Origin of the sequence: Methyloversatilis sp. XJ19-49 (assembly GCF_024580145.1) — a bacterium.
Classification (GTDB): Bacteria; Pseudomonadota; Gammaproteobacteria; order Burkholderiales; family Rhodocyclaceae; genus Methyloversatilis.
In genome coordinates this window covers 3,275-58,641 of record NZ_JANINI010000010.1, presented here as the reverse complement: position 1 = coordinate 58,641, position 55,367 = coordinate 3,275, and the positions used below count along the sequence as shown (strand labels likewise).

54 protein-coding genes (1 of these 54 cut by a window edge) are annotated in these 55,367 nt (G+C 66.4%); 26 read left to right on the top strand and 28 right to left on the bottom strand.

The genetic code is table 11. The features are described from left to right. The 5 genes from NMQ16_RS12880 to NMQ16_RS12860 form a co-directional block, all read left to right on the top strand. Positions 1-741, top strand: partial view of a folate-binding protein YgfZ gene (locus NMQ16_RS12880; protein ID WP_257081145.1) — the 3' portion only. Its footprint begins 282 nt before the window's first position; 741 of the gene's 1,023 nt are visible here — the last part of the coding sequence; its start codon lies off the left edge, out of view; its stop codon occupies positions 739-741. Beyond that, a complete protein-coding gene (locus tag NMQ16_RS12875; RefSeq protein WP_257081144.1) occupies positions 741-1,034 on the top strand; it encodes a DUF4936 family protein in 294 nt (97 codons plus the stop codon). The genes NMQ16_RS12880 and NMQ16_RS12875 overlap by 1 nt, the downstream gene beginning before the upstream one ends. 19 nt (positions 1,035-1,053) lie before the next feature. Further along, complete coding sequence (locus NMQ16_RS12870) at positions 1,054-1,845, top strand: NRDE family protein (RefSeq protein ID WP_257081143.1); 792 nt, start codon at positions 1,054-1,056, stop codon at positions 1,843-1,845. A gap of 104 nt (positions 1,846-1,949) precedes the next feature. Further along, complete coding sequence (locus tag NMQ16_RS12865) at positions 1,950-3,674, top strand: ATP-binding protein (protein WP_257081142.1); 1,725 nt, start codon at positions 1,950-1,952, stop codon at positions 3,672-3,674. Further along, entirely contained in the window at positions 3,671-4,075 is a 405-nt protein-coding gene (locus NMQ16_RS12860; protein ID WP_257081140.1) for a two-component system response regulator, read from the top strand. The genes NMQ16_RS12865 and NMQ16_RS12860 overlap by 4 nt, the downstream gene beginning before the upstream one ends. On the opposite strand, the gene NMQ16_RS12855 is transcribed toward NMQ16_RS12860, so the two are convergent. The 8 genes from NMQ16_RS12855 to NMQ16_RS12820 form a co-directional block, all read right to left on the bottom strand. Next, on the bottom strand, positions 4,045-4,473 hold the full coding sequence (locus NMQ16_RS12855) for a GNAT family N-acetyltransferase (protein ID WP_257081139.1): 429 nt from the start codon (positions 4,471-4,473) through the stop codon (positions 4,045-4,047). The two genes, NMQ16_RS12860 and NMQ16_RS12855, sit on opposite strands and share 31 nt — an antisense overlap. Further along, positions 4,470-4,949, bottom strand: coding sequence for a L,D-transpeptidase (locus NMQ16_RS12850; RefSeq protein ID WP_257081138.1), 480 nt, complete (start codon positions 4,947-4,949; stop codon positions 4,470-4,472). The genes NMQ16_RS12855 and NMQ16_RS12850 overlap by 4 nt, the downstream gene beginning before the upstream one ends. Further along, positions 4,949-5,425, bottom strand: coding sequence for a tRNA adenosine(34) deaminase TadA (gene tadA / locus NMQ16_RS12845; RefSeq protein ID WP_257081137.1), 477 nt, complete (start codon positions 5,423-5,425; stop codon positions 4,949-4,951). The genes NMQ16_RS12850 and tadA overlap by 1 nt, the downstream gene beginning before the upstream one ends. Positions 5,426-5,444: 19 nt before the next feature. Next, positions 5,445-6,314, bottom strand: a complete 870-nt coding sequence (gene xrtB / locus NMQ16_RS12840; RefSeq protein WP_257081298.1) for an exosortase B — start codon at positions 6,312-6,314, stop codon at positions 5,445-5,447. 61 nt (positions 6,315-6,375) lie between these two features. Next, positions 6,376-7,242, bottom strand: a complete 867-nt coding sequence (epsG, locus tag NMQ16_RS12835) for a chain length determinant protein tyrosine kinase EpsG (RefSeq protein WP_257081136.1) — start codon at positions 7,240-7,242, stop codon at positions 6,376-6,378. Between the two features lie 13 nt (positions 7,243-7,255). After that, a complete protein-coding gene (epsF, locus tag NMQ16_RS12830) occupies positions 7,256-8,644 on the bottom strand; it encodes a chain length determinant protein EpsF (protein ID WP_257081135.1) in 1,389 nt (462 codons plus the stop codon). Between the two features lie 12 nt (positions 8,645-8,656). Next, entirely contained in the window at positions 8,657-9,460 is an 804-nt protein-coding gene (epsE, locus tag NMQ16_RS12825) for a polysaccharide export protein EpsE (protein WP_257081134.1), read from the bottom strand. Positions 9,461-9,534: 74 nt separating this feature from the next. Beyond that, complete coding sequence (locus NMQ16_RS12820) at positions 9,535-10,485, bottom strand: EpsD family peptidyl-prolyl cis-trans isomerase (protein WP_257081133.1); 951 nt, start codon at positions 10,483-10,485, stop codon at positions 9,535-9,537. Positions 10,486-10,763: 278 nt separating this feature from the next. Between NMQ16_RS12820 and NMQ16_RS12815 the strand changes: the two genes are divergently transcribed. The 5 genes from NMQ16_RS12815 to NMQ16_RS12795 are packed head-to-tail and all read left to right on the top strand — an operon-like array spanning position 10,764 to position 14,856. Continuing rightward, positions 10,764-11,093 (top strand): hypothetical protein, encoded by a 330-nt coding sequence (locus tag NMQ16_RS12815; protein WP_257081132.1) that lies wholly within the window; start codon positions 10,764-10,766, stop codon positions 11,091-11,093. A 6-nt stretch (positions 11,094-11,099) separates the two neighbouring features. Then, positions 11,100-11,411 (top strand): DUF3301 domain-containing protein, encoded by a 312-nt coding sequence (locus NMQ16_RS12810; RefSeq protein WP_069037634.1) that lies wholly within the window; start codon positions 11,100-11,102, stop codon positions 11,409-11,411. A gap of 40 nt (positions 11,412-11,451) precedes the next feature. Next, on the top strand, positions 11,452-13,254 hold the full coding sequence (gene pabB / locus NMQ16_RS12805) for an aminodeoxychorismate synthase component I (RefSeq protein WP_257081131.1): 1,803 nt from the start codon (positions 11,452-11,454) through the stop codon (positions 13,252-13,254). Positions 13,255-13,261: 7 nt separating this feature from the next. Next, positions 13,262-14,323: an aminopeptidase gene (locus NMQ16_RS12800; RefSeq protein WP_257081130.1), complete on the top strand. Its 1,062-nt coding sequence runs from the start codon at positions 13,262-13,264 to the stop codon at positions 14,321-14,323. Beyond that, positions 14,320-14,856 (top strand): adenine phosphoribosyltransferase, encoded by a 537-nt coding sequence (locus NMQ16_RS12795; RefSeq protein ID WP_257081129.1) that lies wholly within the window; start codon positions 14,320-14,322, stop codon positions 14,854-14,856. Before NMQ16_RS12800 ends, NMQ16_RS12795 begins: the two co-directional genes overlap by 4 nt. Positions 14,857-14,863: 7 nt before the next feature. On the opposite strand, the gene epsL is transcribed toward NMQ16_RS12795, so the two are convergent. Beyond that, positions 14,864-16,087 (bottom strand): XrtB/PEP-CTERM-associated polysaccharide biosynthesis outer membrane protein EpsL, encoded by a 1,224-nt coding sequence (epsL, locus tag NMQ16_RS12790; RefSeq protein ID WP_257081128.1) that lies wholly within the window; start codon positions 16,085-16,087, stop codon positions 14,864-14,866. Positions 16,088-16,292: 205 nt separating this feature from the next. Here epsL and NMQ16_RS12785 point away from each other — a divergent pair, with 205 nt between their 5' ends. Genes NMQ16_RS12785 through NMQ16_RS12770 form a run of 4 tightly spaced genes read left to right on the top strand, consistent with a single transcriptional unit; the run spans position 16,293 to position 19,906 of the window. Next, on the top strand, positions 16,293-17,627 hold the full coding sequence (locus tag NMQ16_RS12785; protein ID WP_257081126.1) for an undecaprenyl-phosphate glucose phosphotransferase: 1,335 nt from the start codon (positions 16,293-16,295) through the stop codon (positions 17,625-17,627). Beyond that, the gene (locus NMQ16_RS12780; RefSeq protein WP_257081125.1) at positions 17,617-17,991 is read left to right on the top strand and encodes a VanZ family protein; all 375 of its coding nucleotides are present in this window, start codon (positions 17,617-17,619) and stop codon (positions 17,989-17,991) included. Before NMQ16_RS12785 ends, NMQ16_RS12780 begins: the two co-directional genes overlap by 11 nt. Beyond that, entirely contained in the window at positions 17,988-18,635 is a 648-nt protein-coding gene (locus NMQ16_RS12775) for a lytic transglycosylase domain-containing protein (protein WP_257081124.1), read from the top strand. Before NMQ16_RS12780 ends, NMQ16_RS12775 begins: the two co-directional genes overlap by 4 nt. After that, positions 18,635-19,906, top strand: coding sequence for a TIGR03862 family flavoprotein (locus tag NMQ16_RS12770; RefSeq protein WP_257081121.1), 1,272 nt, complete (start codon positions 18,635-18,637; stop codon positions 19,904-19,906). Before NMQ16_RS12775 ends, NMQ16_RS12770 begins: the two co-directional genes overlap by 1 nt. On the opposite strand, the gene NMQ16_RS12765 is transcribed toward NMQ16_RS12770, so the two are convergent. Continuing rightward, the gene (locus NMQ16_RS12765; RefSeq protein WP_069037641.1) at positions 19,894-20,907 is read right to left on the bottom strand and encodes a class 1 fructose-bisphosphatase; all 1,014 of its coding nucleotides are present in this window, start codon (positions 20,905-20,907) and stop codon (positions 19,894-19,896) included. The two genes, NMQ16_RS12770 and NMQ16_RS12765, sit on opposite strands and share 13 nt — an antisense overlap. 178 nt (positions 20,908-21,085) lie before the next feature. Here NMQ16_RS12765 and NMQ16_RS12760 point away from each other — a divergent pair, with 178 nt between their 5' ends. The 3 genes from NMQ16_RS12760 to NMQ16_RS12750 all read left to right on the top strand — a co-directional run bounded on the left by NMQ16_RS12760 (position 21,086) and on the right by NMQ16_RS12750 (position 24,125). Continuing rightward, positions 21,086-22,345 carry a D-amino acid dehydrogenase gene (locus NMQ16_RS12760; RefSeq protein ID WP_257081120.1) on the top strand — a complete coding sequence of 420 codons (1,260 nt, stop codon included), beginning with the start codon at positions 21,086-21,088 and terminating at the stop codon, positions 22,343-22,345. A 28-nt stretch (positions 22,346-22,373) separates the two neighbouring features. Further along, a complete protein-coding gene (locus NMQ16_RS12755; protein ID WP_257081119.1) occupies positions 22,374-23,360 on the top strand; it encodes an NADPH:quinone reductase in 987 nt (328 codons plus the stop codon). 153 nt (positions 23,361-23,513) lie between these two features. Continuing rightward, positions 23,514-24,125 (top strand): hypothetical protein, encoded by a 612-nt coding sequence (locus NMQ16_RS12750; protein WP_257081118.1) that lies wholly within the window; start codon positions 23,514-23,516, stop codon positions 24,123-24,125. Positions 24,126-24,203: 78 nt separating this feature from the next. On the opposite strand, the gene NMQ16_RS12745 is transcribed toward NMQ16_RS12750, so the two are convergent. From NMQ16_RS12745 to NMQ16_RS12715, 7 genes are all read right to left on the bottom strand, one after another. After that, a complete protein-coding gene (locus tag NMQ16_RS12745) occupies positions 24,204-24,518 on the bottom strand; it encodes a BON domain-containing protein (RefSeq protein ID WP_257081117.1) in 315 nt (104 codons plus the stop codon). Positions 24,519-24,716: 198 nt separating this feature from the next. Further along, the gene (locus tag NMQ16_RS12740; protein ID WP_257081116.1) at positions 24,717-25,127 is read right to left on the bottom strand and encodes a hypothetical protein; all 411 of its coding nucleotides are present in this window, start codon (positions 25,125-25,127) and stop codon (positions 24,717-24,719) included. 208 nt (positions 25,128-25,335) lie between these two features. After that, positions 25,336-25,566: a CsbD family protein gene (locus NMQ16_RS12735; RefSeq protein ID WP_257081115.1), complete on the bottom strand. Its 231-nt coding sequence runs from the start codon at positions 25,564-25,566 to the stop codon at positions 25,336-25,338. 79 nt (positions 25,567-25,645) lie between these two features. Then, the gene (locus NMQ16_RS12730) at positions 25,646-25,978 is read right to left on the bottom strand and encodes a YqjD family protein (protein WP_257081114.1); all 333 of its coding nucleotides are present in this window, start codon (positions 25,976-25,978) and stop codon (positions 25,646-25,648) included. 188 nt (positions 25,979-26,166) lie between these two features. Next, complete coding sequence (locus NMQ16_RS12725; RefSeq protein ID WP_257081113.1) at positions 26,167-26,394, bottom strand: hypothetical protein; 228 nt, start codon at positions 26,392-26,394, stop codon at positions 26,167-26,169. A gap of 106 nt (positions 26,395-26,500) precedes the next feature. Further along, positions 26,501-26,716: a glycine zipper 2TM domain-containing protein gene (locus NMQ16_RS12720; RefSeq protein ID WP_257081112.1), complete on the bottom strand. Its 216-nt coding sequence runs from the start codon at positions 26,714-26,716 to the stop codon at positions 26,501-26,503. A gap of 63 nt (positions 26,717-26,779) precedes the next feature. Continuing rightward, positions 26,780-27,391, bottom strand: a complete 612-nt coding sequence (locus NMQ16_RS12715) for a hypothetical protein (protein ID WP_257081110.1) — start codon at positions 27,389-27,391, stop codon at positions 26,780-26,782. 272 nt (positions 27,392-27,663) lie between these two features. Between NMQ16_RS12715 and NMQ16_RS12710 the strand changes: the two genes are divergently transcribed. Further along, positions 27,664-28,929, top strand: coding sequence for a ferredoxin reductase family protein (locus NMQ16_RS12710; RefSeq protein WP_257081108.1), 1,266 nt, complete (start codon positions 27,664-27,666; stop codon positions 28,927-28,929). Here NMQ16_RS12710 and NMQ16_RS12705 read toward each other — a convergent pair. Then, positions 28,905-30,218, bottom strand: a complete 1,314-nt coding sequence (locus tag NMQ16_RS12705) for a PHB depolymerase family esterase (protein ID WP_257081106.1) — start codon at positions 30,216-30,218, stop codon at positions 28,905-28,907. The genes NMQ16_RS12710 and NMQ16_RS12705 overlap by 25 nt on opposite strands. Before the next feature lie 273 nt (positions 30,219-30,491). Here NMQ16_RS12705 and NMQ16_RS12700 point away from each other — a divergent pair, with 273 nt between their 5' ends. From NMQ16_RS12700 to NMQ16_RS12680, 5 genes are all read left to right on the top strand, one after another. Then, on the top strand, positions 30,492-30,911 hold the full coding sequence (locus NMQ16_RS12700) for a DUF4398 domain-containing protein (RefSeq protein WP_257081104.1): 420 nt from the start codon (positions 30,492-30,494) through the stop codon (positions 30,909-30,911). 30 nt (positions 30,912-30,941) lie between these two features. Beyond that, entirely contained in the window at positions 30,942-31,862 is a 921-nt protein-coding gene (locus NMQ16_RS12695; protein ID WP_257081102.1) for an OmpA family protein, read from the top strand. 298 nt (positions 31,863-32,160) lie between these two features. After that, on the top strand, positions 32,161-32,442 hold the full coding sequence (locus NMQ16_RS12690) for a hypothetical protein (RefSeq protein WP_257081100.1): 282 nt from the start codon (positions 32,161-32,163) through the stop codon (positions 32,440-32,442). Beyond that, the gene (locus tag NMQ16_RS12685; protein ID WP_257081099.1) at positions 32,439-33,932 is read left to right on the top strand and encodes an ATPase domain-containing protein; all 1,494 of its coding nucleotides are present in this window, start codon (positions 32,439-32,441) and stop codon (positions 33,930-33,932) included. The genes NMQ16_RS12690 and NMQ16_RS12685 overlap by 4 nt, the downstream gene beginning before the upstream one ends. A 25-nt stretch (positions 33,933-33,957) precedes the next feature. Then, complete coding sequence (locus NMQ16_RS12680) at positions 33,958-35,586, top strand: diguanylate cyclase domain-containing protein (protein ID WP_257081098.1); 1,629 nt, start codon at positions 33,958-33,960, stop codon at positions 35,584-35,586. Positions 35,587-35,592: 6 nt separating this feature from the next. Here NMQ16_RS12680 and NMQ16_RS12675 read toward each other — a convergent pair whose 3' ends face one another. The 5 genes from NMQ16_RS12675 to NMQ16_RS12655 form a co-directional block, all read right to left on the bottom strand. Continuing rightward, complete coding sequence (locus NMQ16_RS12675; protein ID WP_257081096.1) at positions 35,593-36,486, bottom strand: YihY/virulence factor BrkB family protein; 894 nt, start codon at positions 36,484-36,486, stop codon at positions 35,593-35,595. Then, positions 36,483-44,846, bottom strand: coding sequence for a GH36-type glycosyl hydrolase domain-containing protein (locus NMQ16_RS12670; RefSeq protein ID WP_257081094.1), 8,364 nt, complete (start codon positions 44,844-44,846; stop codon positions 36,483-36,485). The genes NMQ16_RS12675 and NMQ16_RS12670 overlap by 4 nt, the downstream gene beginning before the upstream one ends. Positions 44,847-44,878: 32 nt before the next feature. Beyond that, the gene (locus NMQ16_RS12665; protein WP_257081093.1) at positions 44,879-45,076 is read right to left on the bottom strand and encodes a hypothetical protein; all 198 of its coding nucleotides are present in this window, start codon (positions 45,074-45,076) and stop codon (positions 44,879-44,881) included. 94 nt (positions 45,077-45,170) lie between these two features. Continuing rightward, positions 45,171-45,575 carry a hypothetical protein gene (locus NMQ16_RS12660; protein WP_257081090.1) on the bottom strand — a complete coding sequence of 135 codons (405 nt, stop codon included), beginning with the start codon at positions 45,573-45,575 and terminating at the stop codon, positions 45,171-45,173. Between the two features lie 49 nt (positions 45,576-45,624). Beyond that, complete coding sequence (locus NMQ16_RS12655; RefSeq protein WP_069037660.1) at positions 45,625-45,789, bottom strand: DUF1328 domain-containing protein; 165 nt, start codon at positions 45,787-45,789, stop codon at positions 45,625-45,627. 331 nt (positions 45,790-46,120) lie between these two features. Between NMQ16_RS12655 and NMQ16_RS12650 the strand changes: the two genes are divergently transcribed. Then, entirely contained in the window at positions 46,121-46,660 is a 540-nt protein-coding gene (locus tag NMQ16_RS12650) for a bacterioferritin (RefSeq protein WP_257081088.1), read from the top strand. A 96-nt stretch (positions 46,661-46,756) separates the two neighbouring features. Here the strand turns inward: NMQ16_RS12650 and NMQ16_RS12645 are convergent, their stop codons facing one another. Further along, positions 46,757-47,404: a PRC-barrel domain-containing protein gene (locus tag NMQ16_RS12645; protein WP_257081087.1), complete on the bottom strand. Its 648-nt coding sequence runs from the start codon at positions 47,402-47,404 to the stop codon at positions 46,757-46,759. Between the two features lie 302 nt (positions 47,405-47,706). Between NMQ16_RS12645 and NMQ16_RS12640 the strand changes: the two genes are divergently transcribed. Next, a complete protein-coding gene (locus tag NMQ16_RS12640) occupies positions 47,707-48,435 on the top strand; it encodes a Crp/Fnr family transcriptional regulator (protein WP_373566786.1) in 729 nt (242 codons plus the stop codon). Here the strand turns inward: NMQ16_RS12640 and NMQ16_RS12635 are convergent. The 4 genes from NMQ16_RS12635 to NMQ16_RS12620 all read right to left on the bottom strand — a co-directional run bounded on the left by NMQ16_RS12635 (position 48,422) and on the right by NMQ16_RS12620 (position 54,069). Then, positions 48,422-50,842, bottom strand: a complete 2,421-nt coding sequence (locus NMQ16_RS12635; protein ID WP_257081084.1) for a phosphoketolase family protein — start codon at positions 50,840-50,842, stop codon at positions 48,422-48,424. The two genes, NMQ16_RS12640 and NMQ16_RS12635, sit on opposite strands and share 14 nt — an antisense overlap. Further along, positions 50,839-51,930, bottom strand: coding sequence for a transaldolase (locus tag NMQ16_RS12630; RefSeq protein ID WP_257081083.1), 1,092 nt, complete (start codon positions 51,928-51,930; stop codon positions 50,839-50,841). The genes NMQ16_RS12635 and NMQ16_RS12630 overlap by 4 nt, the downstream gene beginning before the upstream one ends. Positions 51,931-52,062: 132 nt before the next feature. After that, complete coding sequence (locus tag NMQ16_RS12625) at positions 52,063-53,253, bottom strand: acetate/propionate family kinase (protein ID WP_257081082.1); 1,191 nt, start codon at positions 53,251-53,253, stop codon at positions 52,063-52,065. A gap of 147 nt (positions 53,254-53,400) precedes the next feature. Beyond that, complete coding sequence (locus tag NMQ16_RS12620) at positions 53,401-54,069, bottom strand: BON domain-containing protein (protein ID WP_257081081.1); 669 nt, start codon at positions 54,067-54,069, stop codon at positions 53,401-53,403. A 281-nt stretch (positions 54,070-54,350) separates the two neighbouring features. On the opposite strand from NMQ16_RS12620, the gene NMQ16_RS12615 reads away from it, so the two are divergent. Next, the gene (locus NMQ16_RS12615) at positions 54,351-55,220 is read left to right on the top strand and encodes a transglutaminase family protein (RefSeq protein ID WP_257081080.1); all 870 of its coding nucleotides are present in this window, start codon (positions 54,351-54,353) and stop codon (positions 55,218-55,220) included. Positions 55,221-55,367 lie beyond the last annotated feature (147 nt).

Below are 55,367 nucleotides of genomic sequence, written 5' to 3'. Positions count from 1 at the left end.
GGCAGTGCCGTGGTCGTGCAGTTGCCGACAGCGCTGGCCGAACCGATGCGCAGGAAGCTGTCGATGTATGTGCTGCGCTCGAAAGTGACGCTTTCGGACAGTAGCGCAGCGCGGCCGGCACTCGGACTGGCCGGCGGCAACGCCGTCGCCGCCCTGCATGCCGCCGGCCTGCCGGTGCCTGCAGACGTCATGACCGCGGCGAGCGCCGACGACGTGACGGTGCTCAGGCTGGCCGAGGACAGATTCGAAATCGTGCTGCCGGCAGAACGCCTCGCATCGCTCTGGCGCGCGCTGTCGGCGCACGCAACGCCTGCCGGCACCCCGGTCTGGCGGCGTTTCGACATCCGCGACGGTCTCGTCAGCGTGTGGCCCGAAACGCAGGAGTCCTTCGTGCCGCAGATGGTGAATTTCGAGCTGACCGGCGGCGTGAATTTCAAGAAGGGCTGCTATCCGGGGCAGGAAATCGTCGCCCGTACCCAGTATCTGGGCAAGCTCAAGCGACGCATGTACCGCGCGCAGGCCGACTGCCTGCCCCCGCCGGCCGGTACACCGGTGTATGGCGCCGACACGAACGATCAGGCCTGCGGCGAAGTGGTCGATGCGGTCGCCCATCCGGATGGCGGCTGTGAACTGCTGGCCGTGATCCAGATGTCGAGCACGACCGCCGGCGCTGTCAAGCTGGCCAGCCCGGATGGCGCCGCGCTGACGCTGCTGCCGATGCCCTACTCGCTGGGCGAGTGATGACCGTGCGCATCGACTACTTCGTCTATTACCGCATTGAAGCCGGGCGCGAAGCCGAACTGCTGGCGGCGCTGGCCACCATGCAGGCCTCGCTGCACGCGGCGACCGGCATCGCGGGCCGGGTGCGACGCCGGCTCGACGACCCGTCGACCTGGATGGAAAGCTACGAAGGTGTCGGCGACCAGTACGAATTCGAGATTGAACTCGGCAGTCATGCGTTCCGCCATGGGCTGTACGAACTGCTGGCCGAAGGCAGCCGGCGCCACCTCGAACGCTTCCGCGCACCCGGATGAGCCGCCGGACATCTCCGTCATGTGCCTGATCGCGCTGGGCTGGCGAATGCGGCCCGACATGCCGCTGCTGGTCATTGCCAATCGCGACGAATTTCATCGACGGCCGACGGCACCGCTGGCCTTCTGGCCGGATGCGCCGGACGTTCTGGCCGGGCGCGACCTGCAATCCGGCGGCACCTGGATGGGTGTCACCCGTGATGGCCGCTTTGCTGCACTGACCAATTTCCGCGATCCGTCCGCGCAGCGCCCGGACGCCCGCTCGCGCGGCCTGCTGGTGTCCGGTTTCCTGACCGGCCGGGCCGGCGCGGCCGATTACGCAGACGCGCTGCGTCGCGACGGCGGCGACTACAACGGCTTCAATCTGCTGCTGTGCGATGGCCACTCGCTGATATGGATCGGTCACCCGGGCGACGGCGCGCTCGACGTCCGGACACTCGAACCCGGTCTGCACGCCGTGTCCAATCATCTGCCGGGCACGCCCTGGCCCAAGCTGATCCGGGCACGCGACGGCCTTTCAAGGATGCTGGGCGCACCGGAGGCGGACGAGGCGCCGGCGTTCCCTTCGCTCACTGACAAGGCTTTCACCCTGCTCGCCGACGCTACACCGGCCGACGACGCCGACCTGCCTGACACCGGCGTCGGCATCGAGTGGGAACGGCGGCTGTCGCCGGTTTTCATCAGCGGCGACGAGTACGGCACACGATCTGGCACGCTGCTGCAACTGACCGATCGCCACCTGTGTGTCGAAGAGCGCCGCTATGGCTGCAGCGGCAGGTATCAGGGTGCATCGCGCTTCAATCTGCACCGTTGAAGGCGGGTAACGCCTCAATTCGTGCGTGTGCAATCAAGTTTTGTCTTCACAATGTCGAAAATGCACATTGTCGTGATCGTGTCCCCGCTTCAAGTCCTTGCCCAATGATTGCCGCACCCCTGCCCCCAGGAGAAGCAGAACGACTGGCCGCGCTGAACGCCACAGCGCTGCTCGACACGCCTGCCGAACCGTCGTTCGATGACCTGACGCGTCTGGCGTCGCACATCTGCGGCACGCCAATGGCCATAATCAGTCTGGTCGACAAGGATCGGCAATGGTTCAAGTCGCGCATTGGCGTCACCGCTTCCGAGACACCACGCGACGTGGCCTTCTGCGCCCATGCCATCCTGGGTTCCGACGTGTTCGTGGTCGGAGATGCCCGGGACGACGAGCGCTTCCATGACAATCCCCTGGTGACCGGGGCACTGGGCTTGCGTTTCTATGCCGGCGCTCCGCTCGACATCGGCGCCGGACAACGGATCGGCACCCTGTGCGTGCTGGACGTGGTACCGCGCACACTCGATGCTGCACAGCGCGACGCGCTCAACGTGCTGGCGCGTCAGGTCGTCGCGCAGATCAGGTTGCGCGAAAAGGTGATTGCACTGCAGGAAGCCACCGCACGCCAGTCGCTGTTCGAGCAGCAGTTGCAGCGCTTCAACGAGGAAATGCAGACGCTGGTTGCCCTGCGCACGCGCGAACTGCAGCAGGCGCGCGATCGGGCGGAACTGTATTTCGACGTCGCCGGCAACATGATGGTGGTCACCGATCTGACTGGCCGGATCGAGCGCGCCAACTGCCGCACCGGCGAGGTATTGCGCCGACCGAGCAGCTCGCTGCGCGGCGAAGACTGGTTCGACCTGTGCTTCCCGGCGCCGGAACGTCCCGCTGCGCGTGCGTTCTTCACCGGCCTGATCGACGCCGGAAGCAACAGTTCGCGTCGTTTCCACGGTCGGGTGATGACCTCGGACGGACAGTTCCGCACGGTGGCATGGCACACCACGCGGCTGATCGATGAACGCGGCGTCGGCATCGGTCTGCTCGGCATGGGTGAAGACATCACGGACCGGCTCGAAGCGGAAGAGCATCTGCGCCGGACGCTGGACGAACTCGAGCGCAGCAACATGGGGCTGCAGCAGTTCGTGCACGTCGCCTCACACGACCTGCGCGAGCCGATCAACTCCATCCTCAATTTCGCCAAGCTGCTGGCGCGCGACCGGCATGAGGCGGACAGCGAGCGTATCGACCGCTACATCGATTTCATCCTGCGCGGCGGAGAACGCCTGCGCACGCTGGTCAATGACCTGCTTTCCTTCGTACGCATCGACAACAGCGAAGCACGCCTTGACCGCGTGGACCTGAACGAGAGCATCGAAGACACCCGGCAGGTACTGTCCGATGCGATCGAAAAAGCCGGTGCCACGCTGCATGTCGCACCGCTGCCTACCGTGCTCGGCGACCGCACCCTGCTCGGCCTGCTGCTGCAGAACCTGGTCAGCAATGCGCTGAAGTTCAAGCGGCCGGGCGAGGCGCCGTTCATCCGCATCTGTTCCGAATCGGATGAACACGAGCTGCGCATCCGGGTGATCGACAACGGCATCGGCATTGCAGAGGGCTTTCACGAGAAGATTTTCGGCGTGTTCCAGCGCCTGCATGCGCGTTCGGAGTTCGAAGGCACCGGTCTGGGCCTTGCGTTGAGCCGGCGCATTGCCGACATGCACGGTGCGCGGCTTTACGTGGAGTCGGAAGAAGGCCGCGGCAGCTGTTTCGTGCTCGCGTTGCCCCTGTCGGCCTGCCTGCCCACCACGCCGTCACGGATGGCTGCCGCATGACCGGGCCATCGCTGCGCACCATCATGCTGATCGACGACAGCGAAGCCGACAATTTCTTTCACGGCCTGCTGCTGGAACGATCCGGTCTGGCGTTGCGCGTGAAGGTATTCGAGTGGGCGGAGAAGGCGCTCGCGTGGTTTGCCGACAACCCGGGTCACGATGTCGATCTCGTGCTGCTCGACATCAACATGCCGCGCATGGACGGTTTCGAGTTTCTCGACCACTTTCATCTGCTGCCCGACGAGCACAAGGGCGACGCGCGCATCTGCATGCTCAGTTCGTCACCGCTGGACCACGAACGCGAGCGCGCACTGGGTTACCCGCGGGTCGAGGATTTCATCGTGAAGCCGCTGGAAGACGAAACGCTGCCTCAACTGATCAGGGCGCGCACCATCCGCTGATGCGCGATGCCGACTTCGTCGAACGGCGGCCCCTCGGCGGTGAAACCTGCCTTTTCGTAGAATCCGGTGGCGTGGATCTGGGCGTGCAGTTGCAGCAAGGGCATGCCGACCTGCTGCGCCGAGTCGATCAGCGCATCGAGAATGGCCCGGCCGATGCCCTGACCGCGCCAGGCCACCCGCACCGCCATGCGCCCGATGTGTCCGTCCGGCAGCAGGCGTCCGCAGGCCACCGGCGCGCCGTCGATGCAGGCCAGTGCATGGCGGCTGGTCGCGTCATCGGCGTCCCACTCCAGTTCGGCCGGAATGCCCTGTTCAAGGATGAACACCGCCTCGCGCACCGTCCGGAGTGCCGGCTCAAGTGACATCCAGTCGCCGACGACGACGGTGAGAGCGCTCAATCGCGGATATCCACCGGCGTGCCTGCCGGCACCAGTTCGAACAGTTCGATGATGTCGCGATTGCGCATGCGTACGCAGCCGATCGACCCGGGCACACCCATTTCGGCCGTATCCGGACTGCCGTGCAGATAGATGAAGCGGCGCATCGTATCGACCTCGCCCAGGCGGTTGAAGCCCGGCTCGCAACCGGACAGCCAGAGGATGCGGGTCAGAATCCAGTCGCGGCCGGGATGACTTGCCGCGAGCTCGGGCGACCAGCATTCGCCGGTCGGGCGGCGCCGCACGAAAACGGTATTGGACGGCGAACCACCACCTATGCGCGCGCGGATGATGTGGCGTCCGCGCGGTGTGCAGTAGCTGCCGCGCTGCTCACCACTGCCATTGCGCGCCGTTGACACGCGGTAGCGACGGATCAGCACATCACGATCGTCGTACAGCTGCATCCACTGCGTGGGAATGTCGAGCGCCAGGCGCATCAGGCGGTATCGGTGCGACGCCGGCGGGCGGCGAAGAAATCGCTGAGCAGACGGCCGCATTCCGCTTCGAGCAGACCGGATTCGACCGTCGCATGGTGATTCAGACGCGCTTCTGCAAACAGGTCGGTCACGCTGCCGCAGGCACCGGTCTTGAGATCGCGCGCACCGAACACCACGCGCGCGATGCGCGCATGCTGGATCGCGCCGCTGCACATGGCACAGGGTTCGAGCGTCACGTAAAGCGTGCAGCCCGGCATGCGGTAATTGCCAAGGGCCTGGCCGGCTGCCCGCAACGCCATCACTTCGGCGTGCGCCGTCGGGTCGTGCGCCATGATGGGGCGGTTGTAGCCACGACCGACGATCTCGCCGTCGCACACGACGACGGCACCGACCGGTACCTCACCCAGCGCACCGGCCTCGCGCGCGAGCGCGAGCGCTTCGTTCATGAACGCGAGATCGGTATCGGTACCGCTCATGAACTTCGCCGACCCGGTCTCAGCTGGCGCGTGGCTCGGCCACCCGCACGCCGAAGCGCAGCATCGAATCGACGCCGATGATCAGGATGAGCGCGCTGATGAACAGCACCATGCCGGCAAAGCCGTGCAGGAAGCCCTGCCCAGCCTCGTCGCCGAAGTGGTACGTGATCAGCGTGAGCACGATGACCCGGATGACGTTGGCGCAGAACGAGATCGGCACGATCAGGATGGCCAGCGTGATGTTGCGGCTCAGCGAATCGTGCTTCACCAGATTGAGGTAGAGCAGGCCGAGCGCTTCCAGCGTGAACAGCGAATGCAGACCGGCGCAGGCATCAGCAACCAGCAACTGGTACTGGCCGATGACGAGGATGACGCCGGTGCGTGCGATCGGGTAACCCAGCGCGTACAGCAGATGTTCGGCCGCCCACGACACCGCCATCTTCATCGGCTGCGTGATGGTGTCGACCAGCACACCGGGCAGCGGAATCATGAACAGCATGAAGAACAGCGGAAACCACAGCCTGAGCAGCGTAGACTTGCCGAAGAACACCAGCAGCAGGCCGGCCAGCAACGGAATCAGCGAGCCGATTTCGAAGATCAGAATGTCCTGCGAACGCCCCAGCGCGTAGAGCAGCAGCGCAAACACCAGTACCGGCCAGCCCAGCGCTGGCGCCGGTGCGTACTCGATGCTGTCGGCGATTTCGTTCCACTTGGTGTACAGCAGCCAGAGGGCAACGGCGAGCACGATCGGGCCGTGCGCGTTCTCGTCGGTGGCCCATATGCCGTTGAACAGGTCGTGGAAACTCGGCCCGTACATGGCCGCCATGCCTGCGATGACGATCCAGAATGGCGCCCAGCCCGCAGAGAGGGCATGCAGGCCGAGCCGCATCGAAGACTGGGAGGACATGGACGGTAGATTCACGGACGGTAAAGCCTTTCGACCGGGTACATCAGCAGGGCTCGTTCATCACCGAGCCCACGAGGGTGGCACTCGCGGTGACCAGCTCGTCAGCCAGACGGTGCAGGCGCGACGCGCGGCTCACGTTCTTGCGCGCCACCATCAGCGCGCCACTGGCACGCACGGCGATGGTCTGCGCATCGGCGTATTCGGCGCCTGCTGGCGTATCGATCAGGATCACGTCGAAATCCTTCGCCAGCTGGCCAAGCAGCTGGCTGAACATCGGTCGCGACAGCAGTTCCTGCGGATTCGGCGGCACCGCACCCGCCGGCATGACGCACAGGTCAAGCAGCGCAGGCACGCGCTGCACGGCTTCCGGACCACCGCGTCCGGCCAGCGTTTCCGACAGGCCGAGCCGGTTGCTGACGGAAAACATCGTGTGCTGGCGCGGATTGCGCATGTCGGCGTCGATCAGCAGCGTACGCTCGCCGAGCTGCGAAAAGACCACGGCCAGATTGGCGGCGATGAAGCTGCGCCCTTCGCCGCGTTCCGGGCTGACGATGGCCAGCGTCTTGCGCTCGGCTTCGGCATCGAACCAGCGCAGCATCAGCTGGCTGCGCAGCGCGCGCAACTCTTCGACCTGGTGCGTGAAGGGACGGTAAGCCGCAACAACCTCGTCGCTGACACTGCTTTCGCCGGCTTGCAGGAAGGGATAGTCGAACTGACGCGACAGCGCGAACTGGATGTCGGATTCCTTCAGCAGACCGAGTGAAATCGCCGCGTCGCCAAAGCGCAGGCCACCGTCGCGCTGCGCGCGCAGGATGCGTTCGGCACCATCCGGGCTGAGCCGGCCGGCGTCTATCAGGATGGCGCCGATGGCCCGGCCGGAGCCGGTGTCGAGGGAAGTGGATGCATTCATTCCAGAGTGTCCTTCAGGCGGCGGCTGCGCGGGCGCGCTTGGCGCCCTTGCCGAATTTGGCGGTCGAGATCAGACCCAGTACGGGCACCCCGAGAAGCTGCTGCAGGTCATCGTCACCGCGGATGCGCTGGTCGAGCAGTTCGAGCAGCAGCACGGTGCCCACAGCCAGCAGTACGCCGAGGAATACGGCGACCAGCGTGTTCAGCAGCAGGTTCGGGCTGGAATGTTCCAGCGGCGGCGTGGCCGGCGTCAGCACGACGATATTGGTCTGCGTGGTCTGACTTTCCAGGCTGGTCTGCGTGAAGCGCTGCGCCACCGCATCGTAGGCGCGCTGCGCACTTTCGACTTCGCGCTGGAGCACCGCCAGATCGTCACGCTGCTTCTTCAGTTCCAGAACCTTGTCCTTCTGCGCCGCCAGAGATGCCTTGACCTCTGCTTCCCGCTGCACGTTCACCCGGTTGCTGGTGCCCAGCGTGCTGGCGACCTTCTTCATTTCAGCTTCCAGCTTGGCACGCAGAGAATCAACCTCTCCCTGTGCGCGCTGGTATTCCGGGTGATTGCGCCCGAAGCGCTGGCTGGCGTCGGTCATGCGCGCCTCGCCGCGCGCAAGCTCGGACTTGAGCCCGATGATGAGCGAATTCTGCTGCACTTCCGGCAGCGTTTCGATCTGCGACTGGCTGACCTGTGCCTGGCGTGACGCGCTGTCGCTGCGCTGCGCCTGGATCGCCGTGTATTGGCTCGAAAGTTCGGCCAGACGGGCATTTTCTATGTCGAGCCGCTCGTCGGTGTTCACGATGCCGCTTTCCTTCTGGAACTCCGACAGCTTGGTCTGCGCCTTTTCGAGCTCTTCGCGCAACGACTTCGACTGGCTGGAGAACCATGCGGCGTACTGCTTGGCCGGCTCGATCTTCAGTTCGAGATTGGTATCGATGTAGGCCTGGGCAAAAGCATTCGCCACGGCCGCCGAGAACGCCGGATCCTGACCGGAAAAGGCGATCGACAGCACGTTCGATTCACGCGACGGGCGCACGTCGAGCTTCTTTTTCAACAGCTCGGCGAAGTAGGCATCGATCGAGCCCCTGCCATCGGTCGCCTCGCGCCACTGTTCGACCGCCTGCGCACTCTTTTCGAAACCGAGCACGCGCACGACGCGCTGTGCAACGCGGTCCGAGGTCACGATGTCGATCTGCGTCGCCATGTAACCCGGCGACACCAGCCCCGGCAGCGTGACGCCGAGAATGGGGTCCGGCGACTTGACGTCGATCAGCACCGACGCCGCCGACTCGTACTGCTTGGGCAGAACGAGACTCACCGCCACGGTCGTTGCAACAACCACGAAAAGCACGGCCAGCCCGACCAGCCACCGTGCGCGAAGAATCAGAAGAAACTGCTGAAAAGTCATGAATTCGTCCGATCAGAAAAGGCTTTCGCGCACATACACGACATCATCACTCTGCAGTGGCAACGCCATTTCGGGTTCCATCGTATCAACCTGGCCCGATGCGTTGCGGCGATGCAGCCGGATACGCTTGTCGGTACCGCGCAGCGTGATGCCGCCACCCTGGGCAAGCGCCTGCATGACCGACATGCCCCGCTCAAGGCGATAGGCTCCGGGGCGATTCACCTCGCCGTAGATGTAGAACACGGGCGCGCGATGCACATAGAGCATGTCACCGCCCTGCACGGCGATGTCCGACTTCATGCCGTCCGGCTGAAACAGCGAAGGCACATCGATTTCCATGCGGAACGGCTGGTCATTGCGCGTACCGACCAGCGTGACGACGTCTGCGCCATTGACCGACGCACCACCGGCGGTCGCAAGGATGTCGGTTACGGTCGTGCCGGCGATCTCGATCGGGTAGCGCCCCGGGCGATTGACCTGTCCGAGCACCGAAACCTGATTGCCGCGGATCTGCAGCACCAGCACGTTGACCTGAGGCTTCAGCACGAAGCCGCCTTCGCGCAGCTTGTCGGCGATCAGCTTCTCGGTTGCGGGAAGCGTGAGGCCGCCGACGTTGACCGCGCCGATCAGCGGATAGGTGATGCTGCCGTTCTCGGTGACCCGCGTTTCGACGGTGAGATCGGGATTCTGGAACACGGTCACCCGGACCACGTCGCCGGATCCCAGCGCATATTCACGGGCATCGACCGCATGGGCCATCGGCAGCAGGAGTGCGCTGAACCAGAATGCACACAGCAGGCGCAAAAACTTCGTCATGGTGGACCTATCCAGGTGATGAAGGTGACTGAAGCCCTCCGCAGGAGGGCCGGAAAACGCGGCCGGACGTCGTCCTACTTGAGACCCGACAGGCCCTTGTCCACCGCGGTGCCAGCCTCCGGCGACACTGCCGAAGGCGTTTCCGTCGCCGATACCGGCGCAGCGGGCGCCGCCGGCACATCGGCTGGCGCACTGAATTCACCGAGGTACTCGATCTTGCCCGAGTCACGCAGCTTCTTGACCTCGGCCTTCGCCACTTCGGTCTTGCGCTGGTTGAACAGGAACTGTTCGATCACCGGTTGCGCCGCCTTCTCGTCGACAGGCACGCTGCGCGACGCCGCCACTTCAAGCAGCAGTATCGTGTTTCCGGACCGTACGATGCCGACCTGGCCATCGTTGAGCTTGTGGATGTTCTTGACCATTTCCAGCGGCAGCTGCTCGGCCGGCTTGGTCACCGCATTGGCAGTGAAGCGTACATTCTCGGAGCGCAGCCACTCGGCAACCTGCTGCATGTTGCGCGGTTCCGCCATGTATTGCTGCAGCTTCGGCATGAATTCCGGGCCGGCCTGGATCGCAAGCTCGCGCAGGCTGAAGATGCGCCGTTCGGAAAACAGTTCGGGATGTTCGGCGTAGTAGGCGCTGATCTCGGACTCGGTCGGCTTGGGCGCGACCGCTGAAACCTGTTCGAGATAGGCGCGGGAGAGTACTTCGCGCTTGGCGGCTTCGATCGCCTGCAGGGTTTTCGGGTCGCGGTCGAGCTTCTTGTCGATCGCCTGCTGGACAAGCAACTCCTGATCGATCAGCCGTTCCAGCACCTGTCTGCTCGCTGCCTTGGCCTGTTCGGGACTGCTCACATTGGTGCGCTGCATGACCTGATTGATCTGATGCACCGACACTTCGCCGCTGTTGACCTTCGCTGCGACCTGGGTGGCGACCTTCTTGTCACCGCTCTCTCCGCCGCACGCCGCCAGCATTGCCGTCGCCAGAATTGAAAGAACGAGTGCTCGACCTGCGTGGTGTGACATGTTGTCCCCGAAAAATTTGTTGCGGATTTGTGACACTTAGGTCGATTGCCAAGATAGCCCAAGTCCTCAAGCATTAACAGTACCCGCGCAGTGTTACGGCGCCATTGCGTGAAATGTTTCCGTAATGGAGCGGACTCCGGATGTGTGTTTGCACAATGTTTCAGGTTCAGACGCGTGCGCCGGTTGCCATTCGGTCCCGCGGCGTGCGCGATCAGGCAGGTGTGGCGGGTGTGGCGGCACAGGCTAGAATCGGCGCTGATATCGCATCCGGTTTCACCATGTCCATTCCAGCCGATTCCTTTCTCAGCGCCCTGCAGGTTTTCGCGGCCCATGAACGCATGGATCCGCTGATGCTGCTGTGCAAACTTACCGAAGAATGCGGCGAACTGGCCGAGGCCGTGCTGGTCGAGCGCGGTTTCAAGCCGCACAAGACGCTGGAACCGGAAGCTGCCATCGCCGAAGCGGCTGACGTGCTGTTGTGCATGTTGCTGGTTCTGAGCCGGCTTTACCCGGGACTGGCACCCGAACAGCTGGCCGCCCGGCTGTCGCAGCAGGCCGACCACAAACTCGCGCGCTACATCGCGCGCCAGCCCGCACCGCGGGCCTGACCGACCATGCCGGTTTTTGAACTCAGTGCCTTGCTGGTCATCGGAGGCTTGATATGGTTGTGGCTGGACAGCCTCAGCGCCCGCGAAATCGGCATGGAGGCGAGCCGCGCCGCCTGCCACGCCGACGGCGTGCAGCTGCTTGACGACACGGTGGCCATCCGCAAGGCGTGGCTCGCACGCGACGACAACGGACAGATGCGCATCCAGCGCACCTACGGCTTCGAATACAGCGATGACGGTACACGGCGCCGGCAGGGGTCCGTCACCCTGATCGGCAAGCGGGTCGTGGCGCTGTACATCGCACCTCACATCATCTGACACGTACGACCTCAAACCGCCCGAGCGCACCCGCCTGCCCATGACATTCATACTGGATTTCGCCTCGCCCAGCCGGCTGCCCCGGCGTCTGGTGTTCGGCCCCCCGGTGGAGATCGTGCGTGCCGAAACGCCCGCTGCCGTCAGGCCGGCGCTGCAGCGGGTTGCGCAGGCTGCGCGCGACGGTCTGCATGCGACGGGTTTCGTGGCGTACGAGGCCGCCCCGGCGTTCGACCGCGCCGCCCGCGTATTGCCGGGCAATACATTGCCGCTGGTGTGGTTCGGCCTGCACGAGGCGCCGCTCGATGCGCCGCCCCATGCGCCCGCCGCCTTTTCGGTTTCCGAGTGGACGCTGGACACCCCGCGCGAGCGCTACGAACAGTGCATCGAGGCCATCCATGCCGCGATCCGGCGCGGCGACGCCTACCAGATGAACTACACCATCCGCGCGCTGGCCTCGTTCGAGGGCGATGCGCGGGCTTTCTACGAGCGTCTGCGCGTCGCCCAGCAGGCTGACTTCTGCGCTTACGCCGACATCGGCAGCCACCGAATCCTGTCAGCCTCGCCCGAACTGTTCTTTTCCTGGCAGGACGGCGTGCTCACCACTCGACCGATGAAAGGCACGGCACGGCGCGGCCAGTTGCCGCGCGAGGACGCTGAACTGGCGCGCTGGCTGCGTGACTCGGAAAAGAACCGCGCCGAAAACCTGATGATCGTGGACCTGCTGCGCAACGACCTGTCGCGGCTGTCGATGCCCGGCGGCGTTCAGGTGCCGCATCTGTTCTCGATCGAGAACTACCCGACCGTGCTGCAGATGACATCCACCATCACCGCGCGCACGCGCCCTGAAGTGACGCTCGAGGATGTGTTCGCCGCGCTGTTTCCGTGCGGTTCGATCACCGGCGCGCCCAAGCTCAAGGCGATGGACATCATTTCAGACCTCGAAACCACACCGCGCGAGGTCTATTGCGGCGCGATCGGCCATATCGCGCCGGGCGGTGCTGCCCGGTTCAACGTCGCGATCCGCACCGTCACGCTCGATGCGGCCAGCGGCCGCATGTGCTGCGGTCTGGGCGGCGGCATCACATGGGATTCGGTGGCGGCCGACGAGTACGAGGAAGTGCGCACCAAGAGCCGTTTCCTGTCCCGGGCCGCGCGGGATTTCGAGCTGCTCGAAACCTTGCTGCTTGAAGACGGCCAGTACGGGCTGCTGGAACGACACCTGTCGCGGCTTGCCGCGTCGGCGCGCTTCTTCGGCTTCGACGCCCCCGATGCGGCCCGCGCGGCACTCGAGGCCCATGCGCTGCGCCACCCGACGGGCCGCTTCCGCGTGCGCCTGCTGTATGGCGCCGATGGCGCCGTGCGGCTCGACAGCACGGCCGCCGGCAGCGCCGACACGCGTGCCTGCAGCGTGCGTCTGGCGGTCGAACCCGTGTCGCGCGCCGAACCTTTTCTGTATCACAAGACAACCCGGCGCTCGGTCTATGACGCCCACTTCTCGCACTGTGCCGGCTCCGCGTTCGATGTACTGCTGTGGAACGACGCCGGCGAACTGACCGAGTTCACACGCGGCAATCTGGTGCTCGATATCGATGGCGAACAACTGACGCCCCCCGTATCCAGCGGCCTGCTCGATGGCACCTTGCGGCGCGATCTGGTCGACAGCGGCGTGCTGCGCGAACAGGTGCTGACGCGCGACGATCTCGCCCGTGCGCAACAGATGTGGTTCATCAACAGCGTACGCGGCTGGATACCCGTCAATCTCGACGAGAGCCCGGCCGACACCACACCGGTGCCGGTGCCCGCCTACGCAGACCCGTTCGCCGGTGACCGTGACGCGGGCTGAGTCAGCGTTGCGACGCCTGTTCCTGCTGGCCCTGACGCCGCTGTTCGTCGGCTGCAACGGCAGTTTCTCGCCGCACTACTACTGGCAGGCGGCCAGCGGACAGTTCGAACTGTGGCGACTGGCCAGACCGGTCGGACAGATCGGTGCCGACCCTGCCACACCGCAGACCTTGCGCGAAAGGCTTGCGCTGGCGGTCGAGATCCGCGACTGGGCCAGCCGCGAAATGGCGCTGCCGGACAATGGCAGCTACCGTCGTTACGCCGATCTGGGTCGGCCCTACGTCGTGTGGAACGTGTTTGCCGCCGATCCGCTGTCGGTGCAGCCGGCCCAGTCCTGCTTCCCCATCGCGGGCTGCGTCAGCTACCGCGGTTTCTTCGGCGAAGCCGACGCGCGGGCCTACGCCGAGGCACGCCGCGCTGAAGGGCTTGACGTGCATGTCGGTGGCGTACCGGCCTACTCCACACTCGGCTGGTTCGACGATCCGCTGCTGAACACCTTCATGCACTACCCGGAAATCGAACTGGTGCGGCTCATCGTGCATGAGCTGTCGCATCAGATCGTCTATGTGCGCGACGACACCGAGTTCAACGAATCCTTTGCCAGTGCGGTGGAAGAGGAAGGTGTCCGACGCTGGATGATGCGCCCGGGCAAGCACGCACTGCGCGCAGGTTTCGAACGCAACCAGCGCATCCGCGCCGATTTCGCCGCACTGGTATTGAAGTACCGGGAAGCGCTCGATGAGGTCTATCGGTCGCCGTCGAGCGACGCCGAAAAACGCCGTGAAAAGGCGCGCCTGATCGGGGCGCTCGGCGATGAATACGCCGCGGTGCGCGAACGCGACTGGGGTGGCTTTCGCGGCTACGACCGCTGGTTCGCCCAGGACATCAACAATGCCACCCTCGCGTCGATCGGCCTGTACAGCGCGGCCAAGCCTGCCTTCACGCGGCTGATCGATGCGTCTCCCGACCTGCCTGCGGTCTGGGCGACCTTGCGCGAGCTGGCCGCATTGCCGCGCGACGAACGGCGCGCCCGCCTCGATCTGCCACCGGCAAAGGAACCGACCCGATGAACATCGATGACGCACGCTACCTGCAGGCGCTGATCCGCACCATTCCCGACTTCCCGTCGCCCGGCATACAGTTCCGCGACGTGATGCCGCTGCTGGCCGATGCGCACGGTTTCTCGCTGGCACTCGAGGCCCTGGCCGAAGGCGTCGCGCCGCACAGCATCGATCTGGTCGCCGCCATCGAAGCAAGGGGATTCCTGCTCGGCGGCGCCGTCGCGCAGCGGCTCGGCTGCGGTCTGCTGCCGGTACGCAAGCCGGGGAAACTTCCCGGTCCGAACCACGGCATCGATTACGCGCTGGAATACGGCAGCGACCGGCTGGAAATGCAGGTCGGCGCGGTGAAGCCGGGCGCGCGGGTACTGGTGATCGACGACCTGATCGCCACCGGCGGAACGGCGCTGGCCTGCGGTGAATTGATTGGCCAGGCGGGCGGCAAGGTCGCCGCCTTCCGCTTCCTGATCGACCTGCCCGATCTCGGTGGCACAGCCCGGCTTGCCGCGCAGGGCTGGGACGCGCGGGCGCTGCTGCGCTACTGAAGGGCGTTCAGAAAACGTACTGCAGCGACGCGGACACGCTGCGCACGCGGTACTGGAAGAACTGGTTGCTCGACTCGCGCTCGTCGCGGCGCACTTCGACATTGGCCGACAGGTTGCGCTCGATCGCCCACGTTGCGCCGAGACTGTAGGTGGTCAGATCTTCCTGACGCGGCGTGCCGTCAAACCCGAGTGCGGTGAAGAATGTATCGCCTTCGCCGTCGCGTGCCACCCATTGCGCCCGCCCATCTACCCGGAGCTTGCCGGTGGCCTGCCAGATCGGCGCGATGGAATAGGTGGTGGTGCGGAAATAGCTGGAAAAGTTGTCATCGAGCGCCGAAATCTGCCGCTCGGCCTGGAAATTCACGGCCGTATGCCCGGTTGGCTGCCACTCCCAGCCGACCCGGCCGTAGACATCGTCGTAATCGCGCTGCGGCACATTTTCGTGCTCCCGCTTCGACTGGCCGATGGCGCCCGACAAGCGCGAGTGGCCGACCGGCTGCCAGCGCACACGCAACTCGATGTCCTTCTGCGAGTACGAATTGGTCTGGTTGAAGATCGGCAGGCGCTGCGGATAGTCGCCGTCGGTACGCCGGCCCAGCAGCTCGAATGCCGTGCCGCCGCGCGTCGTGTAGCGCACACCGGCTTCCATCCGGTCGATGTCAACGTCGTTGCGGCGCCGGATTGCCGTGCTGTTGCGCCGGGTGTCCTTGCCCACGCCGCCGAACAGCGACCAGTAGGCGTCGATCTTGTACGCGCCGTCGAAACGCAGCGTTTCCGCATCAATGATGTTCTTGGCGAGCACAGTCGAACGGAAGTCGCCGAAGCCGCCCAGAGATTTGCGGTTGGTGTAGCGCAGGTTGCCCGAGAAATCGCTGCCGACCTGCATCTGCCAGCCGGCGGCGATGTTCTGGCCCTCGTAGTCGAGCAGCGTCAGGTCGTTGTAACGCACGGCCGATTGCGAGGCGCTCGCGGTCAGGCGCTGGCGGCCGATCATCTTGTCGGCAGTGAAGCCGAGGGTGGCGGTCCAGCTTTGGTCGCCGCGCGGCGTGTTCGAACCGAAAGACGTCGGCTCCAGACCGTCCGGCAGATAGAACACGTTGTCCTGATACTGCCATGCAGCGGACGTCACGAGACTGAATACATCACCCTCCCCGGCAGACGCGCACAGCGGGAAGATCACGATCAGCAGGCACTGCAGCGAGCGCGGAAGAAGCGAAAAGTTATTGTTCATTGCACTAAAATAGTATGGCTGCAGACTGTGACGCTTTCCTTGCCGACGCGTAAATCGTAAAAATCGGACAACGGTCGTCCGCTATTCTACGGCGACGCGTCTTCCCAAGATCTCCCCAAGTTTGAATACATCGGTTTCAATCTCAATGCTCGCCAAGTTTGAGCGTAACACTTCCGTATTGCGGGCACCGCTAAGTCTTCCCGGAATGGTCGAGATGTTCCTCGACCCGCTGTCGCTCATCCTTTCGCTGATCGCATGCGCCCTCTATTTCGGCGACACCGTCGACGCGCGCTACGTCGTGCTGTCGCTGGTCGTGTTCTCGCTGTCCTTCCCGGGCTCGTCGCTGCTCAGCATGCGGCCGCGTCGCGTCGTCCGGCAGTGCGTCATCAACTGGATGCTCATCTCGTTCATCCTGCTGTTCTTTGGTTACGCGAGCCAGTACATCGAAAACTTTCCGATCGATGTCGTGCTGGCGTGGCTCGTGGCCGCGCCGGCGACCCAGCTGGTGGCCCACTTCACCGCACGGGCCTACCTGAAACGGTCTGCCGCGCAGGTGGAGAACCAGACCCGGGTCATCATCGTCGGCTGCAACGACATCGGCGTTCAGCTGGCCGAACAGTTTGCCTTCAACCCCTTCCTCGGCATTCATTGTCTTGGCTATTTCGATGACCGGTCGCCGGAGCGCATCACGCAACTCAACGGGCATCCGCTGCTCGGGCGCCTGAGCGAACTCGCCGCCTATGTGAAGACGCATCGCATCGACCAGATCTATCTGGCGCTGCCGATGGCCAGCCAGCCGCGCATCCTCGCGTTGCTCGACGATCTGAAGGACACCACGGCCAGCGTGTTCTTCGCACCGGACATCTTCCTGACCGACCTGATCCAGGGCCGCATGGACTACGTGGCCGGCGTGCCGGTCGTGGCGGTGTGCGACACGCCGTTCACCGGCATCAACGGCCTGGTGAAGCGCAGCAGCGATGTGGTGCTTTCGTGCCTGATCCTGCTGCTCATTTCACCGCTGCTGCTGGCGATCTCCATCGGCGTGAAGATGACCTCACCCGGCCCGGTGCTGTTCCGGCAGCGCCGCTACGGTCTCGACGGCCGTGAGATCGTGGTCTACAAGTTCCGCTCGATGACAGTGCAGGACGATGGTGCGGTGGTGAAGCAGGCGACGCGAAATGATCAGCGCATCACGCCCTTCGGCGGCTTCCTGCGCCGCACCTCGCTCGACGAACTGCCGCAGTTCTTCAATGTGGTGCAGGGGCGGATGAGCATCGTCGGTCCGCGACCGCACGCCGTGGCGCACAACGAAACCTACCGCAAGCTGATCAAGGGCTACATGGTCCGCCACAAGGTCAAGCCGGGCATCACCGGCTGGGCGCAGGTCAACGGCTATCGCGGCGAAACCGAAACGGTTGACAAGATGCAGAAGCGCATCGAGTTCGACCTGGAATACCTGCGCAACTGGTCGATCGGCCTTGACCTGTGGATCATCGTCAAAACCGTTGCGGTGGTGTTCAAGGACCGCAATGCGTACTGAGGCCGTGAAGCGCCCGCCGGTCGTCCAGTGGCTTGCAATGCTCGTCGCCACCCTGATGATCGCCAGTCTGGTCAGACTCGGCGAGACCGAACTGGCGGTCGGGCTGATTCCCAGCCCATGGGACAAGCTCGCCCACATGGCCACCTTCGGCACCATCGCCTTTTCGCTCTGGCTCGCCGTCGGTCAACGCTGGCTCTACAGCTGTGCCGTCTTCGCATTCGCGATCGCGTTGTATGACGAATGGCGCCAGCTCGCCCTGCCCGGTCGCGAAGCCGAGTTGGCCGACCTGCTTGCGAATGGTGTCGGCATCGTTCTCGCCGTGCTGCTTGCACGGTACATCGTGGCCCGAGGCATGCGTTCATGACGCGCGGATGGATCGTTCTTCTGCTTGCCGGCCTGCCGCTGCTGGCGCAGGCCAACGGCTCGGAATACCGGCTCAGCCTTGGCGACGGCACGACCTATCGCCTGCTCCAGCCGGAACTGTTGCGGCTCAGCGACGTGGAACTGCGGGAAGCCAGGCGGCAGGCACTGAGCGGGCTGCCTTTCGCCGCGCAGATCGAACAGGCGGCCACGGCCGGCGGCATCGACCCCGAACTGCTGCATGCCGTCGTGCAGGCGGAATCCGCCTACAATTCTCATGCCGTGTCTCCGAAGGGCGCGCTCGGTCTGGCGCAGATGATGCCGGCGACCGCACGGGCCTATGGCGTGACCGACGCCCTGAAGCCGGCCGACAACCTGCGCGCCAGCGCACGTCACCTGCGCGACCTGCTTGACGACTTCGGCGACGTCGAACTGGCACTTTCTGCCTACAATGCCGGCGCCGGCGCGGTCCGCCGGTTCGGCGGCATGCCGCCTTACGCGGAAACGCGCGCCTATGTGCCGCGCGTGAATGACCGCTACGAAGCGCTGAAGCGCCTTGCCGCACCGCCCGAACCGGTCGTGCCACCCAGTCCCTACAAGCTGCGCGCCGACAGCAGCGAGATGCGCCTGATCCAGTCAGCCAACTGATGCACGCCAGTCTGCCGCCGGCGCTGGAAGTCGCCATCGTCGGCGGCGGTCCGGCCGGTCTGATGGCCGCCGAAGTGCTGTCGTCCGCCGGCATCAGGGTCGACCTGTTCGACGGCAAGGCTTCGGTCGGTCGCAAGTTCCTGCTCGCCGGCAAGGGCGGGCTCAACCTCACGCACAGCGAAGCCCTGCCGCAGTTCATCGAACGCTTCCGCGAACGCAGCGACGACGTCGGGCGCTGGCTGGCCGGATTCGACGCCGACGCCCTGCGCGCCTGGTCACACGGGCTGGGCGTGGACACCTTCATCGGTTCCTCCGGCCGCGTCTTTCCGCGCGACCTGAAGGCCGCGCCGCTGCTGCGCGCCTGGCTGACACGTCTGCGTGCGGCCGGCGTGCTTTTCCACATGCATCACCGCTGGACCGGCTGGGACGACGAGGGTCGGCTGTGCTTTCACACGCCGGACGGCGATGTCGCCAGACCGGCAGCAGCCACCCTGCTCGCGCTGGGGGGTGCGAGCTGGCCGCAACTGGGTTCGGATGGCAGCTGGACGACACTGCTCGAAAGCCGTGGCATTGCGGTGTCGCCACTGCGTGCGGCGAACTGCGGCTTCGACCTTGCGTGGAGCGCCCATTTCGCGCGGCGGCATTCAGGGGCGCCACTGAAGAATGTGCGTATCGGCTTCACCGACGCGACAGGCCGGTCGATATCGCGCAGCGGTGAATGCCTGATCAGCGCGAGCGGACTGGAGGGCAGCCTGATCTATGCGCTGTCTGCCGCGCTGCGCGAACGGCTGGACGTCGACGGCTTTGTCGATATCGCACTCGATCTGCTGCCGGCCCACGAGCCGGCGCGCGTGCTGGCCGAAGCCGCCCACCCGCGCGGCGCGCGCTCGCTGTCGTCACATCTGGCCGGACGATTGGGCATCAGCGGGGCGAAAGCCGGATTGATGTTCGAGGTACTTGACAAGGCGGCACTGAGCGATCCGGCGCGCATCGCGGCAACACTCAAAGCCCTTCCGCTGCGCCTGACCGCCACCCGGCCGGTGGCCGAAGCCATCAGCACCGCGGGCGGCGTGACGCTGGAGTCGCTCGACGCCGACCTGATGCTCAAGGCACTGCCCGGCGTGTTCTGTGCCGGTGAAATGCTCGATTGGGAAGCGCCGACCGGCGGCTATCTGCTGACTGCCAGCATGGCCAGCGGTCGCGTCGCGGCGGCCGGCATGCTCAGGCGGCTTGCCGCCGCGCCGCGTCAGGCCGCACTTCAGGCCGAGTGATAGCCGAGCACACGCTCGACTTCGTTCTTCGACCCCAGGATGACCGGCACCCGCTGATGCAGCTTTTCCGGCTGCACGTCGAGGATGCGCTGATAGCCGGTCGTCGCTGCTCCGCCGGCCTGCTCGATCAGCATCGCCATCGGGTTCGCCTCATACATCAGGCGCAGCTTGCCAGGCTTGGTCGGGTCTTTCGTATCCTTCGGATACAGGAAAATGCCACCGCGCGTCAGGATGCGATGCACGTCGGCCACCATAGAGCCGACCCATCGCATGTTGTAGTCCTTGCCGCGCGGGCCGGTCTTGCCGGCGATCAGCTCGTCGATGTAGCGCTTCACCGGCGCTTCCCACGAACGCGCATTCGAAGCATTGATCGCATATTCCTTTGTATCGTCCGGAATGCGCATGTGGGCGGTCGTCATGACGAAACTGCCTGTTTCGCGATCCAGCGTGAAGGCATGCACGCCCTCGCCCAGCGTCAGCACCAGCTGGGTCGCCGAACCATACACCGCATAGCCGGCCACCAGCTGGCGCGTACCCGGCTGCAGAAACGCACTTTCATCCACTGCTGCGGCACCGCCATTGGCAAAATCCGGGCAGCGCAGCACCGAAAAGATGGTGCCGGTCGAAATGTTCACATCGATGTTCGACGAGCCATCGAGCGGATCGAACAGCAGCAGGTACTCGCCCTTGGGGTAGCGGTTCGGAATCTGGTGTGGCGCGTCCATTTCCTCCGACGCCATCGCGGCAAGGTGACCGCCCCACTCATTCGCCTCGAGCAGGATTTCATTGGCGATCACGTCCAGTTTCTTCTGCACCTCGCCCTGCACGTTCTCGCCGCCGGCCTCCCCGAGCGAATTGGTCAGTCCGCCCTTGCCCACCGCGTTGCCGATCGCCTTGACTGCACGTGCCACCACCTCGACCAGAAAGCGCAACTCCGCGCTGATGCGCTCGCCGTCGCGCTGTTGCTGGATCAGGAACTGGCTGAGGGTGATGCGGGACATGGGGTACGGCTCCGTAGGGTCAGAAAATCGATTATCGTGCACAGCACCATGAAACGCCTCGCAGGATTTCACGCCGACTGCCGTTTCGACCCTGTTTTTGGTTGCCGGTCGGTGCTCACACAAGGAACCTGCAGACTGTCAGAACAGTCCTGATGGTGTCCTTCAGAATCAGATCCGCATGCACATACTCGTTCTAGGTGCCGGCGTCGTCGGCATCACCACCGCCTGGTATCTGCGCCAGGCGGGACATTCCGTCACTGTGGTCGACCGTCAGAAGCAACCGGCCATGGAAACCAGCTTCGCCAATGGCGGCCAGATTTCGGTCAGCCACGCCGGCCCCTGGGCCACGCCGCAGGCGCCCGGCATCGGCCTGCGCGGCATGGGCCGTTCGACCGCGCCGGTGCGCTTTTCGCCGACCGTGAACCATCGCCAGTGGCGCTGGATGGCCGCGTTCCTGCTGCAATGCCGTCCCGGACGCGTGCGGGCCAACACCGACGCGCTGGCACGGCTGGCCATCCGCAGCCAGGTCGAACTCGGCGCGCTGCGGCGCACCCTGCAACTGGAATACGTTCACGCCGAAAGCGGCATCCTGCATGTGTTCTTCAACCGCAAGGAACTGGCCCGGGCGCAGCAGCGCGCGCGCATCCTGCAAAAGCACGGCATCCGGATCGACGTCTGCGATGCCGCGCGCTGCATCGACATCGAACCGGCGCTCGCGTCGAGCACGCGCAACCTGATCGGCGGGCTGTTCGCGCCGAACGACGAATCGGGCGACGCCTGTGCCTTCACCCGCCAGCTGGCGCAGCGCTGTGCCGACGCCGGTGTTGTTTTCCATTTCGAAACCACGGCCGACAGCCTCGATATGCACGAAGGCAGGGTGCGCGGCGTGGCTGTCCGCGATGCGCGCGGCGTGCGCGGGTTGTTGTGCGCGGACCAGATCGTGTGTTCGCTGGGCACCTACACGCGCGCGCTGGTCGAACAGCATGGCCCGCGCCCGGCGCTGTATCCGATCAAGGGCTATTCGATCACCTTTCCGGCCGGTCCGAATGCGCCGCACGTCAGCATCACCGATGAAGAGCACCGCATCGTGATGTCCCGTCTCGGCGACACCATCCGCGTGGCGGGTCTGGCCGAGTTGGGTGGTCACACCGTCACCGTGGACGACGAACGCGTGCGACTGCTGACCGGACTGACCCGCACGCTGTGCCCGGACGCCGGCGATATCGATGCCGCGCAGGCGTGGGCCGGACTGCGCCCGTGCACGCCCGGCAACGTGCCGCTGATCGGCCGCAGCCGCCTACCGGGGCTCTGGTACAACACCGGCCACGGCTCGCTCGGCTGGACGCTGGCCTGCGGCTCGGCCCGTCTGCTCGCCGATCTCCTCGACGGCGGCAGCTCGGACATCGAATTCCCCCACCTGACCGGCAAGCGTCACTGACGCGCCGGCGCCCGACCGGACATTTCCCATGCGCGCAGCCTTCTACGACCAGACCGGCCCGGCCCATCAGGTGCTGCAGGTTGCAGAGTTGCCCGATCCGGTCCCGGCGGCGGGCGAGCTGCGGGTCAGGCTGCAGTGGTCCGGTGTCAACCCGTCCGACGTCAAGGCGCGTGCCGGCCTGCGGGCGGGCGGCATGCCCTTTCCGCGCATCATTCCGCACAGCGACGGCATGGGCATCGTCGACGCGGTCGGACCGGGCGTCAGTGCCGCGCGCATCGGCGAACGAGTCTGGCTGTGGAACGCGGCCTGGGGCCGCGCCTGCGGTACCGCAGCGCAATTCATCACGCTGCCGCAGGCGCAGGCGATCGCCCTGGCTGACCCGATCAGCGGCGAAGCCGGCGCCTGCCTGGGCATTCCGGCGACCACTGCGATGCACGCACTGCTCACGCACGGCGGCGTGGCAGGCAAATCGGTACTGGTGGCGGGCGGTGCGGGCTCGGTCGGTCACTACGCCGTGCAGTTTGCAAAACTGCTCGGTGCGCGACAAGTCATCACAACCGTCAGCAGCGCGGCCAAGGCCGCGCTTGCCCGCGAAGCGGGCGCCGACCAGGTCATCGACTACCGCAGCGAAGATGTCGCCGCGCAAGTGGCCGCTGCGACGGGCGGCCGTGGCGTCGACCGCATCGTCGAAGTTGACGTGGCCGCCAACGCCGTCATGGACATCGGACTGCTGCGTCCGGGCGGCGAATGGATCGTCTATGGCAGCGGAACGCCGCAGTTTTCACTACCCTTCTTCGCACTGGCGGCCCGCAACATCACGCTGCGCGTGATCCTCGTCTACACGCTGGACGAAGCCGAGCGCCGCGCGGTGATCGACACCCTGAACCGGCTGCTGGCCACCGGCCGCGTGATCCATCGCATCGCGGAACGCCTGCCTCTGACGCAGATCGCCGACGCGCACGCCCGGATCGAACAGGGCCAGGTGGTCGGCAACATCGTGCTGGCGCTCGACTGAGCCTCGGGTACCCGGGTGCGCAGCCATGCGCACATTGGATGTACGATAAGGTAGCGTTGCCGTGCGCGTTCGCGGGCCCGCGACGGCAGCGCGACCCGGCATGCAAACGGACATCCGCGTCGCCTCACTCTGGAGCCCCCGGGAGGACGGAACATGACTTCGAATGCGACGTCAGTACGCCGATACGGCTTCGCGATGATGGTGGCCGCGGGTTGCCATACCGCATCGGCCGGCGAAACCGGCCAGACACCATGTGACCTCGTCGATACCGCTGATCTGGCTGAGATGGGCTTCGGCATCGAGCGCCTCCCGGCGACGGACGTGCTGAATCTCTACAAGGGCCAGGCCGATGCGCCGGTCGATACCCACACTGAAATCTGCACCTTCCTCGCCGGGCGCAGCGGTGATCGCATGGGTCTGCAACTGACGATAGAAACCTTCGGCGAGCGGGTCACCCCCGCGCAACTCAGCGCCTGGACGGCCCTCATCATGAAGGACGATCCGGCCTACTTCTCGTCCGTCCGCGTCGGCGACGCCAATTGCGAAACCGGCGAATTCGACCTCATCGACGAACGCACCGACGCGCGGGAGGGCACTCAGCACTATGTGTCGTGCGACGCGCTTGAACCGTTCGGCAATCATCGCGTCAATCTTTACTTCCAGGCACCCGAATTCAAGGCGCTGCTGCCGACCCCGGAAGAGGTGAAGGCGCTGCTCGACAAGGCAACCGGCAAGGTCAGGACACGTGGCGCGATCAGCATCTGACGTTTCGTGCCGCAGACGTGACAAGGCCCTTGCACACGATGTGCGCAAGGGCCTTCGGGTGCTGCGGACGACTGCGCCTTACTTCAGGCGCATGTCATTCTTGACCGACTTGACGCCGCCCACGGCGCGCGCCACTTCGATCGCTTTCGTGATGTCGGCGGCGGAATTGACGAACCCGCTGAGCTGAACGACACCCTTGAAGGTTTCGACGTTGATCTCGGCGACCTTCAAGGTCGCTTCGTTCAGGATGGCGGCCTTCACCTTCGTGGTGATGACGCTGTCGTCAACATACTCCCCGGTACCTTCCTGCTTGGAAGTGGCAGCGCAGCCTACGGCGCCAGCAAGGGCAACGGCCAGAAAGGCGGCCGACAGATATCGTTTGATGTCATGCATGGAAAACTCCTTTGAAAACGGCTGTTCGAGCGCCTGACGTCGCTCGGCAGGACATCGCACGCACGCGCTCGATGAACGGGACGAGCGCTTGGCGACCCTGTCTGTCAGGAAACGTCCGGCCATGCACCATCGCGCTGGCCGGAGCGTTCGCAGCATGCGCTCGCCATAGTTGAGCGTCGGTGCGCTGGCGTACAGAAATCACGGTGTCAGCGCCATTTCGGCGGGCAGGCGTTCCAGTTGCTCCGCCTCGACAAACCGGCAGAACGTGCCCGGCAGCGCCGATGCAGCGTCGACACCGGCCCGGCACATCAGCCATACCCGCACATCCGGCCTCGCCTGACGGACGATGTCCAGCGTATCGGCGCCGTCGCCATCACACGGACGGCCGCCGAGCAATACCGCCTCGATCTCCGCCCGGCCAAGGCGTTGCAGCGCATCGGGCAATGTGGCCGCCCATTCGACGCGCAGGCGTGATGTGGCCAGCGCCATCAGCGCAAGCCGGATCCGACCCGCTCGCGCAAGGTCGGGCTCAAGCAGCAATATCGTGCGCGGCAGCCGATGTCCGACGGGTTCGCACGACAGACACGAACCGCCGTCAGGCAGCTGCACGGCGGTACTTTCCGGAATCACTTGCCGAGCGTCGCAGAGTGATCGGCGACCGAGCGTTCGACCACTGCGGTCCGCAGGTTGCCTTCCCAGACACAATGTATCGACTCGCAGCGAAAGCGCTGTATCGCCACGAAGCGACTGATCAGGCGGTCGACGAACCGTCGCCGGATGCGACATATCCCCGACCCGCAACGAGGGCAGGCACGCTTCAAGGCAGCTTGTCGGGCGTTCGGGTGCTGTCTTCGTTCAGCTTCTCGAACTGTTCGATCTGCTGTTCGGCTTCGTCCTTCGTGATGCCGTACGCTTCCTGAATCCGGCCGGCCAGTTCGATGCGCTTGCCGGCGATCACGTCGAGCTGGTCATCGGTCAGCTTGCCCCATTGCGACTTGACCTTGCCCTTGAATTGCTTCCAGTTGCCTTCGGCGATATCCCAGTTCATTTCATGTCCTTTCGGTTTCCAGCTACAGGTTGAGCGCTGCAGGCAGGTCGCCCGCAGCCGTTCCGCGTGACGGCGATGTTCAGCGGCGACGCATCAGCAGCGCCACCAGCAGTCCGGCGGCGGCGGCCACGCCGATCGCCTTCCAAGGGTTTTCGCTGACATAGACCCGCGTGTTGTCCGCCGCGCGGTGCACCTTGTCCGACACTGCATGCGCCGCGCGATCCAGGCCGGCGCGGGCATCGGTCAGGCGCGTCTCGATCTTCGTGCGCGCCGCGGAAATTTCACCCGCCGTGCTGTCGATCACCTGCTTGACCAGGGCATCGGCATCGCTCACCACCGCTTTTACATCACTCACCAGTGCATCCTTCTTGCCCTGGATGCCTGCGTCACCACCATTGAAATCCGTATTCATCGTGCCTCCTTGATTAAGGCGCAGCCGGCAAGCGGGCGCAGCCCTGAATCTCACCGCTGCATTGAAGGGCCGGCGGACCCGCCGGGCGCTGGCGAACCTGCAGGCAGGGTTCACCCCGCAATGACAAGTGTGTGTCGCACGGCGAACAGCGTCTGTTCGGCAGCGAACGCAGCGCTCGCGGCGTGACCTTACTTCCCGTCGCTGCGTGTCGCATCCTTGATGCTGTCGCCGGCTTCTTCGAGCTTGTCGCCCGCCTTCTCGGTCGCATCACCGATAGCGTCCGAGGTATTGCCCACCGCAGCATCCAGCTTCTTGCCGGCGGTTTCGGCCGGGCCTTCCTTCTGGCAACCCGACAACACCGCGAGAAACAGTCCGGCAACCATCACGGCACCCAGCTTTTGCGCATTCTTCTTCATGGAAAACTCCGTCGTTCAACTGCGTACCCGACAGGGGCCATGGGGCGCTGCCGCTTCCGGTTGCGCCCCATGGCCCCCCGCACCAAGCCAGCACTCAATGGCCGGCCTACTTCTTGATTTCGCGTCCGATCAGACCACCGACGGCAGCCCCGCCAACGGTACCCACCGCACTGCCGCCGGTCAGCACTGCACCGCCGACCGCACCCGCACCCGCGCCGATGGCGGTGTTGCGATCACGGTCCGACATGCCCGAGCAGGCGCTGAGCCCGATGAGCAATGCAGCGCTGATGGCAATCGTTGCACTATTTGATTTCGTGTTCATGGTGTGACCTCGTATCCGGATATCGCGGCCGGGTGGCCGCGAGGTGCTGCATGGGCGACCGACTTACTTGCCGGCGCGCATCTTTGCCGCGTCGATGCAACGATCCTTCGCATCGCCCGCGAGGCTGTCGCATTGCTCCTGCTCGACGTCATAGCGCGCGTCGACCTTTTCTTCCTTCGCTTCCTTGCGCGTCTCGGCGTTCTGTTCGGCCGCCTTGACGCGCGCGTCACTCGACGCTTCACCCGCTGCGGCATTGCTTTCCGACATCTTCAACTGCGCTGTCGCATCGGCCTTGGCGCTTGTACGGGCGGCCTTGGCCTCCTCGGCGCAGACATCCTTCCGGTTGCCGGCGAGGTCGTCGCAACGTTCCTTCGATGCCATGTACGCTGCATCGGCGCGTGCCACGAGCACGTTGTAATTCGACGTAGCGGACGGCGCACGCTTCGCTTCGAGATTGGCCTTGGCGATCTTTTCGGCGCCCTTCGCTTCTGCCTCGCAGATGTCTTCGGCATTGCCGGACAGCGAATCGCAGGCCTTCTTGGCAGCCTTGTAGTCCGATGAGATCTGCGCCTTGGCCGCCTTGTGCTCGGCCTTGGTCAGCGATTCGGCGATGGCGCCGGTGCTGAAGGCAAGGCCGATGGCCAGCGCCAGCGCGTGGGTGCGGGGTGTGTTCATGGGGGTTCCCTTATCGTGATCTGCCGTCACGTCCCGGGCGGGGCCGGAGCGGCCACTGCATGGACGGACCCGGACCTGTGCAGTCCGGCACCACCACGATATGCAGTCACACCGACGCTGTCTGTCTGCTGACACACAAAGGGTCTGTGCGTCAGCGAGCAGACGTCGGTCCCCTCCAGGCCTTGAAATGAAGCCTGCATCTCCGGAGCCGGCCGCTGCACACCGTTGCGTCGGGCACACGTCCGGTCACCTCACCCTGAATACGGAAAGCCATGATCCCCGACAGCCGGGCCCTGATCTTCACGCTGGCAGTCGTCAGCTTCCTTCTCGTGTCCCTGGAACTGCCCGCCGACAGCCGGCTGACACTCGGCGCATTCAGCCTGGGCGCCGGTGTCACCGCGCTCGCGCTGATGTCCGCTGCAGCGCTACTGGGCGCACGCTGGCAATGGGTCGAATCCGCCTTCGGCGGCCTCGACCGCGTGTACCGCACCCACAAGTGGCTTGGCATCTGGGCGCTGGTGTTCGCGTCGGTTCATCTCATTTTCAAGGCCGACAGCGACAGCTGGACGAATGCGGCCGTTCTCGCGCTCGACCCGGCCGTCGCGCGACTGGCCCGACAGTCCGGTTTCGTTGCACTGATGCTGCTGGTCCTGCTGGCACTGAACCGGAACATTCCCTACAGCGTCTGGCGGTGGTGGCACAAGCTGTCCGGTCCGGCACTGCTGGTCGTCGTGTTCCACGCCGTCAGCATCAAGTCGCCGATCGCCCTGGTCAGCCCGGCAGGTGTCTGGCTGGCGGCGCTGTGCGGCCTCGGCCTGGCCGCTGCGGTCTACAAACTTCTGCTGTATCCGCTGATGTCGCGTCACGCGGCATATGAGATCGTGGCCGTCGCGCACGGCCCCTCGGCGATACACCTCGAACTTTGTCCTCTCGGGCAGCCGATCCGCTTCGAGGCCGGGCAGTTCGCATTCCTGTCGCTCAGCGAGGACGGGCTGCGCGAACCGCACCCATTCACCATCGCCGGCGGCAGCCGGCCGGATGGCCGTATCCAGTTCGTCATCCGGGCTCTGGGTGACTACACGCAGCGACTGGTGTCGCGTGCAAGGACCGGCATGCATGCCGACCTGTATGCGCCATTCGGGCGTTTCGAGCGCCTGCCCGACGCGCGCTGCGAAATATGGATCGGCGGCGGCGTCGGCATATCACCCTTCATCGCGTGGCTGACCGATGCCGACGGCAAGCACTTCGATCGGGTGAGCCTGTTCTACTTCTGCAGCCCGGGCCGCGATTTTCCCGAGATCGACAGCTTGCGCATGCAGGCGGAGGCACGCGGTGCGGCCTTCTTTCCGGTCAAGGGGGGTGGCGCCGACCCGGCGTTCGGTCACGCCCTCGACGCCCTGGTCTTCGCGCACGCGCCGGCGACGATAGACATCAGCTTCTGCGGTCCGAAAGGCTTGTTGCAGGCAGTCCGTGCGCGGATGCATGAAAGCGGCATCCCGGCCGGCAACATCCGCTACGAAATTTTCGAGTTCAGATGATGCTGCAGGAAGAATCGCATCATCTGTCTCGATGCGTCAGGTCCCGAAGCATCGGTATGGGGCTGCGAGCCGTCGCCGCCGGTCCATGCATGGCCGGCGCCGTGAATGATCCAGCGCTCGCTCCGACTCACGCCCGACGCGCCGAACGTGGCGGAACGGGTATAGCCGCGCTGCCCTTCGCCAGCAGGCGTCGATTCGGACGACGCATGCCCGCGCGCCGCATCGTCGCTGTCCGGACCCGAAGCGGCGTACAGCGCATCGGCGTTCGACGGGTGCACGGTGGTGTCGGCGTCGCCGTGGAAGACGATGCACGGCAGCCGGAGCGCACTGTGTTCGGTCGGCGACAGCACGGCCTGCGGCAGCGCATCCGGCCCGGACGCCATGATGCGCATGGCCGACAGCGCATCGTGTGCGCGCCCGGCCGCGATGCCGGAATGCACGCCCAGCGCGGCGAACAGCCCCGGATAATCGCGTGCCAGCACCGCTGCCATCGCGCCGCCGGCCGACATGCCGGCGATATAGACGCGCGCCGGATCGATGTCCTGGTCCTGCATCACCCGGCGCGTCAGGCGAGCGATCAGGGCCGCGTCTCCAGCGCTGTTCGACACGTCCTGCAAGGCGTACCAGTTCCAGCAGCGCAGCGCATGGGCACCCATTGACTGTTCCGGATACAGCACGACAACGCCCGAATCTTCCGCCACCTCGTTCATGCGCGTGCCGGCGGCGAACTCGGTGCCCCCCTGATTGCAGCCATGCAGCATGACCAGCAGTGGCGAGGGGCCGGCGGTACGGAATGCGGGTTCGTACAGCATGTAATGACAGTCGGCGCCCTCGACCGATGGTCCGGCGCCGAAGCGGCCGATCAGCCGACCGACCCGCCGGCCATCCGGCGCGGTCTGATCACCCGACCCATCGGCCGCGGGCGCGTCCGGTCGCACGGCCGAAGGACGACGCAGGCTGTCCGCTGCACGAACGGTCGGTGCCGCCCTGATCAGATTCATCATCGCCTCGCCCAGTCCGGCCAGCCGCGCTTGCTGCCGTCGCAAGAAGGCTTGCCAGCCAGAGACCGCCTGAGGCGACCGTCGGCCGGCCACACGCGGACGCGCGGCGGTCGCGTGGCCGGGCGTCGATCCGGCCATCGGCGGAACGCGGCGCGCGATGCGCCGGCCGAGCAGGTCGAGCTTGCGCTCGTAGGCGTCGTCATCCGGATCGCATGACGCAAGTTCGTCCAGCAGACGCCGGATCACCCGTCGTCGCCGGGTCTGTTCGATCTGCGGGCTTGTTTGCATGACGGTCCCCGGGGCGGCGCGACGGTGGCCCCGCTCCGACGGACGGCCGGAACGCAGGCGTGCGGCGCCAGTGCAACCGGAATTTGCGCGACCGGCTTCATCCGGTCTGTGCGCTGCCGCACTCCGACCTCCCCGGACCACGGCGCGCGCCGGCACGGATGTGCGCAAACAGACAGACAGCAGATCTGCTGGCGCTCAGGCTGCAGTCGAAGCTTCACCACCACGGTCCGCCACCCGGCAGCAGCCGATGGACACATTGCCCAGGGAAACACCATGACCATGTACACCCCGCACCCCCGCCTCGCATCTTCACTGCCAGCCGCGACCCGGACGACCTGGCCCCTGCTGGCGCTGGCACTGGCTGCCATGTTGCTGGGCGCCTGCGCCTCGACGCCGCTGCCGGCGGAAAAGATGGCCGTCGCCGAAGCCGCAGTCGAACGGGCCAGCAGCGCCGGCACCCGCGAAAACGCCCCGGCCGAACTGCAGATCGCCATCGGCAAGCTCACCCGTGCCCGCCAGGCAGTGGTGAACAAGGACTACGAACGCGCCGGCCAGCTGGCAGAGCAGGCCGAACTCGACGCTCACGTTGCCGAAGCGCATGCCCAGTCGGTGCGCTCGCAGCGCAGCGCCACCGAGTCGCAGAACGCCGCCCGCGTGCTGCAGGAAGAAATCAACCGCAAGATCGTTCGCTGACCTGAACGGTCAGCGCATCAGGAGCCCCAGATGACACCCCAAGCCAAGATCCGCACATTGTGCATCGCCCTGTTCGGCGCTTCGCTGGCCGCCTGCAGCAGCGTGCCGGAGCGCAACAGTGCACTCGACCAGTCACGCGAACGCGTCGCCGCCGCGCGCAGCGACCCGCAAGTCAGCGCGCTGGCTGCCGATGAACTGCGCGACGCGGAAGCGTCCGTCAGCAAGGCCGAACAGGCCTGGACGGCGGGCACACGCAAGGACACCGTCGATCACCTCGCCTATCTGGCCGACCAGCGCATCCTGATCGCCCGCGAAACCGCGACCGGTCGCGCGGCTCAGGCGGTGACCGCAGGAGCGGCCGCCGAGCGCGACCGCATGCGACTGGCCGAACGGACTGCCGAAGCCGACAACACACGCCGCCAGCTGATCGCCTCCGAGCAACGCAGCCAGGTCAAGAGCACGCAGCTTGCCGAGGCCGAATCGTCCGCGCTGCGCGATCAGGCCAGCATGGAACAGAGCCGGTCGCGCGTCGAAACGCTGGAAGCGGAACTGACGGCCCTGAACGCGAGGAAGACCGACCGCGGCATGGTCGTCACGCTGGGCGGCGTGCTGTTTTACAGCGGCAAGGCGGATCTGCTGTCCAGCGGGTCGGCCGACATGATCCGTCTGGCCGATTTCTTCAAGCGCAACCCGCAACGCAGCGCGATGATCGAGGGCTATACCGACAGCGTCGGGTCCGCCGCGAGCAACCTCGCGCTGTCCGGGCGTCGGGCGAATGCGGTCATGGCCGAGCTGGTCACGCTCGGTGTGGCGTCCGACAGGTTGAGCACGCGCGCATTCGGCGAAGATCAGCCGGTGGCCGGCAACGACACGGCCGCCGGTCGGCAGATGAACAGGCGCGTGGACATCGTTTTCGGGCCGCCGCCGAGTGGCGTATCAAGCAGTCAATAAGCAGGCGATGGTGCGCCCGGGGGCCCGTCGGCTGCCGCAAGGTATCCAGCTCACATGTGCTGCCGGTGCGAAAAGCCGAACGGAAGAATGTTCCCGGGGCGTACCATCGGCAGGCAGCCGCAAGCCAACCACTACCGAACCATCGATGCAAAGCGACTCACGAGACGTCCGGGATGCGGGATCTCACCAGGCGGATGCCGCCACCCCGCCATGTCCGGCTTCATCCAGGATCGATGCGACCGTAGCCGAATGGCAGACGCTGCACGCAAGACTTTCACCCATCATCGGCCAGCGCGGCATGGCCGCGCTCGTCAGGCGCAGCCTTTACCTGACGCGTGACACCCATCCCTGGCTCGCTCCGGTATGTGACGCCGCGGCCGGGCAGGATGTGCTGGTTTCGCTGCGCAGTGCATTGCTGCTGCAGGCCGAAGCCGAAGCCACCGCCGCACAGGGCGCGCTGCTCGAAAATTTCCGTACTCTGCTGTCGACACTCATCGGTGCATCACTGACCGAGAGGTTGCTGCGGCCGGCACTCGACAACAATTCAAGCGGCTCCGCCGCGCAGGACACCTCGCAATGACCACCGGCAAAGCAAGCATCAATCGTCTGAAGACGGGTGTTCCAGGGCTCGACGAAGTGCTCGGCGGCGGGCTGCCGGAGTTTTCCTGCAATCTGATCGCAGGCCCACCGGGCTGCGGCAAGACCACGCTGGCGCACCAGATCATGTTCGCACTGGCCACGCCCGAGCGGCCGGCGATCTATTTCACCGTGCTGGGCGAGCCGCCGCTGAAGATGCTGCGCTATCAGCAGCAGTTCGATTTCTTCGAACTGGACAAGCTGAACCGGTCGATCCGCTTCGTGAATCTGGCCGACGATGTCGCCTGCGGCAATCTGGACAAGGTGCTCGAACACATCGTGGCCGAGGTGGAAGCGCGCGGCCCGGGACTGGTATTCGTCGACTCCTTCCGGTCGGTCATTCTGGCGAGCCAGAATGAAGGCACGTCCTTCATCACGCTGCAGCACTTCATCCAGAATCTCGGCGTGCTGATGACGAGCTGGCAGGCGACCACCTTCCTGATCGGCGAATACTTCAGCGACTGCGATCCGAACCCGATCTTCACCGTCGCTGACGGCCTGATCTGGCTGCGCCAGAGCGTCGAACGCAATTCGATGGTGCGCAAGATGGAAATCATGAAGATGCGCGGCCAGCCTGCGCTGCCCGGCCTGCACACCTTCCGCATCAGAAGTTCGGGTATCCAGGTGTTCGCACCGCCGCAGGTGTCCGGCACACCACGCGTCGACCGCGCGGCGGCCGGTGCTGCCCGCGTAGGCATGGGCGTGCCCGGTCTGGACGAAATGATGGGGGGTGGCCTGCCACGCGGCTTTTCGCTGCTGGTCGCCGGCCCGTCAGGCTCAGGCAAGAGCACCCTGGCCACCGCCTTTCTGACCGAAGGTGCGCGCCAGGGCGAGACGTCGGTCATCGCCGCCTTCGAACAGCGGCCGCGGCTGGCCCAGGGCGCAGCGCTTGCTCCGCTGATCCGGGCCGACCGCATCGGCGTGGTCGACAGCAGCGCACCCGGTGTATCGGTCGACGAAATCGCCCGTCTTCTGATCACCGAAGTCAACCGCATCAAGGCGAGCCGGGTCGTCATCGATTCGCTGTCCGGCTTCGAGCTGGCGCTGGCGCCGACTTTCCGCGCCGATTTCCGCGAATCGCTGTCCCGCCTGGTGTCGGCACTGGCGAGCACCGGTGTCACCGTACTGATGACCTCGGAGCTGGAAGACCGCTACAGCGACCTGCGCTTCAGCCCTTATGGCACAGCCTTCATGACCGACGCCATCATCGTGCAGCGCTACGTAGAGGTCGACAGCCGGCTAAAGCGCGTGATGGCCGTGGTGAAGGTGCGCGGCAGCGCGCACTCGAACGAACTGCGCCAGTTCACCATCGCCGATGAAGGCATCTGCATCGGCGAACGGATCACGGGCCACGACGGGCTGCTCGGCGGGCAGCCGGCACGGCGCGACCCGGAAGATGCGAACGGCGCGGGTATGCAGGGATCGGCAAACTGACTCGCCACGGCGCGCTCAGGTCATCATGATCAACCGGCCGCCGGACGAAGAGCCGCCCACGGCAGCCGGCACAACCGTCGCGCAGTTCGAAGCGCAGACCTTGGCGCTGAAAGACGAACTGACGCGCCTGCAGCGCGAACTCGAGGAACTGAAGCATGCCTTCAGTGCGACACAGGCCGCCGACCTCCTCGAAGCGAACGAACATCTCGTGCTTGCCGCGCTGCAGGCGGAAGCGATCGCCGAGAGCGCCACACTGACGCTGGACGAACTGGCGCGAAGCGGCCAGCGCGATCCGCTGACCGGTACGCCCAACCGCGGCCTGATGAATGACCGGCTGGACAGCGCCATCATGCTGGCCCGGCGGCGCAGCACGCACATCGCGGTGATGTTCGTCGATCTCGACTATTTCAAGCCGATCAACGACACACTGGGTCATCCGGTCGGCGATGCCGTGCTGTGCCAGGTCGCACGGCGCCTCGAAAGCGTGGTGCGCGACTCGGACACCGTCAGCCGCTACGGCGGCGACGAATTCCTCGTGCTGCTGGCTGAAGTCACCCAGGCGTCCGACGCCGCCCAGATCGCCGCCAAGATGCTGGCATCGCTGGGTGAGCCCTGCCATGTCGGAGACATCGCGCTGCGCCTGTCGGCCAGCATCGGCATCGCCCTGTTTCCGGACGATGGCGACGACGCCGGCACGTTGATCGACCGCGCCGACGTTGCCATGTACCGCGCCAAACGCGAAGGCGGCGGCTGCTTCGACTTTCACCGGGAAGACATCGCGCGCGCCGTCGGCCTGACGCCGCGCGTCGGCCCGGTCCGGCCGCTGCCCACGTCGCATCGCGAATTCGTTCTGGCCGAACGTGAAATGCATGTGCGCAACCTGCGTGAGGCGAACGAAAACCTTACGCTGGCGCTGATGTCTGCGCAGGAACTCGACGAACAGGCCAACCAGCTGCGCTGGCAGCAGATCCGCTTCCTGTCGATGGTGGCCCGGAACCTGCGCAAGCCGCTGCGCCCGATCCGCACGGCAGCCGGATTGTTCAGCCGCGCCCGGCAGGACGAGGCGCTGCGTGCACGGCTGCCGGCCATCATCAAGCGCCAGGTGCGCCGCATGTCGAGGCTGGTCGATGATCTGGTGGCAGCGGCCCAGCCGGATGGCACCGATGTCATGTTCGAACGGCGGTCGATCGATCTGATGACGGTGCTGGGTCAAGCGTCCGACCAGGCACGCCGCGCGCTCGAGGGCAGGCGTCAGCGTCTGGTCACGTCCTGGCCGGCCGGATTGCCGCCTGCGCGGGGCCATGCTGTGCGCCTGATCGGCATCATCGCCCGGCTGCTCGACAACGCATCCAGTCATTCAGCCGACGGCAGCGAATTACGCCTTTCGGTCGACGCGGTCGATGGCTGGGTGCGGATCACCGTATCGGACGACGGCGCAGGCATCGCGCCCGACGCACTGCCCGCGATCTTCGCGTCCGCGGAGCCGAATTTGCCGTCTCAGCGCCGCCGCGGCATGGCTCTGCACATGCTGCGCGATCTGGTCGAAGCACAGGGCGGTAGCCTGCATGCCACGAGTGGCGGTCCCGGACTCGGCAGCCAGTTTTCGATCAGCCTGCCGCAGGACGAGCATGCGGCTGACAGGCCGAATGGGTGAATGCATTCAGTGCCCGCGGGTGGCGACTGACCCGGCCGCGCGCGCGGGCGCGGCCGGTATGACTTCCACCGCCAGCGCGGCACCCAGCAGGAAGATCTGGCTCGATCCGTAGAACCAGATCAGCAGCGCAGCAAAGGAGCCGGCTGCACCCAGCGCCGATTCAGTGGCGGTGGTCGCGATGTACAGCCCGATGCCGTAGCGCCCCAGCATGAACAGCATGGCAGCGAAGCAGGCGCCGACCGCGGCGTGCAGCCAGGGCATGCGATGGTCCGGCAGCCAGCGCAGCAGCGTGGCGAACAGCAGCGCGATCACACCGAACGAAAACACCGCTTCGACCAGCAGCACAACCGGCAGCAGCACCGGCCAGTGGCTGGTCACCTTGTGCATCGCCAGCAGCACCGCGGTCTGCGCGACCAGCGCCACCGCGAGCAGAAAGCCGCCGCCGAGCACGATGCCCAGCGCCAGCAGCCTGACCTGCAGCAGCCGGAGCCAGGAAAACGGCACGGCCTTTTCGCCCAGCATGGCCTGCAGCGCGGCGCGCAGTTCGATGAACACGCCGGTCGCACCGATCAGCGTGCCGCCGAGCGCCAGCCAGGGACCCAAAGCGCCGTTGCCGTCGTTGTTCGAACGTTCGCTCGCACGCTGCAGCAAGTCGGACACGGTACCGGCTTCGCGCGGGCCGATCAGCCCGGACAGTGCGTCGATCAGCGCCACCTGCGCACTTTCGTCGCCGAGCACCCAGAACATGACGCGGGTCACGACGACGATCAGCGGCGCAATCGCAAACGCCGCGTAGAACGCCACTGCCGCGCCGTACGTCACGCCGCGCGCGTCGTCGTAGCGGCGCAGGGTCGCCAGCGCGATCCGCCACACTACGGCCAGCGCGTGCGGCACCTTCATGCCGTGACCGCCTGTACCGGCGAGCGGGCGGCCGCGGTCACATTCGCCGCAGCGATCACCAGATGGCGACTGTGCTCGCCGGCAGACGCCAGATCCAGCCATTCGCCGACCGCCAGCGGCAGCAGGCCGGCTGCACGCGCGCGGGCGATATCGGCCAGCGCACCCGCCGCACACACGGTGATTTCGTGCCGGCGACCGGCGCGCAGCACCGTCAGCGTCACCGCGGGCCAGTGGCTGGGCAGACGAGGCACCACGCACAGGCGGCTCTGACGCACCCGCAGGCCGCAGATCGATTCGATGGCAGCGTGGTGCATCCAGGCGGCCGAACCGGTGTACCAGCTCCAGCCGCCGCGCCCGGCATACGGTGGCTGGGTGTAGATGTCGCCCGCCATCACGTAGGGCTCGATGCCATAGGCGACGCCCCGCACCTCGTTGTCCGAGCGGTGGGCCGGACTGAGCCCGGTGAAGGTGCGCCAGGCCGCGTCGACGTCACCGAGTTCGGCCTGCGCCATCAGTGCCCAGACCGCGGCATGTGCGTACTGGCCGCCGTTCTCGCGCACGCCGGGCGGATAGGCCTGGATGTAGCCGGCATCGGGCCGGGCATGCTGCAGCGGCGGATCGAGCAGTCGCACCAGGCCATTGGTATCGTCGGTCAGCAGGCGGCCGACTGCTGCCATCGAAGCCTGCTGCTGCGCCGGTGTGGCGACGCCGGACAGCACGCCCCAGGCTTGCGCGATGAGGTCGATGCGGCATTCTTCGTTGCGGCGCGAGCCGAGCGGCGTACCGTCGTCGAAAAACGCACGCACGAACCATTCGCCGTCCCATGCCTCGCCGTGCAGGGCATCGCGCCAGCCGGCAGCGGCCAGCTGCCAGCGTTCGGCGCGGCCCGTTTCGCCCTCGGCATGCGCAAGCACGGAAAAGCGGGCCACCACCTGACACAGGAACCAGCCCAGCCAGACCGACTCGCCGCGTCCTTCATGACCGACCCGGTTCATGCCGTCATTCCAGTCGCAGGTGCCGATCAGCGGCAGCCCGTGCGTGCCGACCGCGAGACTGCAGTCGATGGCCCGTGCGCAGTGTTCGTACAGCGACACCGGCTGCGTACCGACCCGCGGCACGTAGTAGGCGTCTTCAGCACCTTCGGGTATCGGGTCACCCTCGAGGAACGGCACCAGCTCGTCGAACACCTCGACATCGCCCGTGACCTCGATGTAGCGGGCCGCGGCAAACGGCAGCCAAAGGCGGTCATCGGAACATCGCGTGCGCACGCCGGCACCGGTCGGCGCATGCCACCAGTGCTGTACATCACCTTCTGGAAACTGGCGCGACGCCGACAGCAACAGCTGGGCACGCAGCAGCGCAGGCGCGGCGACGCACAGCGCCATCGCATCCTGCAGCTGGTCTCGAAAGCCGAAGGCGCCGCCCGACTGGTAGAAGCCGGCACGCGCCCACAGGCGGCAGGCCACCGTCTGGTAGGGCAGCCAGCGATTCACCAGCACATCGAACAGCGGGTCGGGGCTGCTCACCGTGACGGCATCGAGCAGCCCGGCCCATCTTGCGCGCACCGCCTGTTCGCGCTGCACGGCGCCCTGCTCCGCGGCAGCGCGCGCCAGCGTGCCGGCGGCACGCGGCGAGTCCCCGTGACCGAGCAGGAACACGTGGGTGGACGCCTCACCCGGCGCCAGACTGACCGTCGCCGACAGCGCGGCGCACGGATCGACGCCGAGGGCGTCCTGCGCGCCGAACCGGTCCGGCACGACTTGCCGGCCGTCCGGGCCGAACAGTTCGCGCCGGTCGCAGGTCCAGTCGGCCAGCGTGGCGACACCCGGTCTGCCGTCGGCGCCCTCGCGCTGCAGCACGACGAAGGCGGTACTGTTGCCGAAGCCGGCATGGCCATCGCACTGCGTGGCCAGCAGCGCCTCGATCGGCCGCGCCGAGGCGTCGGCCGGTGCCAGCCGCGCGAACATCGTGCGGACCGACTGGCGATCGGTGCGCAGCGCGCCGATCACCCACTCGAACTGACCGATCACCCGCATTGACTGTGCGCGGGTACCGCAATTGGTCAGCACGATGCGCACCTGCTTGACCGACTGCTCCGGGTCAACGCACCAGATCGCCTTCACCTCGATGTCGCCGCGTCGGTGACGCAGGGTCGTCAGCCCCTGCCCGTGTTCGATGCGGTAGGGCACGTCGGCGGCAGCAGCGCCGGCGCCTATGCTCCAGATGTCGCCGCTGCGCAGGTCCTGCAGATGAAAGGCTTCGCCGCCCGCATCGCCGACCGGGTCGTTGGACCAGCCGGTGAGCTGGTTCAGCCGGCTGTTGCCGGCCCAGGAGTAGCCGGTGCCGGCTTCCGACACCTGGCTGCCGAAATCCGGATTGGCGAGCACATTGATCCACGGCCGCAGCGTGCGATGCGCATCGGTGACGGTGAAGCGGAAATCGCCGCTTGCACCGTCGAATGCACCCTTCGGCGGCAGGCCGATGGCGCCGTGACGCACGACGGGCAGTGCCGTCGCCGGCTGGTCGGCACGCGCATCGAGGGCGCTGTCATGCCAGTCGACCAGATCCTGCACGTGATGCGACAGCGGCCGGCCGTCGGCGTGCAGGCTGGCGCGCGCCAGCGCATTCAGCGCAGCCCGCTCGGCCGGCGACAGATCGTCGGCATGCACCAGATACAGGCCGCAGGCACGTGCCGACGCCGTCGCGACAACCTCGGCCGCGTAGCGCTCGCGCAGGGCGGCCAGTTCGGCCTGCAACGGCATCAGATAGGAGCGGGCCTCGCTGTTCATCACCACCAGATCGCAGGTCAGTCCGCCCCACGACCACCAGCGCAGCGCCTGGAACAGCGATCTCAGCATGCGGATGCCCTGCACGGCGCTGGCACACACCACGATGATCGGCCGGTCGCCCGACATGCCGAGCCGCCACAGCGCGCGCCGGTCGTGCAGCGCGCCACCCACGGGGGCTTCGAGCGGTACCGGACGTGACATCAGCAATGCGAGTGTCGTCGTCAGCAACTGGATGGCGGCGCGATCGTCGGCATTGACCCGCATTTCGCGCAGCCGGATGCTCGCAAACGTGCCGGACATCAACGATGAACGTTCGACCATGGCGTCCTGCCGGTAGCGCTCGACCAGCGCCTGCAGCGTGTCGCGCGCGTCCGCGGCGGCGGTGCCGACGGTGAGCGAAGCCATGCCGTGCGCCGGCAGTCTCAGGTGCATCGACAGCGAAGCCAGCGGGTCGAGCCCGGTCACGCAGTCCTGTTCCGGTGCATGCGGGGCGGTCGACGGCTCCGCCGCCTTGCCGTAGTCCGCCCGCGGATGCGCGGCGTCGCAATGGCGGCCGAGCCAGCGCGCGCGGTCGGTCTGCACCGTGACCGATGTCAGGTGCGGGTCGGCGTGCGCAATGAAATGAACTGCGTGCAGTCCGCTTTCGGTCGACAGCCGCGGCTTGCGCGAAAAGTAGGCGGCACGGCTGGCTTCATCCCAGGTCGCCTGGACGAACAGCTTGGCGAAGGCCGGATGCATTTCGTCGGCCCGCGCGTCGGACAACGACACTTCGAACATCGACATCAGTTCGACTTCGATCGGCTCCGACGAGGTGTTCCACAGTTCGATGCGGCGCAACTCGACGTCGTCCTCCGGGCTGACCCATACGGTGCAGCGCGTGCGCAGGTCGGCCCACTGTGCGTCGAGACAGACGCGGTCACTGTGGAAGGTGGCACTGTAGTCGGCCCGCGGGTCGGCCGCAGGATGCTGGGTGATCGACACCGGTGCGGCGTCCGGCGTGCGCCGGAGATAGAAGAAGGTGCCATAGACGTCGCGCAGCGCGTCGTCGCGCCAGCGCGACACGTCGGCCGTGCCGAAGCGGCTCCAGCCGGCACCGTTGGCGCGCAGCGCGACCGAATACCGACCATTCGACAGCAGGTGCGTCGGCTGCAGCGCCGACGCCCCCGGACTGACCAGACGGGTGACGCCGGGCAAGGCATCGCGCCGGTCGTTGCGGGTCGGCGCCGGCGGCGGCGCGAGCAGTCGCGACACCTCGCGCGGCACGCGCTCCTGCAGCAGCGACGCGACGGCGTCGATGCGCGGCTCGGCCATGCACCAGCGCCGGGGCGCACCGTCAAGCAGCAGGTTGGCCAGGGCGACGATGGTCATGCCCTGATGGTGGGCCATGAAGGTGCTGACCACCGTGAACGCGCTGCCGTCGGTCTGGCGGTCGGCCACGAAGTCCAGCGCCTCGGCGAACCCCATGTCGCGGCGGGCGTTCATGCCTTCCATGCGGCGCAGGTTTTCCAGCGCGGCGGCCGGTTCGAACATGGCCGCCAGCGCCGTCGCATAGGGCGCGACGACGATTTCGTCGGCCGGCGTGCGGCGCAGCGCCAGTCGCGGCACGCCCTGCGGCGAATACTGGTAGGCCAGCGTGTGGTCGCTCGCGGCATAGGCCGATTCCGACAGGCCCCACGGCACGCCGTGGGTGCGTCCGAACGCCCGGTGCTCACGCACCGCCGCCTGCGCGGCGCTGGCCAGCGCACTGCCGGGCAATTCGTCGAGCACCAGCGAAGGCATCAGGTATTCGAACATCGAACCCGACCATGAGCGCAGGCCCGCTTCGCTGCCGGTCGCGAAGAACGGCCGCCCGAGTGCGGCCCAGTGCTTGACCGGCACGTCGCCCTTGGCAATCGCCCACAGGCTGGCCAGCCGCGCCTCCGAGGCGAGCAGGTCGTAATAGCTCTTGTCCAGCGTCTGTTCCTCGACCAGATAGCCGATGTGGAACAGGCGCCGGCGCTCGTCGTACATGAAGGCGAATTCCGCTTCAAGCGCCAGCCGGCGGCACTGTGCCGCCAGTGCGATCAGGCGCAGCGGTGCGTTGCATGCGCGGTCGGCGTCGTCTGCCGGTTGCGTCGCCAGCGCGTCGCAGGCACCGGCCAGCGCGATCAGGTGGCCGCACAGATTGCCGCTGTCGACCACCGACACATAGGCCGGCGCCAGCGGCGCGAGCGTCTGCGTGTCGTACCAGTTAAGGAAGTGGCCGCGATGTCGCGGCAGCGCGGCCAGCATGGCCAGCGTCCGTTCGCAGCGGGTCAGCAGTTCGAGCGTGCTGATCCAGCCGAAACGCCGCGCGCAGGCGGTCGACAGCAGATAGAGGCCGATATTCGTCGGCGAGGTGCGCTGCGCGACCATCATGTACGGCACGGTCTGCACATTGTCAGGCGGCAGCCAATTGCTGGCCGGTCCGACATGGCGCTCGAACAGCCGCCAGGTGTGGCGCGCCACATCGAGCAGGTAGGCGCGATCGCCGGCGGCCAGCCTGTAGCGATGCCGGTGCGCCGATTCGCGGCTGGCCAGCGCGACCCACAGCGGTGTGGCGGCCCACAGCGCGCACACCGACAGCGCCAGCCAGGGCGACGAAGTACCGCGCCACCCGAGCAGCGCGAACACACCGACCGCGAGTGCACTGACCGGCCAATGCACGCGCCACAATCCGGTCAGGCTGTGCCGTGCCGCCGACTGCGCATCGGCTGCGGTGGTCCATTGCAGCAGGCGCCTGCGGCTGACTGCCGTGCGCCACAGCGCGCGCACGATGGCGTCGCCCAGGTGCAGCGCGTTGCGCAGCAGCAGCGCCAGATTCCACAGCATGCCGCCGAGCGCGCGACCGATATCGACCAACCCCTGATGATAGAAGTGACGCAGCGCAAGGTCATCGCGCGCCGGGGCCATACCGGCCAGTGCGCCGAGCAGCGGGCCGCCGCCGAACGCAGCGGCCATCAGCGCGAGCACGCCCCAGGGCGACAGCAGATCGCTGCCCAGTGCGACCAGCAGCAGCACGACCGAAAACGGCGCGACCAGCGAACGGCGCAGGTTGTCGATCATCTTCCAGCGATTGATGGCATTCAGGTCGAAGCGGCGCGCCTGCCACAGCAGCGGCCACAGCTGCCAGTCGCCGCGCGTCCAGCGGTGCACGCGCGAGGCCGCGACGTCGGCATGCATCGGCGCGTCCTCGATCAGCGTGATGTCGCTGACACCGCCGCAACGCGCGATCGACCCTTCGATCAGGTCGTGACTGAGTACCTGGCCTTCGGGCAATCGCCCTGACAGCACGGCCTGCATCGCCTTGACATGAAACAGCCCCTTGCCGGTGAACGTGCCTTCGTCGAACAGGTCCTGATACAGCTCGGACGTTTCAGCGCTGTACGGATCGACACCGCAGCGCCCGGCGAACAGGCTGTGGAAGGGCGTGGCATGCAGCGGCGACGGCAGCGGCGTGACGATGCGCGGCTGCAGCACCGCGTAGCCGGCCACCACGCGGCCGCGCGCGGCATCGACCCGCGGACGGTTCAGCGGATGCGCCGCCACCCCGACCAGTTCGCGCAATGCGCCCGGCGGCAGCAGCGTGTCGCTGTCGAGCGTGACGACGAAGGGCGTGTCGAGCGCCGGTTTCGAGCGCGCCCCCAGATCGACGAAACCTGACAGTCCGCCCGCCAGCAGGTCGATCAGCTGTTCGAGCTTGCCGCGCTTGCGTTCCCAGCCCATCCAGCACTGTTCGCTGTCCGACCAGCGCCGGTCGCGATGCAGCAGCAGGAAGCGCCGCTGCGACGGCCCCTCATCGACGGCGTCGGGCGGATACAGCGCTTCGAGCCGGTCGATTTCGGTGACGGCGCTCGCCAGCAGTGCGGCGTCCGGTCCGTCGTGCGCGACCTTCGAATCGCTGAAATCGGTGAGCAGCGCGAACTGCGCGTACGGCTCGCAGTTCGCCAGATGGTGGCGTTCGAGCTGGCGCGCCAGCGCGCGGATGGCGGTGGCCGACGACAGCATGGCCGGTATGACGACCAGCACGCGCAGCGTGGGTGGAATGCCGGCAAGCAGCGCAAGCCGCGGCAGGCGACGCGGCGGCACCCATTCGCTGATGAGCCGGTTGAGCACGGCGATCACCGCTTCGCTCGCCGGCAGCAGTGCCAGCACGGCCAGCATCGCCCATATCGGAGCGGTGACGGACGGTGCCACGGCATGCTGCATGAACCCCAGCGCAAGCAGCACGGTGCCAAAACCCAGCAAGGCGAGATAGACCGGAACAGCGTACCGGTTGCGCAGTTCGCCGAAGCCGGACAGAACGGCCGGACGCAGGCCCAGCGTCCGGTGCATCGCTGCGCTTCCCCCGCCGCGCAGCCAGAAGCTCGGCGATTCGATCGGCGACGACGGGTCGAGCTCCGGATCATTGACCGGAACACGCATATGCTCGAGCAGCCGCTCCGCAACCGCCAGTTCGCTGTGGCCGCTCGTGCGCGCCAGCCGCTCGATGGCATGCAGCGTGGCGTCCTGCGTGTCGTCGCGCTCGGCGCGGAAGGTCGCTGAAGCCAGCATCAGCTGCATCAGCATGCTGGTCTGCGCAATCAGCGCGCGCCAGTCGGCGTCACCCAGCATGCGCAGCGAACCGATGGCATTGCTGACGCTCAGGTTGTCGGCCGCTTCGTCGGCCTGCTGCCTGGCCTGCGCGCTGGCCGGATCGGGCAGCGCGCGCGCCAGCGCTTCGCGCACCGATTCGCGGCCGCGCAGCCCGGCTGCGGAGCGCGATCCGGAATCGGAATGCAGCCGCTGCATCACCTGCAGTGCAAATACGGTACCGACACGACGCGCCTGCATCAGGCCGAACATCGCATCGGCATCGATCATGCGTGCGTGGCTGCCCGCGCGGCCGGTCGCCTCGCGTTCCAGCCCGTCGCACCACAGATTGGCCAGTTCGCGAGCCGCCTTGTCGGCCGCCACGCGCTCCGACAGGCGGCGCAGGTTTTCGATCAGCACCACGCGCAGCGTTGTCGGCAGGGCCCACAGTTCGCCGAGGTTCAGTTCGCTGGTCTGCTGGTAGGCATTCAGGAATTCGATCAGCAGATCGTCGTTGAAGGCGCTGTCGGTGTGCGCGACGAAGGCCCAGGCGACGCCATAGACACGCGGCAGGCCGGCCAGATGATCGCCGACCAGCACCGGCAGGTCGCGGAAGTACCGCCGCGGCAGACCATCGTGCACGGCCTTGATCTGGGCGGCCACCAGATGGAAGTTGTCCAGCAGCCATTCACCGGCCGGGCTGACGTGATGGCCGATCCGTTCCTGCAGGCCGATGTAGTGCTGCGCCTCGCGCAGCACCTTCATGTTGTCGTGCAGGCGCGGGAAGAAGGCGGTCGAGCGCGGCGCCTTGAGCCGCGCGGTCTGCGCTTCGCCCAGACTGCGGCCGTGTTGCCGGAAACGTTCGGCGCTGAACAGCTCGCCGCGGATCGGTGACTCGATCACGCCGCGTGACGGATCGATCAGTGCGAGCGCCTCGGCGCCTGCGTCGGGTATCTGCCGGCGCAGTCGCGCCCGGGTCATGTAGACATCGTCATTGGAGCCCTGGGCCGTTCTTACAGCGACAGGCCGGCGAGCAGCAGGGCCGACATCACCAGCAGCAGACTGACGAAACGCGGCGCCAGGAAGGCATCGACGGCCTCGGCTGCACAGCGCATGCGATGCATCGGCCCGAGTGCCACGACGCACTGGCTGAGATGATCGTTCAGGCAGGTCGGGTCCGGGCTGGCGGAAGAGAATGTATTGGCAGGCATGCGATCTCCCGGGACGTGAAGCGATGTGAAGATTCGACCGGGCGCAGCGCTGACGGCTGCTCGGTCACTGTTGCCGGACGCGGCGATCGACGTTTCAGTCGCGCGGCCTTCCGGCGCGTCCGACGATTGACAGCAGCAGCGTTGCCGCGGCGCCCAGCGCGGCGGCAAACAGCAGGGACCTGACCGGCTTCTGGCGGACGTAACCCAGCGTCGAGTCGGTGGCGCGCACTGCCTGGTAACGCAGTCGCTGCGAACCGTCGCGTACCGCCGCCACACCGCGGTACTTCATCTCGTCGGCGCGGTGCGCCAGCCGGTCGAACACCGGCGCAACCTGCAGGCGGGCGCTGTCCACGCGGTCGGCCAGTTGGTCCAGCGTCTGATGGGCGATCTGGTTCGACGAGCGAATCACCTCCCCGGCGGTGTGCGCCATGGCCTCCGCAAAGTTGTCGGGCGCAGCGCCGAAACCGTCTTGACGGTCATTCTTGTTGCGATCATTCATGGTGTGCCTGCTTTCTCTGATCAGGGGTGGCCAGCGGCCCGCAAACGCCTCATCCACGACGGACAAGACCGAACACGAAACTTGCAACGGCAAGCACGATGAAGACGAAGAACAGTATTTTCGCGATGCCGGCGGCACTGGCGGCGATGCCGCCGAAGCCGAACAGCGCGGCGATCAGGGCGATGACGAAGAACACGATGGCGTAATGCAGCATGACAACTCCTCCTCGATGACGGTGCCCCCCGGCCTCTGACGGGGTTGCAGCGCGAAGCCATGGAAGAAACGGGGTGCGAGGCTCACTTTTCCGGGGCATCCCGCCACAAGGCCTATTGAGCTCTCGGCAGCCGGGACCGTCTGTGCGGTGGCGAACGTGGACGGCGACAGGCGCGCTAAGTGGTCCACCGCACGGACCGGGCGGTTTCGTCACGCCAGAGTGGGGCGATGTCCGGCCACCACCCGCCCGGGTGGGCCCGCTCGGACAACGACCTCCAACCTCCCGCTTTGTACTGCCCACCCGCTGTCCCAGACTTTCGCCGAGGAACGCCATGAACACCGAATCAAAGCTGTCAGATGTTGCCGCCCTGCGCGAGCGCGCCCGCAAGCATGTCGAGGATGGCGCCGTCACCGCCGGCTATGACGCCGATCGCACGCAGGTGCTCAAACTGTTGAACGAAGCGCTGGCCACCGAACTGGTGTGTGTGCTGCGCTACCGCCGCCATCACTTCATGGCGAGCGGCATTCACTCGCAGTCGGTCGCCGGCGAGTTCCTGACGCATTCGAAGGAAGAACAGGGCCATGCGGACGAACTGGCTGCACGCATCGTGCAATTGGGCGGCTCGCCCGATTTCTCGCCCGATACACTGACCGCGCGCAGTCACGCCGAATACGTCGAAGGCGGCACGCTGGCCGAAATGATTCGCGAAAATCTGGTCGCCGAGCGCATCGCCATCGACAGCTATCGCGAATTCATCCTCCATCTGGGCGAGCAGGACCCGACCACGCGTCGCATGCTCGAATCGATACTGGCCGTAGAAGAGGAGCACGCCGACGAACTTGCCGACCTGCTGCAGGGAGTGGCGGTGTAAGGGTCGATGCCGCCGACGCCACATGGCTCGATGAAGACGGGGCCGGGACAGGCAGCGCCAGTCCCGGCCCCGTGTGCAGCCATGTGGCTGCCGCGTTCAGAGCTTCGAGTCGTCCGAATACGGACGGGTGCCGTAGTAGTCGTGGATCTGCTGCGCCCACGACTGGTCGGCCATGTCGGGCCAGCAGTCCTGGTTGAAGCCGGGCGCACCTTCGAGTCGCTCCTTCGCCACGTCGAGCGTGAAGCGCTTGTTTTCGGTGTCGAGCGTCAGCGCATTCCACGGTACGGCAAACAGCTTGTCGCCAATGCCGAGAAACCCGCCGAACGACATCACGGCGTAACTGACCTTGCCGTTGCGCATGTCGAGCATGATCTCCTGGATGTCGCCGAGGTCTTCGCCGTCCTTGTTGAACACGTCGTTGCCCATCAGTGTGTCAGCCCCCATGAGGCCGGGCCCGGGGCCGTGGCGCATGAGCGGTCCCGGTGCTGCGCCTTCGCCCTTGTACATGCCGTGCTTGTCCCTGTCCTGGTAGCTCATGGTCGTCTCCTCTGGTGTGTGCTGCTGTGCTGCGCGGTCGGGCCCGGTGCGGGGCTCGTCTTTCGGGTCGCCATAGCCCGCCTTGATGCGGCGGATCAGCCGGCGAACCCTGATGCGGTGCTTGCGAAGCAGCTCGGGGTCGAATGTCGGCACCTCCGCTTCGTGCGACTGGGCGGCATGCAAGGCGACAAGTTGACTCGGCTGCATCGGGATAACCTCCGTCAGGTCGGTCGCCCCGGCATGTTCGCCGTGGCAACAGGGTCAGAAGCAATGCATCGCATGATGGACAGGTGGCCCCGCAGGGTCTGTACGGTGTCGCACCCCCGGCAGGCGCAGGACAGGAGATGTGGCCTATACTTTCGGGGCACTTCGGCGCTCCGACCGCATGTTGTTGGAGGCTTCAGCGCCTTTCGCGTCATCCGTGTAATGCGGTTCGAACAGGCTCTCTGCCCCACCTTGACCGACCTTGATCGAGACCCGATCGGGGCCCACACACGAGACCGCTGAAGATGCAAATGAAACCTCCTGCTGTGTTCGCCCGCACCAACGAATTGCTGGCCGCGCTGCCCGATGCCGAATGGGACCGCTGGCTTCCGAACCTGGAGCCGGTGGACATGCCGCTGGGCAAGGTGCTGTATGAGTCGGGTACCCGACTCAGCCATGTGTACTTTCCGGTCACGGCCATCGTGTCGCTGCTCTACGTGATGGAAGATGGCGCATCGGCCGAAATTGCCGTCGTCGGCAAGGAAGGCCTGGTCGGCGTGTCGCTGTTCATGGGCGGCGAATCGACCACCAGCCGCGCCGTGGTGCAGAGCGCCGGCGAAGGGTATCGATTGAAGTCCAACCTGATGATGGTGGAGTTCAACCGCGCCGGACCGGTGCTGCACCTGCTGCTGCGCTATACGCAGGCACTGATCACGCAGATGGCGCAGACCGCCGTGTGCAACCGCCATCACACGCTGGACCAGCAACTGTGCCGCTGGCTGCTGCTGAGCCTCGACCGGCTGCCGACCAACGAGCTGGTCATGACGCAGGAACTGATCGCCAACATGCTCGGCGTGCGCCGCGAAGGCGTGACCGAAGCCGCCGGCCGGCTGCAGGAATGCGGCCTGATCAGCTACCGGCGCGGCCACATCACGGTGCTCGACCGCGCCGGGCTCGAACGGCGCACCTGCGAGTGCTACGCCGTCGTGAAAGCCGAGTACGACCGGCTGCTGCCGGCCCTCAAGGCAACCTGAGCGGAACATCGGGCGGCGCGGCCAGCCAGCGCCAGTCGCGGATTTCCGGCAGGTCTTCGCCGTGCTCGGCGATCCACGCCTTGTGGGCGGCAACGCTGGCGCGATGCCTTGCCCTGGCCTCATCCACCTGATCGGCCAGCCGCGGAATGCGGCAGATCGCGTCGAGCGCGAGCTGGTAGCGGTCCATGTGGTTCAGCACCACCATGTCGAACGGTGTCGTGGTCGTGCCCTCTTCCTTGTAACCGCGCACGTGCAGCTTGCTGTGGTTGGTTCGCCGGTAGGTCAGACGGTGGATCAGCCACGGATAGCCATGGAAGGCGAACACGATGGGCGCATCGCACGTGAAGAGTGCGTCGAACGCCGTATCGCTCAGGCCGTGCGGATGCTCCGACGACGGCTGCAGCGCCATCAGATCGACCACATTGACGACGCGGATGCGGATGCCGGGCACGTACTCGCGCAGCAGCATCACGGCGGCGAGCGTTTCCAGCGTCGGCACGTCGCCCGCGCAGGCCATCACCACATCGGGTTCGAGCGCCTCTTCGCCGCGCTCGGTGCCTGCCCAGTGCCAGATGCCGGCGCCGACGGCGCAGTGCGTCGCAGCCGCGTCGACGTCGAGCCACTGCCATTCCGGCTGCTTGCCGGCAATCATCAGATTGATCTGGTTGCGGCTGCGCAGGCAGTGATCGGCGATCGACAGCAGGCAGTTGGCGTCGGGTGCGAGGTAGATGCGCACGACGTCCGGATTCTTGTTCGCAACGAGGTCGATGAAGCCCGGGTCCTGGTGGGTGAAGCCGTTGTGGTCCTGCCGCCAGACGTGCGACGTCAGCAGATAGTTGAGGGAGGCGATCGGCGCCCGCCACGGAAGATCGTTGCACACCTTCAACCACTTGGCGTGCTGGTTGAACATCGAATCGATGATGTGGATGAACGCTTCGTAGCACGAAAACAGGCCGTGGCGACCGGTCAGCAGATAGCCTTCCAGCCAGCCTTCGCACAGGTGTTCGCTCAGCACGTCCATCACCCGCCCATCGGCCGACAGGTCGACATCGACCGGTTCCTGCCCGGCCATCCAGGCCTTGCCGGTCACGTCGATCACCGCGCCCAGGCGGTTCGACGCGGTTTCGTCCGGCCCGAACACGCGGAAGTTGCGCGCCGACAGATTCATGGTCATCACTTCGGCGAGAAAGCTGCCCAGCACACGGGTGGCACTGGCCTCGACCGCGCCGGGCGCTTCCAGTGCGACGGCAAAGTCGCGCCAGGGCGGCATGCGCAGCGGCACCCGCAGCTGGCCGCCGTTGGCATGCGGGTTGGCGCCCATGCGACGCGCGCCGGACGGCGCAAGACTGGCAATCTCGCGGTACAAGGTGCCGGAGTGATCGAACAACTCTTCCGGCCGGTAGCTGAGCAGCCAGCCTTCGAGCTGGCGAACGTGTTCCGGCTGGCTGAAATCGGTGATCGGCACCTGATGCGCGCGCCAGGTCCCTTCGACCGGCAGCCCGTCGACCTCGGCCGGGCCGGTCCAGCCCTTGGGCGACTCGAACACCAGCATCGGCCAGCGGGGGCGCGGCGGCGGCGGCGGCGCATCGACGGCGCGCGCGGCGCTCTGGATGGCGCGGATGTCCGCCAGCATGGCGTCCATCGTGTCCGCCATCTGGCGGTGCATCGTCATCGGGTCATCGCCCGACACGAAGTGCGGCGCGTACCCGTTACCGCGCAGCAGGTCGGTCAGTTCATCGCGACCGATGCGCGCCAGCAGCGCGGGATTGGCAAGCTTGTAGCCATTCAGGTGCAGGATGGGCAGCACTGCGCCGTCGCGTGCCGGGTTCAGGAATTTGTTCGAGTGCCAGCTCGCGGCCAGCGCGCCGGTTTCCGCCTCGCCATCGCCGATGACGCAGGCGACGATCAGCCCGGGATTGTCGAACGCCGCGCCATAGGCGTGCGCCAGCGAGTAGCCCAGCTCGCCGCCCTCGTGGATCGAACCGGGCGTTTCCGGTGCGACATGGCTGGGAATGCCGCCCGGCCAGGAAAACTGGCGAAACAGCGCCTGCATGCCGGCGCGGTCCTGCGTGATCGCCGGATAGGTTTCGCTGTATGAGCCTTCCATATAGGTCGACGCGACCAGCGCCGGCCCGCCGTGCCCCGGACCGATGATGTTGATCAGGTCGAGGTCGTGCTCCTTGATCAGCCGGTTCAGGTGTACGTAAAGAAAGTTCAGGCCGGGCGTGGTGCCCCAGTGGCCGAGCAGGCGCGGCTTGATGTGGTCGCGCGTCAGCGGCACCTCGAGCAGCGGGTTGGCACGCAGATAGATCTGCCCGACCGACAGGTAGTTGGCGGCACGCCACCAGGCATTCATGCGGACCAGCATTTCCTCGCGCGGTGCGCGGTGCAACAGCGCGGCGCTCACGATACGGCCACCGTGGGCGTGAGGTGGCTTCGGCTTTCGATGCGCTTGAGCAACTGCCGCCAGGCCTTCGCGAACGCGCCCACGCCGTCGCGCTGCAGCCGGTCTGCCAGCAGTGCAACCTTCACGCCTGCAGCATCGATGCGCGCGATCACAGCGTCGCAGTCGCCGCCGTCGTCCGGCATGACCGGCTGCGGCCGGCCGTGATCGGCGAACGCCAGCAAGGTGGCTTCGGGCAAGGTGTTGATGCTGCCGGGTGCGATCAGCGCATCGACATACAGGGTGTCGGACACGGCCGGATCCTTGCTGCCGGTGCTCGCCCACAGCAGGCGCTGCGGCAGGGCACCGCCCGCCAGCGCCGCCTGCCAGCGCGGCGACGCCTGCGTGGCGACACTGCTGCGCCACACCTGGCGGGCAACCGCAATGCCGAGCCGGTTCTGCAGCGACACCGAAATCACGCTGTTGGCCGCCACATCCCAGCGACTGACGAACAGCGATGCCACGGTGGCGACCTTCGGATCGAGCCCGGCCGCAATGCGCCGCTCGATGCCGCGCAGGCAGGCGTCATTGGCGGCCAGATACTGCTCGCGCGAAAACAGCAGCGTCACGTTGACCGGAATGCCGGCGAATACCGTGTGCTCGATCGCCTGCAAGCCTTCAGGCGTGCCCGGAATCTTCACCAGCAGATTGACGCACGCGGCGTCGGCATGGATCTGCCGCGCGGCGGCGACAGTGGCTGCACTGTCGGCAGCGAGCAGCGGCGACACCTCCATCGATACCCAGCCGTCGGCATGACCGCTGGCGTCGAAACAGGGGCGCAGCAGCGCCGCCGCGCGCCTCAGGTCGGCCAGCGCCAGACCGGCGAACAATGCTTCGCCGGACAGACCATCGCGCGTACCGGCGCGGATGTCTTCGTCGTAGGCGCCACCCTCACCCAGTGCGGCGTCGAAGATGGCCGGATTCGACGTCAGTCCCGTGATGGCGTACTGGTCGATGTAGCGCGCCAGCCGACCGTCATCGATCAGGCTGCGGCTGATGCTGTCCAGCCAGAGACTCTGGCCGGCGTCGCGCACGTGCTTTAGTGCCGTCATGCAGGCTCCCCTTGGATCACTTCCGCCTGCCGGGCCAGATGTCGCCGGCAGCGCTCGTCCGGTGCAGCGTGCGCGGGTGGCGCCGGACGGTCTGTGCGCTGACGCACCCGCATCGGTGCGCTGCGCGGGCGTTCAGATCTGCAGCAGCGCGGCGGCCTGCTGGGCGATCAGCCGCGCCTCGTTGGTTGGAATGACCCAGGCCGATGCGCGACTGCGCGGCGTGCTGATGCGCGTCTCGCCCGCGTCGTTGGCGCCGGCCGACAGCTCGATGCCGAGCCAGGCCGCGTCGCGGCACACGCGTTCGCGGATCTGCGCACTGTGCTCGCCGATGCCGGCGGTGAACACCAGCGCATCGAGGCCGCCGAGCAGCGCGACCATGCTGCCCAGTTCGCGCGTGATCGCATGGACATACAGATCGATGGCGAAACGGGCCGCCGGCTCGGGGCTGGCTTCGAGCACCCGCATGTCGCCCGAAATGCCGGAGGTGCCGAGCAGTCCCGAGTGCTCGTACAGCAGGGTCTGGACCTCATCCGGCGTCATGCCAAGCCCGTTTATCAGATGCAGTACGGCGCCCGGATCGATGCGTCCGCAGCGCGTACCCATCACCAGACCGTCGAGCGGCGTCATGCCCATGGTGGTCGCCACGCTCCTGCGGCCGCGCAGCGCGCACAGGCTGGCACCGTTGCCCAGGTGCGCCACCACGACGCGCCCACTGGCCAGTGCCCCCAGATGCAGCGGCAGCACGCCGGCGATGTGGTCGTACGAAAGGCCGTGAAACCCGTAGCGCCGGACGCCGGCGTCGCGCAGCGGCTGCGGCAGTGCGTAGGCCTGCTCGACAGGCGACCGGGTGGCGTGGAAGGCGGTGTCGAAGCAGGCGATCTGCGGCACGTCGGGCCAGCGTGCCGCTGCGGCGCTCAGCGCGGCCAGGCCGTGCGGCTGGTGCAGCGGTGCCAGCTGCACGAATTGCTGCAACTGCGCCAGCACATCGGGCGTGACGCGCATGGGACGCGCGAAGGCCGGTCCGCCATGCACGATGCGATGCGCGACCGCATGCGGGCCGTCCGGCCATTCGGGTCCGGCGATGCAGTCGAACAGTGCGGCCAGCGCGCTGGCGTGGTCGGCCGCCGGATTGCCGGTCGGCTGGAGCGCTCGCTCCATCACGCAGCCGCCCTGCCGGTCATGGACGACCAGCTGCGGCGTGCGACCGAGACCTTCGATGTGGCCCTGCATGCCGCGAACAGGCTGTGCGCCGCAAGCCAGGTCGAACTGCGCGAAGCGGATGCTCGATGAACCGGCGTTGATGACCAGCAAGGATTTTTTCAAGGTGACACGCAAAGCAGTGGATCAGCAGGCATGACGAAAGCGCAGGCCCCGACATCCTGCGGAGGCGGCGCCTTCAACGAGAGACCGGACCGGACAGCCATGGGGCGCTGCCGCATGAAGCCGCCGTGCGCAGCGGCTTCATGCGGCTCAGGCGGCGATGATGATGTGGTCGACCACCTTGTTCACGCCGACTGCGCTCCAGGCAGCGCGGCGCGCCAGATCGCGTTCCGGCGCGCTCGCCACCTGACCGGTCAGCGTGGCCTGCGAACCCGTGACAGCAACGTCGATCGGCTTGGCACCGGCCGTTGCGCAACGCTTCAGTGCGGCGGCGATGTCCGACTGCACCGTGGCGTTGCACGACCGCGGCGTGAGCACCAGCTTGTTGCTGACATCGGTCACGCCCTGCAGTCGACTCACCGCCGCATTGGCAGCGTCGATCTGGTACGCCCAGACCACATCGCCGTGCAGCGTCATCATGCCGTTGTCGACCTTGACCTTGACTGAACCCTTCGGCAGACCGGCCATCCAGTACAGCGCAATTTCGGCGTTGCGGGCGACTTCGGTGTCATCGCGGCCTTCGCCCTTTGCCAGTTCGACCTTGATGGCGGACACCAGCGACGCCACGCCCGACACGCGCTGAGCGGCGCACCCGGCGTGCCACTTGTCGGCAAAGGTCGCCGTGTGGCCGCCCAGCGTCACGACGCCGTCCTTGACCTTCACGCTCACGTCGTCGGCCTTGATCGACGGGTCCCATTTCAGTTCGGCCTGCACATCGGCCAGCAGTTGCGCATCGGTCTTCATGTTCCTGGTGTTCATGTTGTTGTCTTTCCTCGTTGGGCAAACGAGGACTGTGGGCCGGGAACGGGCCGGGGTATGTACGCCGGCACGCATAGCCGGCCGGGGCGGAAGTGCCCGTGTCATCAAGGGCACTGTTCGCCAGCGCACTGAATCCTGCAGTGGCACGCGTCATGCTTCGCTCTTGGCGGCGCTGAGACATATCCGCTGCCGGCAAATCGCCGCGTCCCACCCTTTCCGGCAACCCTTTTCCGACAACCTCCCGGGTCGCGCACGCGACCCTACCCCGCGGAGCCCGCACCATGATCCGCATCGAATTGCAGATTGAACTGAACTACCAGATCGACTTCCAGGGCGCCGACTTCGTCTTCAACATCCATGTCGCGCAAACCGCCAGCCAGACCGTGTCGGGCGAAGTCCTGACGCTGAGCCAGCCGATCGAGCCGCACATCCACGTCGATCCGCTGACCGGCAACCGCTACATGCGGCTGCGCGCCGAGCCCGGACCGCTCACCGTTTCATACCAGGCGACGGTCGATCTGGTACATCACTGGGCAGAGCCGGCGCAACTGGCCGAAGTGCCGGTGCACCGCCTGCCGCCCGAAGTGATGGGCTACATCTACCCCAGCCGCTACTGCCAGTCCGACCGGCTGATCCGGCTTGCCACGCGCGAATTCGGCACCATGTGGCAAGGTCACAGCCGCGTGCAGGCGATCCGCGACTGGGTGCTGAGCCACGTCGCATTCACGTCGAACAGCTCGAATTCGAGCACCTCCGCCGTCGACACCGTGATCGAGCGCGTCGGCATCTGCCGCGATTTCGCCCACCTGATGATCGCGCTGTGCCGCGCCATCAACATTCCGGCCCGCTTCGTGACCGGCACCGACTACGGCGCCGACCCGGTACTCGGTCCGCCGGACTTCCACGCCTACGTCGAGGTGTATCTGGGCGACCGCTGGTACATCTTCGATCCGTCCGGCACCGCCATCCCGATGGGCCTGGTACGCCTGGGCACCGGCCGCGACGCCGCCGACGTCGCCTTCGCCACGATTTTCGGCGGCGTGCTGTCGCAAGCCCCGTTCATCCGCGCCACCGCCATCGACGATCCGTCGCGCAACATGGTCCTGCCGCAGCACTGCCGCGAAGCGTTGTCGACCGACGGCATCCGCTGAGCACAAGCCGCCGCCTGCGCCACCATCCGGACGTCGCTGCCGGAGTCGGCAAAGTGTTGTTGCGCTGAGCCGGCGGGATGAGGGCTGTGGGAGCGGCTGTGGGAGCGGCTGTGGGAGCGGCTGTGGGAGCGGCTGTGGGAGCGGCTG

What these genes read in the sequence shown, in the direction of transcription:
- NMQ16_RS12715 (WP_257081110.1), bottom strand. Translation starts at nt 27,391, where the DNA reads ATGAACACACCCCGCACCCACGCGCTGGCGCTGGCCATCGGCCTTGCC.
- NMQ16_RS12660 (WP_257081090.1), bottom strand. Translation starts at nt 45,575, where the DNA reads ATGAATGATCGCAACAAGAATGACCGTCAAGACGGTTTCGGCGCTGCG.
- xrtB (WP_257081298.1), bottom strand. Translation starts at nt 6,314, where the DNA reads ATGCGGCTCGGCCTGCATGCCCTCTCTGCGGGCTGGGCGCCATTCTGG.
- NMQ16_RS12620 (WP_257081081.1), bottom strand. Translation starts at nt 54,069, where the DNA reads ATGAACACCAGGAACATGAAGACCGATGCGCAACTGCTGGCCGATGTG.
- NMQ16_RS12775 (WP_257081124.1), top strand. Translation starts at nt 17,988, where the DNA reads ATGACGCGCGGATGGATCGTTCTTCTGCTTGCCGGCCTGCCGCTGCTG.
- NMQ16_RS12720 (WP_257081112.1), bottom strand. Translation starts at nt 26,716, where the DNA reads ATGAACACGAAATCAAATAGTGCAACGATTGCCATCAGCGCTGCATTG.
- epsG (WP_257081136.1), bottom strand. Translation starts at nt 7,242, where the DNA reads ATGAATGCATCCACTTCCCTCGACACCGGCTCCGGCCGGGCCATCGGC.
- NMQ16_RS12745 (WP_257081117.1), bottom strand. Translation starts at nt 24,518, where the DNA reads ATGCATGACATCAAACGATATCTGTCGGCCGCCTTTCTGGCCGTTGCC.
- NMQ16_RS12690 (WP_257081100.1), top strand. Translation starts at nt 32,161, where the DNA reads ATGGCCGCGCTCGTCAGGCGCAGCCTTTACCTGACGCGTGACACCCAT.
- NMQ16_RS12730 (WP_257081114.1), bottom strand. Translation starts at nt 25,978, where the DNA reads ATGAATACGGATTTCAATGGTGGTGACGCAGGCATCCAGGGCAAGAAG.
- NMQ16_RS12725 (WP_257081113.1), bottom strand. Translation starts at nt 26,394, where the DNA reads ATGAAGAAGAATGCGCAAAAGCTGGGTGCCGTGATGGTTGCCGGACTG.
- NMQ16_RS12870 (WP_257081143.1), top strand. Translation starts at nt 1,054, where the DNA reads ATGTGCCTGATCGCGCTGGGCTGGCGAATGCGGCCCGACATGCCGCTG.
- NMQ16_RS12860 (WP_257081140.1), top strand. Translation starts at nt 3,671, where the DNA reads ATGACCGGGCCATCGCTGCGCACCATCATGCTGATCGACGACAGCGAA.
- NMQ16_RS12865 (WP_257081142.1), top strand. Translation starts at nt 1,950, where the DNA reads ATGATTGCCGCACCCCTGCCCCCAGGAGAAGCAGAACGACTGGCCGCG.
- epsE (WP_257081134.1), bottom strand. Translation starts at nt 9,460, where the DNA reads ATGACGAAGTTTTTGCGCCTGCTGTGTGCATTCTGGTTCAGCGCACTC.
- NMQ16_RS12655 (WP_069037660.1), bottom strand. Translation starts at nt 45,789, where the DNA reads ATGCTGCATTACGCCATCGTGTTCTTCGTCATCGCCCTGATCGCCGCG.
- NMQ16_RS12810 (WP_069037634.1), top strand. Translation starts at nt 11,100, where the DNA reads ATGCCGGTTTTTGAACTCAGTGCCTTGCTGGTCATCGGAGGCTTGATA.
- NMQ16_RS12670 (WP_257081094.1), bottom strand. Translation starts at nt 44,846, where the DNA reads ATGACCCGGGCGCGACTGCGCCGGCAGATACCCGACGCAGGCGCCGAG.
- NMQ16_RS12750 (WP_257081118.1), top strand. Translation starts at nt 23,514, where the DNA reads ATGACTTCGAATGCGACGTCAGTACGCCGATACGGCTTCGCGATGATG.
- NMQ16_RS12680 (WP_257081098.1), top strand. Translation starts at nt 33,958, where the DNA reads ATGATCAACCGGCCGCCGGACGAAGAGCCGCCCACGGCAGCCGGCACA.
- NMQ16_RS12815 (WP_257081132.1), top strand. Translation starts at nt 10,764, where the DNA reads ATGTCCATTCCAGCCGATTCCTTTCTCAGCGCCCTGCAGGTTTTCGCG.
- NMQ16_RS12735 (WP_257081115.1), bottom strand. Translation starts at nt 25,566, where the DNA reads ATGAACTGGGATATCGCCGAAGGCAACTGGAAGCAATTCAAGGGCAAG.
- NMQ16_RS12685 (WP_257081099.1), top strand. Translation starts at nt 32,439, where the DNA reads ATGACCACCGGCAAAGCAAGCATCAATCGTCTGAAGACGGGTGTTCCA.
- NMQ16_RS12640 (WP_373566786.1), top strand. Translation starts at nt 47,707, where the DNA reads ATGCAAATGAAACCTCCTGCTGTGTTCGCCCGCACCAACGAATTGCTG.
- NMQ16_RS12760 (WP_257081120.1), top strand. Translation starts at nt 21,086, where the DNA reads ATGCACATACTCGTTCTAGGTGCCGGCGTCGTCGGCATCACCACCGCC.
- NMQ16_RS12700 (WP_257081104.1), top strand. Translation starts at nt 30,492, where the DNA reads ATGACCATGTACACCCCGCACCCCCGCCTCGCATCTTCACTGCCAGCC.
- NMQ16_RS12705 (WP_257081106.1), bottom strand. Translation starts at nt 30,218, where the DNA reads ATGCAAACAAGCCCGCAGATCGAACAGACCCGGCGACGACGGGTGATC.
- epsL (WP_257081128.1), bottom strand. Translation starts at nt 16,087, where the DNA reads ATGAACAATAACTTTTCGCTTCTTCCGCGCTCGCTGCAGTGCCTGCTG.
- NMQ16_RS12875 (WP_257081144.1), top strand. Translation starts at nt 741, where the DNA reads ATGACCGTGCGCATCGACTACTTCGTCTATTACCGCATTGAAGCCGGG.
- NMQ16_RS12765 (WP_069037641.1), bottom strand. Translation starts at nt 20,907, where the DNA reads ATGTCCCGCATCACCCTCAGCCAGTTCCTGATCCAGCAACAGCGCGAC.
- NMQ16_RS12710 (WP_257081108.1), top strand. Translation starts at nt 27,664, where the DNA reads ATGATCCCCGACAGCCGGGCCCTGATCTTCACGCTGGCAGTCGTCAGC.
- NMQ16_RS12675 (WP_257081096.1), bottom strand. Translation starts at nt 36,486, where the DNA reads ATGAAGGTGCCGCACGCGCTGGCCGTAGTGTGGCGGATCGCGCTGGCG.
- epsF (WP_257081135.1), bottom strand. Translation starts at nt 8,644, where the DNA reads ATGACTTTTCAGCAGTTTCTTCTGATTCTTCGCGCACGGTGGCTGGTC.
- NMQ16_RS12820 (WP_257081133.1), bottom strand. Translation starts at nt 10,485, where the DNA reads ATGTCACACCACGCAGGTCGAGCACTCGTTCTTTCAATTCTGGCGACG.
- NMQ16_RS12645 (WP_257081087.1), bottom strand. Translation starts at nt 47,404, where the DNA reads ATGCAGCCGAGTCAACTTGTCGCCTTGCATGCCGCCCAGTCGCACGAA.
- NMQ16_RS12615 (WP_257081080.1), top strand. Translation starts at nt 54,351, where the DNA reads ATGATCCGCATCGAATTGCAGATTGAACTGAACTACCAGATCGACTTC.
- NMQ16_RS12665 (WP_257081093.1), bottom strand. Translation starts at nt 45,076, where the DNA reads ATGCCTGCCAATACATTCTCTTCCGCCAGCCCGGACCCGACCTGCCTG.
- pabB (WP_257081131.1), top strand. Translation starts at nt 11,452, where the DNA reads ATGACATTCATACTGGATTTCGCCTCGCCCAGCCGGCTGCCCCGGCGT.
- NMQ16_RS12755 (WP_257081119.1), top strand. Translation starts at nt 22,374, where the DNA reads ATGCGCGCAGCCTTCTACGACCAGACCGGCCCGGCCCATCAGGTGCTG.
- NMQ16_RS12630 (WP_257081083.1), bottom strand. Translation starts at nt 51,930, where the DNA reads ATGACGGCACTAAAGCACGTGCGCGACGCCGGCCAGAGTCTCTGGCTG.
- NMQ16_RS12695 (WP_257081102.1), top strand. Translation starts at nt 30,942, where the DNA reads ATGACACCCCAAGCCAAGATCCGCACATTGTGCATCGCCCTGTTCGGC.
- NMQ16_RS12770 (WP_257081121.1), top strand. Translation starts at nt 18,635, where the DNA reads ATGCACGCCAGTCTGCCGCCGGCGCTGGAAGTCGCCATCGTCGGCGGC.
- NMQ16_RS12795 (WP_257081129.1), top strand. Translation starts at nt 14,320, where the DNA reads ATGAACATCGATGACGCACGCTACCTGCAGGCGCTGATCCGCACCATT.
- tadA (WP_257081137.1), bottom strand. Translation starts at nt 5,425, where the DNA reads ATGAGCGGTACCGATACCGATCTCGCGTTCATGAACGAAGCGCTCGCG.
- NMQ16_RS12785 (WP_257081126.1), top strand. Translation starts at nt 16,293, where the DNA reads ATGGTCGAGATGTTCCTCGACCCGCTGTCGCTCATCCTTTCGCTGATC.
- NMQ16_RS12650 (WP_257081088.1), top strand. Translation starts at nt 46,121, where the DNA reads ATGAACACCGAATCAAAGCTGTCAGATGTTGCCGCCCTGCGCGAGCGC.
- NMQ16_RS12850 (WP_257081138.1), bottom strand. Translation starts at nt 4,949, where the DNA reads ATGCGCCTGGCGCTCGACATTCCCACGCAGTGGATGCAGCTGTACGAC.
- NMQ16_RS12780 (WP_257081125.1), top strand. Translation starts at nt 17,617, where the DNA reads ATGCGTACTGAGGCCGTGAAGCGCCCGCCGGTCGTCCAGTGGCTTGCA.